The following is a 56,291-nucleotide window of genomic DNA, read 5'->3' as shown; positions in this document are numbered from 1 at the left end:
TGGCGGCCTCTGGTTCAACGACGAGACCTATGTGATCTCGCGCCGCCGCGCGCCGGCATGACAAAGGAGGCGCTCGTGATCGTCTCCGATCAAGCATCCGCCAGATTAGTCGCACTATTGCCGAAGGCCTCCGTCGAAATCTCCTCGCGCGGGCATCAGGTCGCGGAACTGAGCGATCATTTCGTTGGAGGCACCGACGTCACGATCACGTTCCTGCCCGGCGATAATTATCGCCACAACATTGAGACGGCTGTCGCGCTGCGCCGCGCCGGCTACAATCCGGTGCCCCATATCGCGGCGCGCGAAATGGCCTCGCGGGATGCATTCAACGATTTCCTGGCGCGTGCGCGCGGCGAAGCCGATGTCTCGCGCATCCTCCTGATCGCCGGCGATCTCGCCGCTGCGAGAGGCCCGTTCAAATCGACGCGCGATGTCGCCGCCAGCGGCCTGCTCGAGGCGCACGCGATTGCATCCGTCAGCGTGGCCGGTCATCCCGAGGGGCATCCCTATTTCGATCTGCCGGAAGCGCTGGACGGCCTCAAGGGGTGGCGCGACTGGGGGCGGCGGACAGGAACGCGGGTCGATGTCGTCACACAATTCTGCTTCGAGAGCACGCCGATCCTGGAATGGATCGGCGCCCTCGATCGCGCGGGCATCGATCTGCCTGTCATCGTCGGCCTGGCCGGTCCGGCAACGCCGGCGACATTGACAAAATTCGCGCTCCGTTGCGGCATCGGCAATTCGATGCGCGCGCTGCGGGCCCAGATCGGCCTGTTCGGCCGCCTGCTGACGGACACCGGACCTGACGACGTCGTCAGGAGATTGCGAGCGGCGCCTGCGGCGGCAACCGCGCCGATCGCCGGATTCCACCTGTTCCCGTTCGGCGGCCTGCGCAAGGCTGGTGACTGGCTGCGCAATTACGACCGCGACCTGTTCGGACAGCAGCGGGCCGCGATGTCGAGTGCCGGGCTTCAGAACCCGTAGAGCTGTGCCGGATTGTCGACCAAAATTTTCTTGCGGATCGCCGCATCCGGCGCCCACACCGGAAGCTGATTCAACAGCCGTCCGTCGTCGATCTGAAACAGCGGCGTGACGTCGGTGATCTTCTTGTCGGCAGGCGTGACCGAGTTGGGGTGCGGCCAATCGGTGCCCCAGACGATGCGGTCGGGATTGGCGGATATCAGCGCCTTGGCGAGCGGGATGCAATCGGTGTAATCGGGCGCGAGTTTGGAGGCGCGATAGGCCCCGGAAATCTTCACATAGGCCTTGCCCGATTTGACGAGATCCACAAGGTCGGCAAATCCCGGCTGCTCGACACCAAGGGCTGCCTTGGCGCCGCCGAAATGATCGAACACGACCACCACCGGGGAGGCCATCACCAGATCCTTGATCGCGGTGATCATCGCCGGGGTGGTGTAAATCTGCACGTGCCAACCGCGCGCTTTCATGCGCTCGACGGCGGTCGTAAATCGCGGACGGGCGACGCTCGGATCGTTGACGCCGCCGGTTGCGAGGTTGAAGCGGACACCGCGAATGCCGGCCTTGCCCATGACATCGAGATCGCCCTCCGACGTCTTGTCGTCGATCACCGCAACCCCGCGCGCGGTCGGCCCCCGTGCCGCCATGCCGAACAGCGTGGCCGAATTGTCGGTGCCGTAGATCGAGGGCGTGACGATCACTACGCGCTCCATGTGCAGCGCCTTGTGCAGGGCGGTCATTTCCTCGGGCGAGGCCAGTTCGGGCGTATAGACGCGGCCGGAGAAGAACGGGAATTTTTCGGGATCGGGGTGGATATGGGTGTGGCAGTCGCAGGCGTCCGCGGGAACGTCGAAATTCACCGGCGTCGCCGGCTGCGACGCTTTGGCCGAGGCGGTTCTACTGTTCATGATCACTCCGGCTGCGATGGAGGCGAACATCATACTGCGTCGCGTCAGCATTGGTGTTCTCCCTGCGATTTGTGTTGTTGTTGGCGGTTCGGACAGGGGTGTTGCCGTCACCTTCAGCGTTTCCCAAGCGACCGGCATTGTTTCACCGCGGTCTGCGCGGAGAGAATATCGGGAGAAGTCGGCCGCGGGAAGGCGCCGCTCATGCCGGACCGCCGCCGTGGCGGCCGATCGTTCCGCGAACTTCCGCGACCAGTTCGGGCAACGGCCGCGATCCATCCATCCGCAGCACGGGGCAGGGCAGTTTGGCGAGCCAGGCCTGATGTTTTGCCTGAGTGCGGCTCACATTGCCTTCCTCATAGCCTGACGCCCATTCGATGAATTCCTCAGTCTCTGCATGCCGGTGGCCACCGGGCGCCACCGCCTCAGTGCCAAATTGGGTAGCCTCGCGGGCGCGCAGCCGCTGCAATCGTATCTCGCGAGGGGTTGTGAGAAAGATCACCACGTCGAAATCCGGGATCAGCACGTCACCCCAACCGTTAAGCGACCCGCTCAATACCCAGGCCGCGCGCGGCAGGAAGACATCCCGCATCAGCTTCAGGCGCTCCCCAACGTCGCGCATGTGCCGGTAGGGCGGATCGGTCGGCAGCCAGAAGTAATCGTCGGTGTCGTGATGCGGGATGGCCAACGCAGTGGCGAGAGCGCGGCCGAGGCTGGTGACGCCCGCGCCCGATGCTCCCATCACATGTATGCGACAGCTCTGCATTTGTTCGCTCCGGTTTATCGCTTCGGTAACGCAACCGGTCTATCGAACCAGACTCCGCCCAAATTTGACTAAAGATCCGCTCGCCCGGAATATCTCGCAAATCCCTTGGAATCAATTCATGCAGAAATTTTCGCAAAAATTCAAAGCCGGCGTCTCCGTGGCCGCCGTGGTCGTCGTGCTGCTCGGCGTTTACAGCTACCGCAAGCTTCAGGCGCTGGCCGCCGATCCTAACGGGGAAAAGGATTGCGGCCCGGCGGTCGGCGGCGAGCAGGCGAAAATCGATCTGGAGCGGATCAAGGCGATAGCGCCGCTCAAGGACGTGAAATGGTCGCAGCTTGGCGGCAGCATCAATGATGCGAGCTGTCTCAACAAGACCGAAATCTACGGCGTGGTCGCGGTGCGCAGCGTCGAGGATATTGCAAAGACGCTGGCCTTTGCGCGCGACAACAAGCTCTCCGTCACCACCGCCGGCGTCCGCCACAGCATGGGCGGGCACGCCTTCCGCAAGGGCGGCATTGTGCTCGACATGCGCGGCTTCAACAAGATCGTGCTGAACGAGAGCGCGCGGTCGATCACCGTGCAGCCGGGCGCGACCTGGCACGACATCCAGAACGTCCTACTACATCCGCGCTTTGCGGTGCGCGCCATGCAGTCGACCGACATCTTCACCGTCGGCGGCTCGATCTCGGTCAATGCCCATGGCATGGACCATCAGGCCGGCGCGCTCGCGAAATCGATCAAGTCGATGAAGGTGATGCTGGCGGACGGTTCGCTGCGCACGGTATCGTCGGCCGAGAATGCGGATCTGTTCAACCTCGTGGTTGGCGGTTACGGCCTGTTCGGCGTGATCGTCGAGGCCGAGCTCGATATTGCCGACAACCTCGTCTACCAGACCGGCCGTCGCGTGATGGACTACAAGGAATTTCCGGCGCTGTTCGCCGGCGAGATCGAGAAGGACGCCAATATCGGCCTGATGTACGGCCATCTCTCGACCGCGCCGAGCACGTTCCTGAGGGAATTGCTGCTCTATACCTACACCAAGATCGACGGCACCGATTTCAAGCGCCAGCCGCTCGGCGAGGTCAGCGGCACCAAGCTGCGGCGGCTGACCATCAACCTGTCCAAGCAAGGGCCACTGTTTCAGGAAATAAAGTGGCTGTCCGAGAAGCACATCGAGCATCGGATGGAAAACTGCACGGTGACGCGCGCGCAAGCGATCGGATCGGCGGAGGCCTGTCTAGTCAACCGCAATGACCCCATGCACGACTCCGTACCCTATTTGCGCAACTCGCTGCCTGACGACACCGACATCCTGCACGAATATTTCATCCCGCGCAGCCAGTTCGTCTCGTTTGTCGATGGCATGCGCAAGGTGCTGACCGACAACAAGACCAATCTGCTGAATGCATCGGTCCGCGTCGTACATCAGGAGAATAATTTCCTGACTTATTCGCCGGAGCCGGCGTTCTCGCTGGTGCTATACATCAACCAGACCACGGACGGCGAGGGCAACCGGCGGATGAAGAAGGCGACGGAAGAACTGATCGACCTCACCATCGCGCACAAGGGCCGGTTCTTCCTGCCTTACCAGCTCTACTATTCGAAAGACCAGTTGCAGCGCTCATACCCGGAGATCAGCGATTTCTTCGCAGCGAAACGGAAGTATGATCCGGGCGAGTTGTTCACCAATACGTTTTACCAGAAGTACGCGTCGTGATGCCTGTCTGCCATCCCGAGCATCGTGCATCGCTCAGCAAAGCGAGATGGTAATCATGGACATCACAAGAAATCGCGCAGCCTCGCAAGTTCAACGACGAGTTCGGCGGAGATTATTTTGGGGATCAAATCGCCCTGTGCGACGGTATGAATCTCGTAGAGATGACGTTGGCTGAGCGGTTGCTCCAGAAACTTGGTGATGCATTCATCCAAGGTGCCATCAAGCACCGAGTACGGGGCCGACCAAACAGCGCCTTTGACGCGTTCGTTGTTTTTCGAAGGCCATTTTTTTAGAACGGCAGGAGCATGAAAGTCCGTTTGAGCACTCCTTAAGGATTGGCTTCCTGGTTGGGAATGACAAAGGTCTGGCCGGGATAGATCAGGTTGGGATTGCGGATTTGCTCTCGGTTGGCCTTGTAAATCGTCGCATAGCGCGTGCCCGCGCCGAGGGTGGCCTGGCTGATGCGCCACAGGCTGTCACCGCGCGATACCGTGGTGGTCGTGATCTTCGGCACCACGACGCTGGAGGAGTTCGTGACGTCCGGCAGGGTGGCAGCCGTGGCATCCGCCACCTGAGACTTCGGCAGGGCGACGGAATCTGGTTTGGAAGGTGAGGTCCGCGGCGGTACCGACGCGGTAACCACCGGGTCGGGCGCGTTGAACGGCACCTCGGCGCGTCCACGCACCACGCCGGACTTCGAATCCACCTCGTCCAGCCTTACGCGATAATTCCCGGGCCCGATTCCTTCATTGATCGTGACGGCAAAGCGTCCGTCCGCCGCCGCCGTTACCGACGCAATAAAGCTGTCGTTGAGATAGAGCCTCACCGGAGCGCCTGAGCGTGCGCGGCCGCTCACATGGAATTTGCCGCTGGCCTCGATCTCGACCGCCTCCACAACCACCGCAGCGGTTTCCGGCTTCGCCTGGGCCGGCTGTGACATCACGACGGTAGGCTTGTTTGGCGTCATCAGGGCCACGACCGGCCGTTCCTTCAGGTTCGGCTCAAGCGCCACCGTCACGCTCTGCTTGGACAGGATCTCTCTGCCGTCGGGCTGCTTGGCGCGCAACGTCAGATCGTAGGTGCCTGGCGGAAGCGGGCGCGGGATCATCACGAATTGTCCGGATTGATCCGCGACCGCGCGATCATGCAGTTCGCCATTGCGTAGCAATTCCACGGTGACGCCCGGCGTCGCGCGCCCCGCGATCACAGCTTCGCCGGTCGGCTCGACGCGCGCGACGTCGAACGCCGGTCCGCCATCGCCGCTCTCGGGCGCGGCGATCGATCCGGCCAGCACGGCTGCCACGGCGTTTGCCTCCGCCTGCACGCTTGCGAGTGCCGGCCCCTTAATGCGCTCGTCAGTGGCCGGTTTTGGCGCGAGGCTTGCAGCCTTATCAGCAGTCGGCTCGCGCCCAATGTACTGCATGGCGACGATCGTTCCGATGCCAGTCGCCGCAACAAGCCCTATCAGGGGCACGACCAACCGGTTCATTGATGTCTTGATCATGGTCTTTAGCCCGTCGGCCGGAAGGTCGGCCCGCCACCACTATACAGATATTTCGGCCGGAATGGGTACTCAAGCCGAGAGATAACCCGCAGGCACAGAAGGGTTAAGCCGTCTAGGGCAGGCCGGCCAGGCTGGAACCCTGATCCCTCAAAGCTGCGCGGTGAACCGCTTCGGCGGCAGGCCGCTGCAGCCGCCCGCCTGTTCGGCGTCGAGCACCAGCAGCGCGCCGGCCGCGTAGAGCTGGCCGACGAAATCGGCGTCGTCGGAACGCGCGATGGTGACATAGTTGTTCGACGCAAGAATGCGGCCGTTGGCCTTGGTGATCGCGGCCAGTGCCTGGGACGGCGGACCTATGATCGCCATTGACTTGCCGGGGGCTGAGCCGAAGGTCAACGCGGTGACAACGGCAAGCCAGCCGCACACGACGAGGGCGATCGCGCCGGCAATCTGGCCCCAACGCCCACCGCCGCGCTGACGTCCGTCAGTAGTCATAGAAGTGCTCAATGCTTGCGCTCCTGGCCTTGAGCTCGCGGTTGATATCGACAAGACGGTCGATCCTTGCCTTCAGGCCCGCCCGGCGGAAGCCGGGCTTCGCGTCGAGCGCCAGCGAAAACAGCTCCGTCGTACCCTTGATATCGAGCTTGGCGGCGTCGGGCGCGATCACGGTGATAAGGATGTCGTGATTGCCAGCGATCTCTGCAACCCCATAACCCTGATCCAGCAGCCGCTGCAGGATGTCGGTGAACGCCTTGTAGCGCGGCGTCTGCACGAGCTGCCATTGTGCGTTGAGCGCGCGGATCGGCTTGATGCGCGGTTCTTTTGCCAGTACCTCCGGCGGCAGCGTCGCGACGGCAAACATGATGTCGCGTGGCTCGGTGTCATTGCTGGCATCGAGCGCCTTCTGAATCAGCGCGGCGTAACCGATCTTGACGAAGTATTCCGCGCCGAGCGCGAAGTCGCGCTCCCGGCTACGCAAGCTACTTGGCGTCGGCGCCGAAATTGCCATCAGGCCGTCGAGCTTCTCCTGGAACGGGTATTTGTACCAGGGAACGGTGTAGAGGAATGCGGCATAATCCTGCAGCACGGCGCGGCCGAATTCATCCTGCGGGGTGCGCTTCTCGCCCCTGATCCATTCGAACACGCGGCCGATGGTATTCTCGTAGAATCCCTTGACGGCGTATTCGACGGAATAGCTGATGCCGATCACGTAAATCATCGTCTTCACTTCGGCCAGCGATTCTCCTGTTGCGGGCACGGCGCGGTTGATGGTGCAGAAGCTGCGCCAGAAACCGAAGATGTGGCCAAGATAGTTGAAACGGCTTTCGCTGGAGCGGTCGAGGAAACGGCCGAAATCCTCGAAGGAGTAGACGATGTACCATTCGGGGAACGTGAAGAACGTGTTGTTCAGCTTGCGCCGGTAGCCGGGCTCATCGATCGCGGGCAGGGTGACGGCCGGCGCAATCGAGGTCGATGTGCTGGCCGCGGGCCGGCACGTGCCCTCGATATAGGCCAGTGGCAAAAGCACCGTCAGCGCAATCAGGATCGCGACGACAGCCAGGATGCGCCGCGGCCACTTAAGCATGAACGGCGTTCCGCGTCCGCGGCGCGAGCAGATAGCCGATCAGGATGGCCATGCCACCGAGGCCGAGATGCGGCGCGTTGGCGAAAAACCGCGTCGAGAGCGGCAGGTTGAGGACGCCGTTGATCAGGATGCCGAAGTCGAGATAGCCGCTGCCGGTGAGCAGGCCGAGTACGCCATCGGCAAAATAAAACACGCCGAACAATTGAAAAAACAATTCCGAGGCGCGGCGCGAGGTCATCGCCGCAATTGCGGCCCATAGCGCCGACACCAGATGCAGCCCATCGGCATACCAGGTGCGGCGAAACAGGCCGAAGATCATGTCATTGGCATCGATGAACGCCGGGATGTAGCCGGTGAGGATGACGAAGCCGAGCAGGGCGGCGTAGCCCCAGGCGCACGATCTAATGATGTCCATGATGTCTCCGGCCGGTTCGAATCTCGGTCCAGTCTAGAGTTTTCCAATCGTCTTGAGCAGGGCGTCGTTGAACAGGCCGGGGTCCTCGATTTGCGGAATGTGACCGAGCCCCGGCAGCAACGTCAGGTCCGTATCTGATGGCAGCAGCGTTCGCAGATCGTGGGCCTGCTCGACCGGGGTGATGGTGTCCTTGTCGCCCCACAGGATCGCGACGGGGACTTCCAGCTTCGCATACGCATTGCGGTCCGCGCTCGCGGCGTTGGTGTCGGAGCCGAGGAAATAATATAGCCAGTCGGCGATATCGCTCGTGCTGTCGCGCTGCGCCAGCGGCCGTTGCAGGATCGCGACATATTCCGGCAGCGCGCGCTCCTTCTTTGCGATCATCGATTGGAGCAGCATTTGCGTCGCGATCGGATTGGTGATGGTCAGCGACACCAGGATTTCGCGGATCCATTGCGGCTGGATCACCCAGGGCGCCGCCGATGGCGCTGCTGTCAATCCGAGCGCCGCATCGACTAGCACCAGGGCCCGCGCCCGATCCGGATATCGCATCACGAGTTCGGTCGCCGCACCGGCACCGAACGAATGACCGACGATGATGGCGGGCGGGGCCTCCAGCGTATCGAGCACGTCGTTGATCCGGGAAGCCTGGTCCTGCCGCGTATAGCTGCCGGGACGATCCGAGAATCCAAACGGCGGCAGGTCAAGCGCGATCACATGAAAGCCGGCCGCGGCCAGCACGTCGGTGGTATGCCGCCATAGCTCGCTCCACGCCGCCGTGCCGTGAAACAGGACCACCGGAATGCCATTCGCCGGACCCTTCTCCTGTACGAACACACCGCCCGAACGCGTCGGCACCAGATGGCCGGTCCCTGGCGCCAATTGGGCGCGCGTGCTGGTTTCGCGTATCGACGCCGCCATTCGAAATGAGGTGATCAGGAGGATTACCGACAGGAACAGGACCAGCAGGCCGTTGGCCGACCAGCGCAGGATGTTTGAAACCACAGGGCCTCGTAAATCGATCATCAAAAGGGGGGCGGGAACGGACCCGAGTTTTAGGGCAAGGCGAGTTGCTGGCGACTGAAAATACCGGACATGATCAGCGTCCGGTTAATTGCATGATAGGCGAGAAGATCTGGCACGACCGTGGGGGAGGTAGCCACAGCATTTCTTGTAGTCGGTCTTTCTTACCCTCCCCTGAAGGGCAGGGTCGGCTCGCATTGAGCGCAGCGAAATGCGAGATGGGGTGGGGTGATCTCTCCACTCGGGCACTGTTGGATGTGGAGAGACCGTCACCCCGCCCCGCCGCTCATTTCATGAGCGTCGACCCACGAGCGAGCTTCGCTCGTCTCGGACCCCTCCAGGGAGGGTAAGTTACGGGGAGTACAACCTACTGACCGGACGGCGTCCGCAGGCCGTGCCAGGCGTCGCGCACCTGGTGATAGTGCACTTCCGGCAGGTAGTCCGGCGTGTTGAGGCCGAGATTCTTGACGTCGAGCCGGCCGATTGCGCTCAGCAACGTATAGGAGGCGATGACGCGGTCGCGCTGCGCGCCGATCAGCCGCGCCTTGGCCAGGATCAGGTCCTGCTGCGCGTTCAGCACGTCGACCGTAGTTCGCTGGCCGCCCGCCGCCTCTCGCTGTACGCCCTGCAGCGCGACGGTGGCAGCGCGCACTTCAGCTTCGGATGCCGTGACCGCAATCTTGGCACCTTCATTGGCGACCCAGGCGCCGACCGCGGCGGTGCGGGCCTGATTGCGGACCTGGTCCAGCACCTGCCGGCTTTGGGCTGCGATTTCCTTGGCTTGTCGGGTCTGCGAGGCGGCCATGCCGCCATCGTAGATCGGCTGCGTGAGCTGGCCGGTCACGGAAGCCTGGTCGGTCCCCAGGGTGCCGAGCGTGGGGTCCGACTGCTTGCTACGGCTGGCGCTGCCTTGCAGCGTGATCGTCGGCATCAGGCTGCCTTCGGCGACGCGGATGGAAGTCGTGGCGACGTCGAAATCGAAGCTTGCCGCCATCACGGCGGGATGCCCGCGGAAGGCCTGCCCGGTGGCGTCATCGCGGCTGCGCGGCAGCAGGCGGTCGACGGTGTCAGCGGGGTGGAGCAGGTTCGGCGCGTTGCCGATGACCTGGAGATAAGTCGCTTGGCTGACAGCCAGATTGACCTCAGCGGCATTCAAATCGGCGCGGCCCCGGCTCAGACGCGCCTCGGCCTGCGCAGCGTCGGTGGGTGTGACGTCGCCGGCATTCAGACGCTTCTGGGTGATGCCGAGCGTTTCCTGCAGAAACGCCACGTTGGCGCGCTGGGCTTCGACCAGCGATTGGTTGGCGAGAACGTTCGTGTAGACCGTGACCGCATCCAGCAGCACGCCCTGACCGACATTGCGCAGCGCCTCGCGACCCGCCTGCACCTGCAATTCCGCCACGCGTACACTGTTGGCGGTCCTGAAGCCGTTGAACAACGTCTGGGACACGGTCACGCCGATAGTCCAGGGCTTCAGGTTCGCCGACTGGACGGTGTTGTCGGGCAAGAGGTTGCGCACCGCCTGAAAGCCGGCGGAGAGAGTAGCGACGATCTGCGGCCGATAACCCGAAAGCGCTTGCGGCACGTTCTCGTCGGTGGCGCGCTGGCGGGCGCGTTCGGCATTGAGCGCGGGATTGGTCTGGTAGGCCTTGGCCAGCGCCTCGGGGAGGCTTTCACCACGCGCGGCTGGCGCGGCAAGCGCGAAGCAAGCCACAGCAAGGCAAATGCCCCATCGAAGCAACCGTCTTTCAACGTAGCCAACCCTAGCGGCGCGCCTGGTCATTTGATTCCGTCAACACAAGAACGTGAGCATGATCCGGAATGCCGGTTACCTGTCATGTCCGGATCATGCACTGTCCGTCCGCCCCCGCCGACATCCTCGGTTCGTCTACCTGTTTAGGGGGCACCATGGCCACAGGCAAACTGCCGCGCGACATCAGTACATTAATTCGGTGAAATCCGTGCTTGGCTGTTGCCGGTTCGTCACAGACGAATCTCCGGTGAAGATAGGCTATAGCTCTGGCGTCCGATTCCAGGACGGCTGCCTGCCAGCTACGCCCAGGTTCGCATTCGATGCCAAAGCTGTTTTCCGATCCCGAAGCGATCGCGGAGGATATCATCCGCGATGTCGGAACCAATCTCGTGGTTGGATTGCCGCTCGGGCTCGGCAAGGCCAACCACGTCGTCAACGCTCTGTATGCACGCGCACTGGCCGACCGTTCGATCAAGCTGACGTTATTCTCGGCACTGACGCTGGAAAAGCCGCGGCCCTCGAGCCTGCTCGAACAACGTTTCATCAGCCCGGTGATCGATCGCCTGTTTGGTGGTTATCCTGACCTCGCCTATGCGAATGCACTGCATGCCGGAGAACTGCCGCCCAACGTCAAGGTGATCGAGTTTTTCTTCCTGGCCGGCAAATGGCTGAACGTGCCGTTCGCGCAGCAGCATTACATCTCCGCGAACTATACCCATGCTGCATCGTATTTGCTGGCGCGCGGGCTCAATGTCGTCACGCCATTGGTGGCCAAGCGCGTCGTCGATGGCGCGACGCGTTACAGCCTGAGCTGCAACACCGACACAGCGCTTGATCTGCTGCGCGCCCGCGCCGAGGGGCGCGCTTCGTTCAAAGTGTTCGCGCAAGTCAATTCAGAACTGCCGTTCATGCCGGGCGCGGGCGATCTGCCGGGGGAAGAATTTTCCGCCGTGCTCGACAGCCCCGCGACGGATTTCCCGCTGTTCGCCCCGCCGGCCGAGCCGGTCAGCGACACCAAATACGCGATCGGGCTTCACGCCGCGAGTCTCGTACCCGATGGCGGCACGCTGCAGATCGGCATCGGGCAAGTCGGCGATGCGCTGGCGCGGGGGCTGATCGTCCGTCATCGGGACAGTGCGCAGTTCCGCGCCATCATGAAGCGGCTCGCGCCGGGCGTGGAGCCGATGGAGAGCGCGCCGTTCGCGAAGGGGCTGTATGGGGTCAGCGAAATGCTGATCGAGGCGTTTCTCAGCCTGATCGAGACCGATATTCTCAAGCGCGAGGTCGACGGCGTCGTGCTGCACGGCGCATTTTTCCTCGGGCCGAAATCGTTCTATCGCGCGTTGCGCGAGATGCCGCCCGAGCAACTCGCGCGCGTCCAGATGATGCCGGTATCGTTCACCAACGAGCTCTATGGCGACGAGGACGCCAAGCGCCGCGCGCGCATTGATGCCCGCTTCGTCAACAACGCGATGATGGCGACGCTGATGGGGGCGGCAGTCTCCGACGGTCTCGACAATGGCCAGGTCGTCAGCGGCGTCGGCGGCCAGTACAATTTCGTCGCGCAGGCGTTCGCGCTTCAAGGCGCACGCTCGGTCCTCACGCTGGAAGCGACGCGGCAGGCGGGCAGGAGGACGCACTCCAACATCCGCTGGAACTACGGTCACGAGACCATCCCACGGCATCTGCGCGACGTGTTCGTCACCGAATACGGTGTTGCCGATGTCAGGGGCAAATCGGACGCCGAGACCATCGCGGCGATGCTCGCGGTGACGGATTCCCGTTTCCAGGATGAACTGGTGAAGATCGCCAAGGATGCCGGCAAGCTGCCGAAGGAGTTCGAAATTCCGCGCGCGCATCTCGAGAACTTTCCGGAGCGGATCGCGGATGCGTTGAAGCCTGCGCGCGAGGACGGACTGCTGCCGCCGTTTCCATTCGGTAGCGATTTTACTGAGGTCGAGCAGCGGCTGATACCGGCCTTGCAGTTGCTGCGGGAAGCGCAGCGGATGCCGCTGCTTCTACCCGGGTTGCTGTGGCAGGGGGTGACCCAGCCGCCGGATGCCTCGAACCGCGAATGCCTGGCGCGGCTAGGACTCGATCGCCCGACGACGTTTGCTGAACGGGGCTATCGCGCGCTGATAAACGCGGCGCTTGCGCGGAGCGGCAAGTGATACTCTAGCGTCGTCCCTGCGAACGCAGGGACCCATAACCACAGGATGCAATTGCTTAAAGAAGATGTCCGCCATCGTCGCTTCAACACGACGGCCGCGGCGTATCGGTCCCTGCGTTCGCAGGGACGACTGCGGAGAGAGCTCGGCGTTACCTGTTCTTGTTCACCGGCTTGCGCTTCTCGATGAACGCCGCCATGCCTTCGGCGCGGTCTTCCAGCGCGAAGGTCGAGTGGAACAGGTTGCGCTCGACATTCATGCCCTCCGACAGCGGCGTCTCAAACGCGCGGTTGATGGCTTCCTTGGCCATCGCGGCCGCGGGCCGCGACATCGAGGCGATCTTTTCCGCGGCCGAGAGCGCTTCTTCCATCAGTTTGTCGGCCGGCACGACGCGGCTGACGAGGCCGGAACGCTCCGCTTCGGCCGCATCCATCACGCGTCCGGTGAGGCAGAGATCCATCGCCTTGGACTTGCCGATCGCACGCGTCAGCCGCTGGGTGCCGCCGATACCGGGGATGGTGCCGAGCGTGATTTCGGGCTGGCCGAATTTGGCGGTATCGGCGGCGATGATGATGTCGCACATCATGGCGAGCTCGCAGCCGCCGCCCAGCGCGTAGCCGCTAACGGCCGCAATCGTCGGTTTCCGGCAGGTGGCAACGCGGTCGCCGCCGATGGCGGTGAAATCGCTGGAGAACATGTCGATGAAGCTTTTCGGCTGCATCTCCTTGATGTCGGCGCCGGCGGCGAACGCCTTTTCGCTGCCGGTGAGCAGGATGCAGCCGATCTTGTCGTCGGCCTCAAGGTCGTCGACCGCGGCAGCGATTTCACGAAATACGCCGAACGACAGCGCGTTGAGCATTTTCGGCCGGTTCAGCGTAATGATGCCGACCGCGCCCTTGCTCTCGACAATGATGTTTTCGAACGTTGCCATGATCCACCCCGGGGTAGTCCTTTTCGCGGGCAATGTGCCCGCTGCCGGGGTGGGCTTCAAGTGGGCTGGAACGGATCCCGGATGCGGGGGCGCCGCGTCCGGTATGCCGACAGCTACGCCATGAACATACGCGCGGCCGAGGCCATCGTCAGCAGGGCGCCGAAGGCGATGAAGATCTTTCCGATCAGCGAGGTCTTGTCCAGGGTGGAACTCTCGTTGTTGACGGCTTGATCGGAGGCTTCCGATGCAGGTTTGGTCGAGGCCATCGCGACCGTCTGCGTGGCGGAGTCCTCGGGCAGGGTCGCCTGCAGCGCACGATCGACATCGTTGAGCTGGTCGGAGGCAACTACGGTAGCATCGGCCGGCGCCTCGGCGTCAGCCGGCTTGTCCGTCGCAGCTTGCAGGACGGTGTTGGCCTTCTCGGACATCGCCGCCGACATCCCCTTGGCGCTGTCGGCCGGCGCATCGGCTGCCGTCATTTGTGCGTTGGCGTTTGCGAGCCATTCAGGCATCCCGGGCGGAGTGCCGCCGCTCGCATCGGCGACCTGCTTTTCCTCAGGCTGCTTGTCCTCGACGGGTTTCGATGCCGCACGCGTGGATTTGCGATGGGCGGAGCGCTTCTTCAGGGAACGCGAACCCTGCTTGGCGGACTTCTCGGACGTCGCGCTTTCCGGTTTCGACACCGCGGCGTCGTCGGCGGGGGCCGCCGTCGCCGGCGATGGTGCTGCGAAACCCAACAAAAGCCCTGCCGCAAGAATGAAGGCCGACCCCGCGCTGGCTCGGATCGTCATGTGGAATCTCCCCATTGGCCGCCGCCCGGCGGCGAAATGAGACCCCCCAGGTGTCCACAGCACGGCGGAAAATAGGAATCTTCGGGCAACACCGGGCAAAAGCTGGGCAATGTCAGTCAGCCGACGTACTGGCGGGCATTTTGCCGACCGGAATTAGCAAGCTACGCCGGATGCGAGCCTGCGCAATCGATGTTATGAGCCTGCCATCGCGCAGCCGGTTGTCTCCCGATTCCTTTGGATAGGGAGCCAGCCCAAGCTGCCGACGGGGCCTTTGATCACGAGTTCGTGATTGGATTGTCCTGACGTAACAAATTGAAAGATCGAGCGAATTGCAGGGTAGGAGCGCGGGTGCGCGAACGGGATGACGAATGGACCGGCCTGATGCGGTCGGCCATTGCAGGCGATAGCTCGGCGTATCATCGCCTGCTCAAGGCCGTCACGCCCGTGCTCCGGGCCGCGGCGCGCCGCGGTCTGGCGCGGGCAGGGCAACCGGTCGATCAATCCGAGGACATCGTGCAGGACATTTTGCTGGCGGTCCATCTGAAGCGGCATACCTGGGATGTCACCGCCCCATTTGCCCCATGGCTGTTCGCGATCGCCCGCAACAAGCTGATCGATGCGCTGCGCCGCCGCGGCCGGCGCATTTTCGTCGATATTGACGATTTCGCCGAGACGCTGCCGGGCGAAGCGCCGGCCGAAACGGCTTCGCCAAGCGAGGTCGCTGCCCAGCTCCAGACGCTGCCGGCGCGGCAGCGCGAGGTGCTGCAGTCGATCGCGGTCGACAGCGCCTCGATCAAGGATACGGCCGCGAAATTTTCGATGAGCGAGGGCGCGGTGCGGGTGGCGCTGCACCGGGGGCTGACCAGCTTGACGGCGAAGTTGCGGGAAAATTGAGCATGGATACCGATCAGCTCATTCGAACGTTGGCGGCCGACAACGCGCACCGCGCGCGCCCGGTCGGCTTCGCGCTGATGCTGGCGCTCTTGGCCGCTGCACCGGTTTCGCTGTTGATGTTCTTCACCGAACTCGGCGTCAGGCCCGACGTGATGGCTGCAATGCGCAATCCGTTCTTCGACTTGAAGTTCGCGGTCACGCTGGCGCTCGCGATCTCGGCAATTGCCGTCAGCCTGCATCTGTCGCGACCCGAAGCATCGCTGCGCGGATTTGGTTGGCTGCTGCTGGCGCCGGTGGGAATTTTGACCGCTGGGATCGGCGGCGAAATGATAATGCCGCAACGGCTGCCGATGATGACGCGGCTGGTCGGCAAGAATTCGTGGGTCTGTCTGACGGCGATCCCGCTGATGTCGTTGCCGATCCTGGCCGGCGTGCTGCTCGGATTGCGTCACGGTGCCCCGTCGCGGCCTGCATTGGCGGGCGCCATCGCCGGACTATTGTCGGCGGGATTGGCGGCAACGCTCTATGCCTCGCATTGCACGGATGATTCACCGCTGTTCGTCGCGACCTGGTACACGATCGCGACCGCGCTGGTGACCGCGATCGGCGCGCTCGCCGGAGCGAAGCTGCTGAAATACTGAAGCAGGCTACGAACTTACGCCGGTACGTTCTGCTGCATGCGATGGAAGCGCAGCACCTGCTGTGCCGTCGAAGGTCGCAACCGTTCATAGGTGTCCTTGCAGGCGGCAAGATCCGTCGGCTCCGCGCCGGACAGTTCGTCGCGCATCCTGATGATGGTCTTGACCGTCGACCATGACAGTCCTGCGACCTTCGCCAAAATCATCACGCCTTCGGCCCGGCTTTCGATCATCATGTTCTCGGCGATTGCGACCGGCACGTTGGCAAGCGCCGCAATCGAGGCGTTGGCCTCGTCGAATTTCCCGGCATCGGCAAACGACGCCACTTCGGATTCGTCGAGCCGGCCGTCCTCGTACAGGGACTTGACCAGCGCGTGCGCAATCTCAGTGTCCTTGGTGATATCAGAGGTCGCGGAGCGCGCGCGCCGCGTTGCCTCCTTGACCACGTTCGGCACCTCGGCCGCCTGCTGGGGATTGGCGGCCTCCAGCCGCTGCCGCACCGTATCGGAGGCCTTGGCGAGCAGTTTCAGGTAGAGATGCCGCGGCACGGACGGACGCATGCCGATGCAGGCGGTGAGATCGTCGTCGCCTTCGGCGCGGCTGACGAGGCGGGTAAAGCCGCGCTCGGTGAATTCCGCGCCGGGATTGTTGACGGTCGACTGGATCACCTGATCGTTGCCGCGCTGGACCAGCACCTCGGTAACCGCGCCGCTCAGCGTCTTGCGGGTCGAGATCGCCATCAAATGCGCCTGGCTCTTGCTGCGCGCATTCTCGATCAAGGTCTTGTCGTCGAGCCGCATCGATTGCGACAGCACAGGACCCGCCACCTCGATGACGTCGTCGAATGCAAGCGCGCGGATGGTGAGCGGCGGGGCAGTGTCGATCGGGGCGAGACGGTTGGCCAGCAGCATCTTGGCCGAGGTTTCGATGTGGTCGATCAGGCACTGGAAGACGTCGTCGAATAGCCCGACCTGCTCGTCCGAATAATCCACCGCGCCGTTGATGAAGAGATCGGTCACTCGACGGAGCGTCTCTACCCGGCGAGCGACGGTTCCGTGCGCAAGCGTGGACTGCAGCTCGTCGAGCAGGTTTCCGGGAGAAGGAGAGGTAGCGGTCTTCGAAATCATGACTCTGTCCTGGAGCAAAAAGCGGCGGAGCTTCTTCGCCGCCGGAGCTGAAATATGTCGGGTCAGGCGCTGGTAATCCGGTTACGTCCTTGCGCCTTGGCTGCATAAAGCGCGCTATCGGCGCGCGCGAGAAATGTGTCTGATGTTTCGTTCGGGTTCAGCGTTGCAACGCCTGCCGACATCGTCACCTTCATGCCCTGCGAGAATGCGCTCCAGTCGAGACCGGCAATAATGGCGCGCAACCGGTCGAGTGCGTGCATGGCTTGGTCGATGTCCATGTCGGGCAGCACCAGCAGGAATTCCTCGCCGCCATATCGGCCGAACCGGTCGATGCTGCGGATGTTGGCAAACATGGTGATCGAGAATGTCCGCAGCACCTCGTCGCCGGTCGGGTGACCGTAGGCGTCGTTGATGCGCTTGAACCAGTCGAGGTCGATCAGCGCGATCGAGCAGGGCGATCCGCTGCGGCTCGCGCGGGCAATCTCCTCCTCCAGCATCCGCATGATGCTGCGGCGGTTGGACGACCCGGTCAGTTCGTCGAGTTCGGCAAGCTCCTCGATCCGCTTGTACGCCGCCTTCAGTTCGAAGCTGCGGTCGTAGAGCATCTTGCGCATGGTAGAGCCATACAGTCCCACGAAGGCGCATTGTCCGATGGTGAGGACAAAGGAAAGCATGGCCGCGACGCGTTCGGTCTGGGTGGTAATCGGCAGGCCGATCGGGGTGCTGGCAAACAGGAAGATCGGCGCTAGGCCTACGATGGTGAGGGTCCAGGTGATGATCGCCTGCCGGGACGTCATTCGCAGCGCGCCGAATCCAAAGATGAGGAATACGACGCTCAGGAAGGCAAATCCGATCTGTGGCGCGGCCAGCAGAAAACAGAGCTGGAGCGCGACGTGGCCGGCGACCTGGAAGATCGTGAGATAATGGTCCTCGAACCGGTCGTTGAAGTGGGCTTCCGACAACACGACAAAGACCGACACCAATCCGATGCCGGAAAGGAAATAGGTCGATGGAATGATGATCGGGACGGTGCCGGCGTAGCAATAGACCAGCAGGACCGAGGTGATGAGCAAATAGCTGACGCCTTGCACGGCCAGCATCTGGCGGCGCTGGCCGGCCCGGCGCGTCAATACTTCCAGCGGCAGGCGGGCGACGCGCGCGGTCGCATTGTGGGAGCCTTGCTCCTGAAGCAATGATGCCGCGCTGCTCATGTCCCGCCGCTGTTGGTGATGCCGGACGAAACTTTAGGGAATAAAGCCTTTAGGTTTGGTATCTTTTGAGGTCGATCGGCTCCGTTAAAACCCTGCCATTGCACTGATTTCGCAACGGAAATCTGCCGAATTCCGATAGTGCGGAACCTGCCTGCGCGGGAACCCCAGGGGGCGTCACGTGGATGCTGCCCTGCCGGCGAAGCCTTGCTAAGGTCGGGCTCGCGTTTCAGGAAAGTGTTTCCGTAATATGGTACCAATTCTGGGGTTTAGCTCCTTTCTGGCGGCAAAATGGCCTGGCACTGGCCATCTGTGGGGTAGATCACACATGCGATCCGGGCATTGCCGTAATGTGAAGAATCTCACTCTTCGCATCGAACCGCCGGCCACCCCCGTCAGACCAATCTTGCGAGACGGCCATTGAGCGCGACACAGGCGGCTTCAGACGAAATTCTGATCGCTCGGATCGCCCAAGGCGACCGGCTCGCCATGCAGGTGCTTTACGGAAGGCACCATGTCAGGGTGTTCCGTTTCGGGCTTCGGCTCGTAAGGGACGAACAGGTCGCGGAAGATCTCATCAGCGAGGTTTTTCTCGATGTGTGGCGTCAGGCTGGCAAGTTCGAAGGCCGATCCGCCGTTACCACCTGGCTCTTGGCGATTACGCGGTTCAAAGCCCTTTCGGCACTTAGGCGCCGCAAGGACGTTGGGCTGGACGAGGAGACCGCGAACGCGATCGAGGATACGTCCGACGATCCGGAAGTGGTGGCGCAGAAGAAGGATACGGGTGAAGCGCTGCGCAAGTGCCTGACGGCACTTTCGCCAGAGCATCGGGAGATCGTCGATCTCGTCTACTACCACGAGAAGTCCGTGGAAGAGGTAGCCGAAATCGTCGGCATTCCGGAGAATACCGTCAAGACGCGCCTGTTTTATGCGCGCAAGAAATTGGCCGAGTTGCTCAAAGCAGCAGGCGTAGAGCGAGGTTGGCCATGATGGCAGCGAGCAAAAAAATGCTGGATCACGAGCCCAGCGAAATAGAGACGCTGTTGCCCTTCCACGCGGCCGGCACCCTGAGCGCGCGCGATGCACGCCGCGTCGAGGAAGCGCTTGCCGGGGATTCCGAGCTTGCCCGGCAGTATGCCGTCATCCGCGAAGAATACGCCGAGACGATCAGCCTCAACGAGAGCCTGGGTGCACCGTCCACGCGCGCCATGCAGAAGCTGTTTGCCGCAATCGACGCGGAGCCTGCGCGTGAGTCCTCGCGCTCGGTGAGCCTGTCCGCGCGGGTATCGGAGTTTTTCGCAAGCCTGTCGCCGCGTACGCTCGCCTGGTCGGCGAGCCTTGGCGCCGTGGCGCTCGTGCTGCAGGCCGGCGTGATCGGCGCCGTACTGATGAAGAGCCAGACCGCGTTGTTCGAGACGGCGTCGCTAAGCCTGAACGAGCGGCCATCGGCGCCGATTACGCGCGATCTCGCAGGCAGCGTCGCGCCGCCGCGCGCGCTGGTGCGGTTCGCGCCTGAAGCGCGCATCGCCGACATCACGGCGCTGCTCGACAACTACCAGGCCTCGATCGACGGCGCCAAGGGCGGCATGTTCCGGCTGCAGTTCGGCAACAAGGCGATGAGCAAGGACGAAGTTGCTGGCCTGTTGAGCAGGCTGCAGCGTGAGAAAATCGTCAGCTTGGCGGTGGCAACGCCATAAGGCCGCCTGGCGTGGGCCGGGCAAGCTGAGGTCCCATGGTTCATGATGGCGTGAGTTGGTGGACAAGGACCCAGCGTGCGGCATGGGCGGTGTCGGCCGTGCTGCTTCCGCTGATCGCTTTCGGACCCTCGGCGGTGCATGCGCAAAGCATCATGCGCACCCCCAGTCTGAACGTCGGCTCGCGGATGCCCACCATCAGTCCGACGGTGACCCCGCGGATCAGTCCGACGGTTGCGGCGCGGCCGGCCATGCGCGCCGATACCGTCGCACGGACGCCGCCGTCCCGGATTGGCACCATGAGTTCGACCCTGCGAGTCCGTCCGGGCGCCGGCGTGCGGTCGACGCTGCCCCATGCGCGGTTTTCGCCCAACCTCTATCCGGCTTGCGCATATGCGCTTCGCGGTCCCGATGGCGAGTGCTTCGATCGTCCGGTGATATCGGCCGGCGGCGGCAACGGCACCTCGGCCAAGAAGGGCAAGGGCGGATCGGGCAACAACGACGCACAGGCAGCGGTCAATCTGCGCGCGGTCAAGAACGAACTCGTCGCCGAAATCGACGGCGCGTTATCCACCGCCGAAGCCGACCAACTGGCGCGGCGTCACGGCCTGGAACGTATCGCGTCGCAAAACTTCCCGTTGCTCGGCGGCACCATCGGTCTGTTCCGCATCGTCGATAACCGGCCGGTGGACACCGTGCGCCGCGAACTCGCGGCCGATGCCAGCGTGCGTTCGGTGCAGCTCAATTTCCGTTACTTCCTGCAGGATCAGAAGAAGGCTTCGACCGCGGGCGATGCCGCCCAATACGCCGTCGCCCAGCTTCGGCTGCCACAGGCGCACGCGCTCGTCCGCGGCATGAACGTCACCATTGCGGTGATCGATTCAGGCGTCGATGCCAAGCATCCCGAACTCGCCAGTTCGGTTGCCGACAGTTTCGACGCGCTCGGAAGCAAGGAAGGTCCGCATGTCCATGGCACGGGCATTGCCGGCGCGATCGTGGCGCATGCCAAGCTGATGGGGAGCGCACCGGAGGCGAGGTTGATCGCGATCCGCGCGTTCGGTGCGGGATCGAAGGGCGCGGAGAGCACGTCCTATGTGATCCTCCGGGGACTGGACTACGCGGCCGAGCACGGCGCGCAGATCGTCAACATGAGCTTTGCCGGTCCGAAGGATCCGCTGATCGAGCGGGGCATCGCCGCTACCGCAGCCCGTGGCATCCTGATGGTGGCTGCGGCCGGCAATGCCGGAGCGAAATCGCCGCCGCTCTATCCGGCCGCCAATCCCAATGTCATCGCGGTGAGTGGCACCGACGCGCAGGAAAGACTGTTTGCGGCATCGAACCGGGGCAACCACATCGCGGTTGCAGCACCGGGCGCGGATATCTTCCTGCCGGCGCCCGATGAAAAATACCAGATCACGTCGGGCACCTCGTTCTCCGCCGCCTATATCAGCGGCGTCGCGGCGCTGATGATGGAGCGCAATCCTTCGTTGAAGCCGGGCGATGTTCGCGCAATTCTGACCGGGACCGCCCGCGATCTCGGCACTCCCGGCCGCGACGATCAGTTTGGGGCAGGTGGGGCCGATGCCTTTGCTGCCGTCACGGCCGCCGGACCGGCGGTTCCGCTTGCCTCGGTTTCCGGCAAGCCTGCGGGGGAGAAAGCGCCGGCGCATGACCCGGCCGCGGATAACACTTCCGTGAGCCGCGCATTGAACGACGCCTCGCCCTCGATGGCGGCGGACAAATCGGCCGCAAACGCCGCAAAATAGCCTGCCTCGCAGCGATTTTCCGACGATCATCCCTGAAGACAAGGTTAAAAAAATCGTCCGGCGTTTTGAACGTCCGGAGAGGGTGTCGCGACTTATCAACGTGGGAGCGGTAATCCCTCCCCATAGGCTGTATTCGGCGCGAGCGCCCATCCACCCCAAGCGCCCATATAGCTTGACCCGTCCGGTTGTCCCCCCGGACGGGTCTTTCATTTTCAGCGCAGGTTTTTGGACGAAGCTACGTTTCGTGCGGCACCGCGACGGCTTGCGGCTGCAAGTTTTCCGACTCGTCTGAACGATGCGCAATTTTCCCGTGCATCTTCTCAACTGAAAGGATCGAGGCTCGCCGCGTAACGCGACCATGCTGCTGTGCGGCTTGACCGCGAAGAGCGGATTAACCCGTATTTGTGCGGGTTTCTTCGATTGCTGCGCGCTCCCGTCCCTTCACGCACTGGACAACGAAAAAGTTTTCCACAGAATATCCCAGTCACATCCCACTGATTCGTCTCGGTTGCGTCTGCGTCCGTCCCCCTCTTACGGGCTGATTTATGGCACATCCTGCAGACGTGGCACGTGGCCGCAACATCGTTGCGCGCTGGTGCAGCCTTGCCGAGCAACGGTTGGAATACCTCACTGAACTGTTCGAGACCGGACGCTGGCGCCGCTTTCACACCGAACGCGAGTTCCTCGAAAACATCCAGGAAGCCAAGGCCGCCGTCGCAACCTGGCGTGACCTGTTGAGCCGCGAAGCCTCGCTCGACAACACGCAGATCGACATGGCCTGGCTCGGCCGCCGTCGAACGACGCCGCTGCTCTTGACGCCGCTGCCGCGCGACGAGGGCTATCGTCCGCCGGTCGTGCAGCTTCAGCCGCAACCGGCTCCGATGGCCGTGACGCCACCGCCGATCGCGGCCGCCGCGCCGCCGCCCGATATCCCTGATGATGTTCTGGTCGCGCTGGAAAGCCAACTCGTCGTGGCGGACGAAGCGCCGTCCGTGCCGGATGTGCTGGCGCTGGAGGAAATGCCATTCCCGGCGATCGATTTCGACGCGATGAAGGAACGATATCCGGCGTTGCGCAACGCGCTGTAGAGGTGAGCGAGGAGGGCGAACTACCGCCGCACCGCGTTGCCGCCCACCACCACCTGCGCGTAACGCTGCGCGCCTTCGGCGGACAGATCGGTCGTAATCGTGCGGGCGTGATCGAGCCCGACCACGGCGCCGCGCGGGGTTTCCGAAATCATGTTGTTGTTGACCAGCGCCATGCCGGCGCCCGGCAACACCGATACGCCGACGCCGACGAAGGCGTTGCGGATGACATTGCCTGATATCGCGACATCGCGGAGATATTTGCCCCATCCGGCGATGATGCCGAACGACGGCGCGTTCTCGATCACATTGCCTGTGACTGTGGAGTCCGCCTCGACATAGATGCCGATCCCGGCGTCGTCGTCGGGTGCAGTGCCGATCGGCCGCTTCGGCAGCAGGTTGCGGATGATGTTGCCTTGGACGACGGCGATGCGTCCGCCTTCGTTGAAATTGCAGACGGAGACGCCGACGGCGGCGCCGTCGACGGTGTTATTGGCGATCACGGCGCCTTCGAACGCAAATTCCGAATAGAGCGCGACCTCGCGGACATTGCTGACGCTGTTGTCGGTGATGTGAATATTCGACGCCGAATTGCCGCGCACGGCCGAGTAGTCGCAATTCTTGATGCGGTTGCCGCGCACGATCACATTGCCGGCGCGGAAGGCGTTGATGGCGTTGCCATACTGCCCGGAGCCGCCGGGGCCGGCCTTGATATCCTCGATCCGGTTGTCGAGAACCAGCGTCCCATCGTCGCCGATCGCTGTGCGCAGGATTTCGATACCGTTGTCATTGGTATCGGTGATGGTGTTGCGCGCCACGATCAGGCCGAGCGCGTCGAAGGATGCGACGGCGGTGGTCGCAATTTTCGTGAAAATGTTACCGGAAATATCGCCCGAGACCTGTTCGAGCCAGATGCCGTTGCCGCCGCTGCCAGATATTTCGCAATTGGCGATCCGGACATCCCGCCCGCCGAGGCAGTGCACCAAGCCGCGGCGCGTCGGCAGCGGAATGCGACCGCCGTCGAAGGTGATGCCGGTCAGGCCGACGCTGTTGGCGCCTTCGCCCTGCAGCATCGAGGCGCCGCCGGTAAACACGAGCTTGGTCGCGCCGCGGACGCCGACCAGTTGCGTGCCGTTCGAAAGGCGCAGCATGCCGGTGCGATAGACCCCCGGCGGCAGCGCCAGCGGCACTTGCGCGCGTGCCGCCTCGTCGATCGCGCGCTGCAGTTTCACGGTCTGATCGTCCGGGCTGCCGGGGCGGACGCCATATTGCGTGACGTCGCGCCCGAGCGTGGACGTGAGGGGCGCTGCGCGCGCAGCGTCAGGCGACATCGCCAGCGCGCCGGCTGCACCGGCGGCGGACGCTCCAATGAGATGGCGGCGGTTCATGTCCATGGCTGATGACCCTAGCGCGATGCAGGTCGTGGCATTCGCGTTTCATAGGTATCGCGAAAATGCAGTGCAGCATGATGAAGACCGGGAAAGAGGCGGCGATTGTTGGGGGTAGGGTTAATGTTGGGTGCGATAAATTATGCTCGTCGTCCCGGCCAAGCCAACGGGTCGCGCGAATGCGCGCCCGATGACAGGCTCCGCGCGAGCCGGGACCCATACGCCGCGGCCCTTGGAAGGGGCACGAGCGCAGACGGCTTTTCTCACAATTGGCAACGGTGGTTATGGGTCCCTGCGTTCGCAGGGACGACGACGGAGTTAAGCCGCCGTTCTTGCCAGCCGCACCGTTTCCATGAGCATCGCTTCGCCGGCATCGACCAGCTCCTCCAGCGTGATGCGCGGAACACCTTTTCGTCTGGCCGCGCCGCTGCGCGCCAGCGGCGGGATGTGGATGAAGGTGGCAAGGCGGGGGCCGTTACCGGCATCCACGGCTTCAATCGCGCGCCAGCTCAGATAGTTGCAGAGATAGCTTCCGGCGTCGCGCGAGGCGCGGGCATCGAGGCCGGTGTTCTTGGCCACGCGCAGTAGTTTGGCTGTGTGCGGACCGAACCTTTGCGCATCGGCGCCGTCGGCGATCGATCCCTTGCGCGCGCGGGTTTGCGCGGCGTCAGGCCAGAGCATGGTGACGGCATTGCGGGCGCGGGTTTCGATCCGCAGATACGACGTGCGAGAAGCGAGGCCAAACATCAACAGCGCGTGCGGCTGGTGCTTTTGCAGCGCCAGCGGTAATTCGCGGTCGACCGCCTTGTAGGTAACGGGAAAGATGTGGCTGGACAGTTCGACGTCGGTGAAGGCCGGGCGACGCAGCCGCGTCAGACGTGCCACCAGCGACTGCGTGGGATTGTAGGGCGCACCTGGAAACGGGCCGAAGCCGGTGATGAGAATGCGAAGCTTGTCGCTCATCGCATCCACTCCGCGATCTGCTCGGCGGCGACCGCCGGCGTGATGCGGCCGTCGGCGACCTCGGCCTCGGTCTTCTTTACCTTGGCGCGGATCGCGGCATCGGCGCGCAGCCGCGCCATCATGCGCTGCTCCAGCATCGACCACATCCATTTCACCTGCTGCTCGCGCCGCCGGCCTGCGAACTCGCCCGAGGCGTTCATGGCGGTGCGGTGATCCAAAATCTTCTGCCACAGTGTGTCCATGCCTATGCCGGTCAGCGCCGAATAGGTCACGACCGGCGGATGCCAATGCTCCGAGCGGGGACTGAGAATATGCAGCGCGCTGCGATACTCGGCCGCCGCCAGATTGGCACGCTTGACGTTATCGCCGTCCGCCTTGTTGATCGCGATCATGTCGGCGAGTTCGACCAGACCTTTCTTGATGCCCTGCAATTCGTCACCGGCGCCGGGCAGCATCAGGGCGAGAAAGAAATCGGTCATGTCGCAGACGGCGGTTTCGGACTGGCCGATGCCGACGGTCTCGACCAGCACCACGTCGAAGCCGGCCGCTTCGCAGAGCAGCATTGCCTCGCGGGTTTTTGCGGCGACGCCGCCGAGCGTACCGGACGAGGGCGAGGGCCGGATGAAGGCGGCTTCGGAATTTGCCAGCCGTGCCATCCGCGTCTTGTCACCGAGGATCGAGCCGCCGGTGCGGGCCGAGGAGGGGTCCACCGCCAGCACTGCGACCTTGTGGCCGCGCTCGATCAGGAACATGCCAAGCACATCGATGGTGGTGGATTTGCCGACCCCGGGCGAGCCGGTAATGCCGACGCGTACCGCCTTGCCGGTGTCTGATAACAGCGCCTGCACCAGTTCGCGCGCCGCGGCCTGGTGATCGGAACGCCGGCTCTCGATCAGGGTAATCGCACGCGCCAGCGCCGCGCGTTGGCCCGCGCGGAGTTCTTTGGCGAGTTTCCCGACATCGGGGGAAGGATTCTTCGGCAGGGTCATGACTTGGTTTACAACGCCCGCGCCGTGCAGGCGAGGGGGCTCAGTCCTTCAGCGCGCCGACGTGGCAGGGACGGGGCTGCGTTTGAGCTTCCGCCATACCCAGACCAGCACCGGCCAGATCAGCGCGCCGATCGCCATGGCGGCGAGGATCGCGGCGATCGGCCGCTCGAAGAACGGCAGCACGCTGCCGTCGGACTTGATCAGCGAGGTCACAAAACTCTGCTCGATCATGGTGCCCATGACGATGCCGAGCACCATGGCAGCGACCGGATAGCCGTTTTCTTCCATGACGTAACCGATGACGCCAAAGGTTGCGACGATAACGACGCCGAATATGTTGTTGCCGATGGCGAAGGAGCCGACGGCGCAGCACAACATGATCACCGGCATCACCGTGGAGCGCGGCGCGCGCAGCACGAGGCTTGCGAGCCGGATCATGATGATGCCGAGCGGGATCATGATGATGTTGGCGATGATGAACATCAGGTAGATCGCATACATGCTCGACGCTTTTTCGGTGAACAGCGTCGGGCCGGGGTTGAGCCCCTTCATGTAAAGCACGCCGATCGCGATGGCCGCGATGGTGTCGCCGGGAATGCCGAACAGCAGCGAAGGCACCCAGCCCGAGGCGATGCTGGCATTGTTGCTGGCGCCGGCTTCGACCAGGCCCTCGACGTGGCCGGTTCCGAATTTCTCCGGTTCCTTCGAAAAGCGTTTGGACATGGCGTAGCTGACCCAGGCGGCCATGTCGGCGCCGGCGCCCGGCAGCACGCCGATGATGATGCCGATGATGTTCCCGCGCGTCATCTGCCAGTTGTACTTTTTGGTGAGCTTCCATTGGCCCGCCAAGATGCTTCCGAACCTGCGCCGCGGGATTGGCGGCGGCTCGGGCGTGAGCATCGCGCGCATGACCTGCGCCACCGCGAATACGCCGACCAGCGCCGGAATCGGTTCGATGCCGCCGAACAGATTGGTCATCCCAAACGTGAAGCGCGGCACGCCGCCGGGGTTTTCGATGCCGATGCAGGCGACGAGCAAGCCGATGAACATGCTGGCGATCGCCTTCACCGGGGAAGACCGCGCGACCAGCGTGGCGCACATCAGGCCGAGGAAAGCGAGCCAGAAATATTCGAAGGTCGAGAACGACAGCGCGATCTCGGCCAGCGGCGGCGCCAGGATCATCAGCGACAGCGTGCCTGCGATGCCGCCCACGGCGGAGAACCAGACACCGGCGCCGAGCGCGAGCTCGGCCTCGCCCTTGCGCGTCATCGCATAGGCTTCGTCTGCGTAAGCCGCCGAGGCGGGCGTGCCGGGAATGCGCAGCAGCGCGCCGGGGATGTCACCGGCGAAGATCGCCATCGTGGATGCGGCGACGATGGTGGCGATTGCGGCGATCGGTGACAGATAGAAGGTGACGGGGACCAGCAGCGCGGTCGCCATGGTCGCGGATAGCCCCGGCAGCGATCCGATGACGAGGCCATAGACCGATGCCGCGAGCATCGCGATGATGACTTCCCAGGTAGAGATGAGCGCAAGCGCTTGGGCGAGGGTGTTGAGCATCGATCACCAGGGCATCGGCAAAACGCCGGGCGGAAGCGGCACGCGCAGCAATTTTGAGAAAATCAGGTGGATGCCGATCGGCGCCAGCAGCGCGAGCGGCAACGCAACCTTCCAGCGGGCGCCGAGCGCCGTCGAGGTCACGTAGACGATCATCGCTGCCGTGAGGATGAAGCCGAGCCGGTCGGCGATAAACACGTAGAACAGCAACAGCGCCGGCGGGAGCAAAGCGCGCAGGCCATAGAGCTTGCCGGTTGGAGGCGGCGGTTGGCCGCCCTCGACCGGAATAAGGTGTTCTTCTTCCTCGAAGCTGCGGCCAATCCCGAACGCGATCGCGAGCCCGCACAGCGCGAGACCGGTGCCAATCACCAGCGGAAAGACGTTGGGCCCGACCGGCTGGCCGGGCACCGGCGGCAACTGCCAGCCGCCATACGCGGCAGCCGCGCCGAGGCCAACGAGAAACAATCCCGTGACGCGATCGGGTAGACGCATGAACTGGCTCCGCGGATATCGGGCGATGTCAGCCGATCAAGATCAGGCCTTGGAGAGACCGGCGGCCTTCATCGCCACGCCCATCTGGGCGTCGCCCTTCTCCATGAATGCGGCGAACTGGGCCGCATCGCCCCACACCGTTCCAAAGCCGCGATTGCTCATAAAGTCCTTGAACTCCTTGGAGTCGTAGACCTTCTTCAGCGACGCGGTGAGTTTCGTCGCCACGTCGGCCGGCAGACCCTTGGGGCCGGCAATGCCGCGCCAGGCGCCGGTCGAATAGTCGATGCCCATGGCTTCCTTCAGCGTTGGCACGTCCGGGAATGCAGGATTGCGGGCTGTAGCCATGACGGCGAGGCTGCGCGCCTTGCCGGCCTCGATGATCGCGCGGGCTTCCGGCACCGAGCAGGTGGTGAGGTCGAGACCGCCGGCAGCCAGATCCTGCATCGCGGGCGCGGCGCCGTTCGACGGCACCCAGGCCACGTGATTGGGGGCAAGTCCCATCGCCTGCATCCAGCCGACCAGTGCGAGATGCCAAATGCCGCCCTGGCCAGTGCCGGAGGCCTTGAACTTGCCGGCAGGGGCGGCCTTGATCGCATCCGCCAGTTCCTTCACGGTCTTGTAGGGCGAGGTGGAACTGACCTGGATGCCGGGCGGATCCTCGTTCATCAACGCCAGCGGCGTGTAGCTCTTGGGCGCCAGTTCAGTGAGCCCCTGCCAGTGCATCATCGAGATTTCCACCGTCAGCATGCCGATGGTGTAGCCGTCGGGCTGTGCGGTCGCGATCGCGGAATGGCCGACCACACCGGAGCCGCCGGTGCGGTTGACCACGTTGAACGGCTGGCCGAGGTCCTTTTCCAACAGCGCCGCGACAATGCGGGCGGTCGCGTCGGTGCCGCCGCCGGCACCCCAGGGCACGATCACGGTCACCGGCCGGGCCGGATAGGACTGCGCCAAAGCCGGCTTGAAACCGAAGCCTGCGACAGCCGCGGCAGCAACGGATGAAGCCGCGAAGGCGCGGCGCGTGATCTTTTTGGACATTGATGGTTCTCCCTGCGGCGTCCGTGATGCCGGGCGCTCTTGTGATGAGACATTCTAGGCGGCTTTGTGTTGGGGTCGCAAGGCATTGGCGAATGATGGGGGTCGGCGCCGGGTGGCATCTCGCCACATCCGGAAATCGGGTGGCGGGGATCGGGCCACCCGAAATAGGTATCCATCTGCGGCCCCAGTCATCGCGCCGCGATCGCTTACGAAGAGAGAGCCATGACGACAGCCTATTACAGCACCGTGCTGGACCATCCCATGGAAACCGTGTGGGCCCTGATCCGGGATTTCAACAATTATCCGGCGTATATCGAAGGGGTCAGTGAGAGCGTGATCGAGGATGACAAGGGCGGCGACGAAATCGGCGCGGTCAGACGCTTCTGCTATCTCGGCAACTGGATCAGGCAGCAACTCGCCGCTCACTCCGATCAAGCGCATTCGCTGACCTATGCAGGCATCGAGCCGCTGCCGTTTCCGGCCGGGTTGGCGCCGGACGCGACCGGGCCGACGCGCTATGAGGGAACGATGCACCTGCTTCCGGTCGTCGAGGGCAACCGGACCTTCATCGAATGGTCGGTGAAGCTCGACAGCGCGCCGCAGGATGCCGATCGCTGGCAAGCGCTGTTCCAGTCATGGATTCCGGATTGGACGCATTCGCTCGAACGGTCGCTCGCCCGCCTTGCTGCTTGATAATCAATCATTGCGGCCGGTCTTCGTCTTTCTTCGGTCGCGCGCCGCCGAAAATCCTGGCGCCCTCCGGCGTCAGATATGGCTTCAACGTCTCCCAGGGCACGAAGGCGACATACTCGCCTTCGGCATAGGAGCCGACCGCGTAAGGTGCGTAGTAAAAGTTCAGGCCGGAGCTCTTGCCTTCCTCGGTCGATGGCGCCAGTGCGATCGGGCCGATCTTGAGAAGCTTTGGCTCGATGCTTTCGATGGCGCTGACGTCCGTGCCTTCCGCGCCGCGTTTCTTTTTCTCGGCCGTGAGAGAGGCAATGACGCCTTGCCGCATCGCTTTCAGCGTCGGGCCGTTGTCAGCCGTTTCGGTGAAGAACGGACGGATGCTGATGCGTTTGCCCGCTGACTTGTCCCACAGGATGGTGTCGGACGCGCTGTTGGGGTGCGCGCCGCCAGTATATTCGTAATCGGCCCTGACGATGCTGACATAGCGGCCATCGACCACCGAGCGCGTGTCGTATTTCCGTTCATACGACCACGCGTTGCGGAACAGGTCCGGATCCTGCTTGCGTTCCTTGTCGGCATCGGCGCGGCGCGCCGAAGCCCATTTCTTGCCTTCCAGACAATCCGCGGCCAGCGGCGCGTCAGCCTTGATCTTGGCATCGAGTGTGACGCTGACCTCAACCGTTTTGGTCTTGATGGCGAAGTCCGGCTTGGTTTCGGCGGCGAGGGCAACACTCGGCGACGCGGTGCACGCCATTGCACCCGCAAAGCCCATTCTCTGGGCCGCAATGAAGACAGAGTTGCGCAAGGGCGATCCTGTGAAAGGGGCTGGCGGGGGAGCTACTCCGCCGCCTCGCTATGGCCGAGCCGGGCATTGAGCTTGTGGATCAGCTCTTCGGCGGCGTCCGAGATCACGGTGCCGGGCGGGAAGATCGCTTCGGCACCGGCCGCATACAGCGCCTCATAATCCTGCGGCGGGACCACGCCGCCGATGATGATCATGATGTCCTCGCGGCCGTGCTTTTTCAGCGCGGCCTTCAGTTCCGGTACGGCGGTTAGATGGGCCGCCGCCAGCGAGGAGACGCCGAGGATGTGGACGTCGTTCTCCACTGCCTGCCGCGCTGCCTCGTCGGCGGTAGCAAACAGCGGCCCGATATCGACGTCGAAGCCGACATCGGCAAAGGCGGACGCAATCACCTTCTGGCCGCGGTCGTGGCCGTCCTGGCCGATCTTGGCGACGAGGATGCGAGGCCGGCGGCCCTCGGCAGTCTCGAACGCATCGATCAGCGCCTGCACTTTTTCGACCCGGTTGGACATGGCGGACGCCTCCCGCTTGTAGACGCCGGTGATGGACTTGATCTCGGCGCGGTGACGCCCGAACACTTTTTCCATCGCGTCCGAAATTTCGCCGACGGTGGCTTTCGCCCGCGCCGCGTCGATGGCGAGCGCGAGCAGATTGCCATTGCCTTCGCCGGCGCTGCGCGTCAGCGCCGCCAGCGCCTGGTCGACTTCCTTCTGGTCACGCTCAGTGCGCAGCCGCTTCAGCTTGTCGATCTGCAGCCGCCGCACGGTGGAGTTTTCCACCTTGAGCACGTCGATCGGCGCTTCGTTGACCGGCTTGTACTTGTTGACGCCGATCACGGCCTGCTTGCCGGCATCGATCCGCGCCTGCGTCTTGGCGGAGGCCTCCTCGATACGCAGCTTCGGCACACCGGCCTCGATCGCCTTCGCCATGCCGCCGAGCGCCTCGACCTCCTGGATATGGCCCCAGGCTTTCACCGCGAGATCCCGCGTTAGCCGCTCGACGTAATAGGAGCCGCCCCAGGGATCGATGATGCGGTTGGTGCCGCTCTCCTGCTGCAGGAACAGTTGCGTGTTGCGGGCGATGCGGGCTGAAAAATCCGTCGGCAGCGCCAGCGCCTCGTCGAGCGCGTTGGTGTGCAGCGACTGCGTGTGGCCTTGGGTCGCCGCCATCGCCTCGATGGTGGTGCGCATCACATTGTTGAAGACGTCCTGCGCGGTCAGCGACCAGCCGGAAGTCTGGCAATGCGTGCGCAGCGACAGCGAGCGCGGGTCCTTGGGGTCGAACTGCTTCAACAATTTTGCCCAGAGCAGCCGCGCGGCGCGCATCTTGGCGACTTCCATGAAGAAGTTCATGCCGATCGCCCAGAAGAACGACAGCCGCGGCGCGAAGCGGTCGACGTCGAGACCCGCCGCAAGCCCGGCGCGCAGATATTCGACGCCGTCGGCCAGCGTGTAGGCCAGTTCGAGATCCTGCGTAGCTCCGGCTTCCTGCATGTGATAGCCGGAGATCGAGATCGAATTGTACTTCGGCATCTTTTGCGACGTGTACGCAAAAATGTCCGAGATGATCCGCATCGAGGGCCCCGGCGGATAGATGTAGGTGTTGCGCACCATGAACTCTTTCAGAATGTCGTTCTGAATGGTGCCTGACAATTTTTCCGGCGGAACGCCCTGTTCCTCGGCAGCCGCCACGAACAGCGCGAGGATCGGCAGCACCGCGCCATTCATGGTCATCGACACGCTCATCTGGTCGAGCGGAATGCCCGCAAACAGCGTGCGCATGTCGTAGATGGAATCGATCGCCACGCCGGCCATGCCGACGTCGCCGGAGACGCGCGGATGATCGGAATCGTAGCCGCGGTGGGTAGCGAGGTCGAACGCGACCGAAAGACCCTTCTGCCCGGCGGCGAGGTTACGGCGATAGAACGCGTTGGAATCCTCCGCCGTGGAGAAGCCGGCATACTGCCTGATCGTCCAGGGCTGGTTGACATACATCGTCGGGTAGGGGCCGCGGAGGTAGGGCGCGCTGCCCGGCCAGGTCTCCAGGAAATCGATGCCTTCGAGATCGGCCTCGCTGTAGGTGGGCTTTACGGGGATGCCCTCAGGCGTCAGCCACGGCTCGGCACTGCCGGCGGGCTGCGCGGGCGCGGTGGGTTCAAAGGCGATATTCGCAAAGTTCGGTATGCGGCTCATGTTACCCATTATACCATATCTGGCTGGCCGAGATCGCCACCCCTAATCATGGTCCGGATGCTGGTGGCTGACGATGGTCGCCATCTTCTCCGGGCCGTAATTCTGCTGCGTGGTCTGGCTCGGCAGGTTGGCGATGCCGACCACCCAGCCGAGCCGGGATTCGGTGCCATATTGCCGGGTTGGCACGACGAGGTCTGGGCGGTCGAACGTGCCGGTCATGATCTCGATCCGGGGGCCGCCGATCAACCGGTAGGTCAGCGGCGTGCCGCAGGAGGAGCAGAAATCGCGCTCCGCGATCGAAGAAGATTGGAACGACGCCGGCTTACCGCGGGTCCAGGTGAAATGCTCGTGCTCGATATCGGCGAGGGAGGCGAAGGGTGCGCCCGATGCCTTCTGGCACATCCGGCAATGGCAGATGCTGACCTTGGGCGGCACTTTCGACACGGCAAAGCGGATGGCGCCGCACTGGCAGCCGCCGGTCAGGACCGTCTTGTGGTTGGTTTCCATCATGCTCGCTCCATCCGCTGCCAGGCCGCTTGCAGCATCGCCAGCGCATCCCCGCCGGCAAAGATGAAATCGCCGACGCCGGCGGAACGCAGCGCGGCCTCCTGTGTGCCGGGCCGCCCTGCCAGATAGATATGCTTGGCGCCGGCCGCTTGAAGGGCCTTGGCGGCGGGTGCCGCGTGTTCCGCATAGACCTTGTCGGATGAGCACAGGCAGGCGATTGCCGCGCCGGACGCCGTGAATGCGGCAGCGAGTGCCGCGGGATCCGTAAAACCTTGCGTGTCGATCGGCTCGATGCCGCCGGTCTCGAAGAAGCTCTTGGCAAAGGTCGCACGTGCCGTGAAAGCGGCTGGTGTGCCGAGGTTGGCGAGAAAGATTTTCGGCCGCGCGCCCGATGCCTTGAGCTTTTCGTCCGATTTATCGCGCAGGGCCTCGAACGGCGCGGCCAGCCGCATCGGCGTGAGCGGATCGAACTTGTACTTCGCCTCGCCATACGGCGGCAGCACGATCGGCGCAGCTTCCAGCACAGCGATTTCGTCCTCATGCAGGTTCGGAAATTCGCTGGCGCCGGTCAGCACGTCCCTGCGCTTGGCAATATTGGCCTCGCGCGCCGCGCGGGTTGCGGCGACCTTGCGCTGGTTGACGTTTTGTTCGAGGCCGGCGAACATGCCACCAGCCTTCTCGATTTCCTGGAACAGCGACCATGCAGCTTCGCAGAGCTGCCTCGTCAGCGTTTCGATGCCGCCGGAGCCCGCTGCCGGATCGCTCACCTTGGCGAGATTGGATTCTTCCAAAAGCACCAGTTGCGTGTTGCGCGCGACACGCCGCGCGAACGGATCAGGCAGCCCAAGCGCCAGCGTGTGCGGCAATACGGTGATGGCGTTGGCGCCGCCGAGGCCGGCGGAGAAGGTCGCCATCGTCGCGCGCAGCATGTTCACATAAGGGTCGCGCTGCGTCAGCATGCGCCAGGCGGTATCGGCGGCGATGAACAGCGGTTTGGGCGTCAGGCCACAGGCCTGCTCGATCCGCGCCCACAACAGCCGCAGCGCGCGGAATTTTGCCAGCGTCAGAAACTGATCGGCATCGGCGGCAAGCCGTGCATAGACCATGCCCTGCGCATCTTCGAGCGTAATCCCGGCCTGTTCGATCGCGCGCAGGTAAGCGACGCCGGAGGCGAGCACGAATGCAAGCTCCTGCGCTTCCGATCCTCCGGCATCGTGGATCACCCGTCCATCGGCCGCTGCGAACGGACCCTTAAAGCCCATGGCGGTGAGGCCCTGGATCGCACTGGTAACCGCGGGCACGATTTCGTCCCAGCTATGGGGACTGGAGCCCGACACCGCACAGGATCCCAGCGGGTCGAGACCGAAACGGATATCGCAGGCCGCGGGATTAAGTCCTTTGCGTTTGATGTATTCGGCGACGTGAATGGCCGCCATGCGCGACTGCGGGCCGATCTGCAGCTCGATGCCGATGCCGGCGTCGAGATAGATGCCGTCGAGAACCGCTTCGACGGCTTCGGCCGAAGGGTCCAATCCAAACCCGTGGGCGGCATTGGCGCCAGCGAACACCAGTATCAGCCCGGTGGCGCCGTTTTCGAGATCGTGCAGCGCCTGCGCGTTGGCCGCTTTGGCGTCGGGATGATCGATCTGCTGCATAACCTGCCAGGGCACGGCGGCGGCACGACCGGCGACCGGCGCGGCGCCTTTCGCGCGGCGATAGATCGGATCGATTTTCAACCCGTCGGACGTCTTGCTGACCAGTTTCTCGAACGGTGCGCCTTTCAGCACCCCGTCGACCAGCTTGCGCCAGTCCTCGTAGGTCGCCGCCGGAAACTCCGCGGCCAATGTCAGCTCATCGTTATCGGTCATCCGGCCCATTATTCCCTGGTCGTCTCTTGATTTGGCCGGAAATTGCCACGGGGCGGCCGCCAAGCCAAACGGTTGTTTTGGGTCTTTCGGGCTCAATCGAGGTCGGGTAACCGCTCAATCCCCTCGGTCGACAATTGTGCCAGCGCATCCCGCACGCGGCGTCCCGCAATGACACGGTCGGGAACGATCTCGACCAGCGGCACCAGCACAAAGGCGCGCTCGAAAACCCGCGGGTGCGGCAGCGTCAGTTCCGGCCTGTCGAGGCTGACGTCATCATAGGCGATCAGGTCGAGGTCGAGGGTGCGTGGACCCCAGCGTGTCTCATGAGCGCGGTCGCGGCCGAACTTTTTCTCGATCTTGTGCAGCGTGAAGAGCAGCGCATGCGGATCGAGGCTGGTTTCGATCTCGATGCAGGCGTTGATGAAGGGCGCCTGGTGTTCCTCGCCCCAGGGCGGGGTGATGTAGTCAGAGGAACGCGCGAGCAGCGCTGCCTGGGTCATGCCGCAAATACTGGAGATGGCCTTTTTGAACGTCGCGCGGACATCGCCGACATTGCCGCCGAGCGCGATCAGCACATCGGCCATGTCAGGGCGATTGCCGTTTGCGCACGAGTACCACGCCGACATCCTCGAAGATCTCGGCGATCGGCGCATGCGGCTTGTGCACGGTGACCTTGAGCGCATGGGCGCGTGGGAACGCCGCGAAAATCGCGTCGGAAACGGCGCCGGCCGCACGCTCCAAAAGCTTGTAGTTGGTGTTCGTGAACGCGGCGGTAGCGGTCTCGACCACGCTGGCATAAGACACTGTGTCGGACAGGCGATCAGAGTGCGAGGATTCTGACAGGTCGACGGAGAGTTCGATATCGATCACGAACCGCTGCCCGACTTTGGTCTCGTGCTCCATCACGCCGTGGCGGGCATGGATGACGACGCCGGTGATGAAAATCGTATCGCTCATTGCCGTTCCCTGATTGCCGCAGCCACCCGCAGCGCCTGTACGGTTTCGGCGACGTCATGCGCCCGGATGATCCGCGCCCCGTTTTGGGCCGCCAGCAGATGCGCGGCAATCGAGCCGCCGAGGCGTTGATGCGGTTCCGACGGCGTCACCGTGCTGATGAAACGCTTGCGCGATGCGCCGACCAATACTGGAAGGCCGAGCGACTGCAACTCGCCGAGCCGCGCCAGCGCGGTCATGCTCTGCTCGGGCGTCTTGCCGAAGCCGATGCCGGGGTCGAGCACGATCTTGTCGGATGAAATTCCCGCCTTCGCGGCGATGTCGAGAGAGCGCGCAAAGAAAGCGGCGATATCCTGCATGATGTCTACAGCAGGATCGGCCCGCTCGCGGTTATGCATCACGATGACGGGCGCACCACGCTCCGCGATCAGCCCGGCCATGCCGGAATCGCGCTGCAGCCCCCAGACATCGTTGGCGATTGTCGCACCCTGATCGAGCGCCCAGGCGACGACGGCCGACTTCATGCTGTCGATCGACACGGGAATGCCGAGCGCGACGACATCGGATAGTATCGGCTGCAGGCGCTTCAATTCCTCTTCCGCCGAGATCGGTTCCGATCCGTAGGGCCGGGTCGATTCCGCGCCAATGTCGATGATGTCGGCACCCTCGGCGATCATCCGCCGGGCTTGAGCCAGCGCCCGCTCCGGGGTGGCGAATTGACCGCCGTCCGAGAACGAATCCGGCGTCAAATTCAGTACGCCCATCACCGCCGGATAGGGTCTGGACAGCAGCGCAGGCAGCACCGATTGACCGGCCGGACCGGACGCAGCGGGAGGTCTGGGCTTGGCTGCCATCATGCGGTCGCTTTGCGCGGTCCGCGCTGCCGAGTCAAGGCGTGAGGGCCGGCACCGCGGGGCTGGTCTGGCGGTTCAGTCGCTGATCTTCAATAGCTGATTTTGGGCGGCAGCTTGCGCGCTTGCTCGATCAGTTGCTCGACTGATCGTTCGGAGGGCAAAACCCGGACGAGTTTGCACTTCGTGTTCACGTCTTTCATGTTCTGGGCGAGTCGCGCCGGGTTGCGATGGGCGAGTTCGCGTACCGTGGTGACGCCCGCGGCGCGCATCAGGCCCACCTTGGCCTTGCCCATCCCGGGAATGCGCATGTAGTCGGAAAAATTGGCCCATTCCAGCAGTTGCTGCTCGCTGATGCCGGTCTTCGCTGCGAGCGACTTGCGCCCTTTCACGGTGCGAGCGGCCTCCAGCAGCGCATCGGTCGTGCGAATGCCCAACGATTTCAGTTTCGAGGCAGAGTAGGCGGTCAAGCCGTCGATCTCGGAAAGGGGATAAGTCATGATACCAGATGAAAAAAGAATGTGCCCGGGCCGAATGTGTTCACCAAGATGCTATGCAAACTGGCTGAGGCCCGGTGTCCCTGAAATGATTTCGCCCATTTGATCTGCTCCGATTTTGTCGCGACCGAACCTGAAAAGTTCACGCGCCACGCTTTGAATTTCACTCATGCCCAGACCGAGCGCCATCAGCCTGGTGCCAACCGCCATCAAGCCTCCGCCCATCAGCTTCGCGAAGCCGCCATTGCTGCTGGAAGCCGCAATCGCAGCTTCGGCGCCCGGAATTTGGTCGATCAGAGCCTGAACCTTGTCGGAGGGGCCCTCGTTGCGGAGAAAACCCAGAACGATGCCGATGGTTTTTTCAGCGACAGCGCGATCGATACCGGCCTTGGAGGCCAGTCGCCCTACCAGTTCGTCCATATTGCCCCGTCCCCAAACCGGCTTTACCGGGTCGTCTACTTGCAAATTTATCTTGAGCGCCTGCGATCTGAAATACAAGCGATCCGCACGTGCGAAGACCTAGATCGAGTCGCGAGTGTTGCAGCAATGCAAGAGTGAAGGCCGGATTTACGCTGACTTGTTGCGCTGCGCTCTCGATTTTTCTGCCGAAGGTTGGAAAAAAGCATGAGAAGCATGAACGAAGAGGCGGGCGAATGCTCACGTATTTACCGCCGACGGTTTCAATCGGCGGGCAGGATGCGATATGATCGCCAACCAAATCCCCCGGCGCGCGAAGAGGCGATGCGATGGTGACTTCCGATAACAAGACGGCCGATACCGAAGAGAAGATCTTCATCGGAAAGGGCGAACAGACGGCTTGGCTGACGCTGGCGCTTGCCAATCGGCATGGCCTCGTCACCGGAGCGACCGGCACCGGCAAGACCGTGTCGCTGCAGGTGATGGCGGAGGGCTTTGCCCGCGCCGGTGTTCCCGTGTTCGCGGCCGATATCAAGGGCGATCTGTCCGGAATTGCTGAAGTCGGTGAAGCAAAAGACTTCATTCTTAAGCGCGCCGGCGAGATGGGCCTCAAATTCCAGCCCGACCAGTTCTCGACGGTGTTCTGGGACGTATTCGGCGAGCAGGGCCATCCGGTGCGCGCTACGGTTACGGAAATGGGGCCGCTGTTGCTATCGCGAATGCTCGACCTGAACGACGTGCAGGAAGGCGTCCTCAACGTCGCATTCCGCGTGGCGGATGAAAACGGATTACCTCTGCTCGACATGAAGGATCTGCGGTCGCTGCTGGATGCGATCGCGCCCGCCGGCGGTAAAAGGGGGCCGGATGCCGAGGAGGATGAACACGCGGAGATCCGAAAGGCCGCGCAGAGCTTCGGCAATGTCAGCAAGGCAACGATCGGGACAATTCAGCGTCAGCTTCTGGTGCTGGAAAACCAGGGCGGAACGAAATTTTTCGGGGAGCCGGCGCTTTTGCTGAAAGACTTCATGAAGACCGACAGCGACGGCCGGGGAATGGTCAATATTCTGGTCGCTGACAAGCTGATGCAGAACCCGAGGCTCTACGCGACCTTCCTGCTGTGGATGCTGTCGGAGCTGTTCGAAGAGCTGCCGGAAGCCGGCGACCTGCCGAAGCCGAAACTGGTCTTCTTCTTCGATGAGGCGCATCTGTTGTTCAACGATGCGCCGAAGGCATTGCTCGACAAGATCGAGCAGGTGGTCCGCCTAATCCGCTCCAAGGGCGTCGGCGTCTATTTCGTCACGCAAAATCCGATCGACGTGCCGGACAAGGTGCTGGCACAGTTAGGCAACCGCGTGCAGCACGCGTTGCGCGCCTTCACGCCGCGCGACCAGAAGGCGGTGAACGCGGCGGCGCAGACCTTCCGGCCGAACCCCAAGCTCGACACCGCTCGCGTCATCATGGAACTCGGCAAAGGCGAGGCGCTGGTGTCGTTCCTCGAAGGCGGCGGCACGCCGACCATGGTCGAACGCGTCATGATCCGGCCGCCGACGGCGCGGATCGGGCCGATCACGCCGGAAGAGCGCACGGCGATCATGGGCAAGAGCCCGGTCAAAGGCAAATACGACACCGCGGTCGACGCCGAATCCGCCTACGAGATGCTGCAGAAGCGGGTGGCTACGACGGCGGCGCCTGCGGAAGGGCAGGATGGGGCTGGTGGCGGTGGCGGCATTCTCGGCCAGATCGGCTCGATCGTCGGCACGATCTTCGGCACCAACGTCAGGCGCGGCAGGCTGACGACTGGTCAAGTCATCGCTCGAGACGTCACCCGTTCGGTCACCAATAAGGTCGTCGGTGGCATCGTCGCCGATCTCGGCAAGTCGGTCGGCGGATCGCTCGGCGGTTCAGTTGGTCGCGCGCTGGTGCGCGGCGCGCTCGGCGGCTTGCTGCGCCGATAGGAGTTTTTGAGCGAAGGTGGTAGTCGGTTCGCGTGAAGAGCTGCGACGTAATCTCCTCTGAATCCGGAACGAGCGTGTGCTGAGATATCCGTCGCTACGAAGGCCGCTCGATATCCTGTTTCTGGTATGTTGCGTCGCGCTGACGGCCGACGTGCTGGTCCCGGAAATCTGGGGCAACGGCAAGACCAAGGACTATCCGCTCTGGTTCTGGGCGGGGCAGCAGGTGCTGCAGGGCAAGAATCTCTACCCTGACGACCCCGCCACCAATTTCGAATTCATCTATCCGCCGCTGTCGGCGGTGCTGCTGGCGATCCCGAGCTGGTTCGGCAAGATCCCGCTTTATCTCATCCTGTCGTTTCTCAACATCGTCGCATGGTGGATGACGGCGCAATTATCGCACGCGATGGCGGGATCGGGGAAGAAGCCCGGGCCATGGCTGGAAGCACTGCCCGGGTTCGTCACCGTCACCTTCGTGTTCGACATGTTCGACCTCGGCCAGCCCAATCTCGTGCTGCTGGCGCTGATGCTCTACGGGTTCTGGCTGCTGCGCGATCACCGCGGCTGGATGGCAGGAAGCATGTTTGCGCTCGCTACCGCGATCAAGGTGTTTCCGGTCGCGGTGTTGCCTTATCTGGTGTGGCGAAGACAGTGGGCGGCAGCCGCGAGCATGCTGGTTTTCATCGGCCTGTTTCTGTTCGTGCTGCCGGCGCCGTTTCGCGGCTTCCAGCACAATTTCACGGAACTGAGGACCTGGTACCAGGGCATGGTGGGTTCGAGTTCGGAGAAGGGGTTCGGGCAGCGCGACGCGCAGAACTGGTCGTGGGTCAACCAGTCGATCATCGCGGTGACACACCGGCTGACGCGGCCGGTCAACTACAACCAGGACAATCCGGCCAAACCCGTGCGCACGATGAACATCATCGACGTCGATTTCAGGACGGCGAACTGGATCGTAGTGGCGATCTCGCTCGCGATCGGGCTCGGCTATCTCGCTGTCATGCCGCAGGCCTCGTGCCGCACGGAACGCTCGGATGCCGAAGAGATCGGCATCCTGTTTTGCCTGATCACGATCGCTTCGCCGCTGGCCCGGCAATACTACTTCCTGTGGCTGTTCTTCCCGATCACTGTTTTGGTCCACCGCGCCGCTTACGATCCGCGTCCGGCGGTCAAAACCGGGACCTGGACGTTGCTCGCCGTCGCTGGCGGGATGCTGTGCCTGTCGCTGCCGCTGTTCCCGGTTGATCTGCAGGCCTATGGCAACAATCTCGCCGCCACCATCCTGCTCGCGGCGGGGCTGGTCTGGCACATATTGCGTCCGCCTGCCGAAGACGTTGCCTTGCCTCAGGCCACGGGCAAGCTACAACTTGACGCTAACAACAAGGCTCACAGCCAGGGATAACAAGCCATGTCCAACGCCAAGATCCAGCCGGTCCTCGATCACATCGACGCCGATTTCGACAACAGTCTCGAGCGGCTGTTCGCGCTGTTGCGGATCAAGTCGATCTCGGCCGATCCGGCTTTTGCCGGTGATTGCAAGGCGGCCGCCGATCATCTGGCGAAGGATATCGCGACACTCGGCTTCAAGGCCGAGGTGAGGCCGACGGCGGGGCATCCCGCGATCGTTGCCAAGCTCAATGGCAGCAGCGACGGCCGGCCGCACGTTCTGTTCTATGGACATTACGATGTGCAGCCGGTCGATCCGCTGAATCTGTGGCACCGGCCACCGTTCGAGCCAGTTGTCACCGACCATGCTGACGGCCGCAAGATCATCGTCGCGCGTGGCGCGGAGGACGACAAGGGCCAGTTGATGACTTTTGTCGAGGCCTGCCGCGCCTGGAAGAAGGTCACGGGGGCGCTGCCGGTCGACATCACCATCATCATCGAGGGCGAGGAGGAAATCGGATCGAAAAACTTCGTGCCGTTCCTGGAAGCGAACAAGGCTGATCTGAAGGCCGACTTCGCGCTGGTCTGCGACACCGGCATGTGGGATCAGAACACGCCGGCGATCACGACTTCGCTGCGCGGGCTGGTCTATGACGAGGTCAAGATCAAGGCGGCCAATCGCGACCTGCATTCCGGCATTTTCGGCGGCGGCGCGCGCAACCCGATCCGGGTGCTGACCAACATTCTCGGCGGCCTGCATGACGAGAACGGCCACATCACCATTCCGGGATTCTACGATGGCGTAAAAGACCTGCCGCCGGACATCCTGGCGCAGTGGAAGAACCTGAACCTCACGCCGGAGTCATTCCTGAAGCCGATCGGCCTTTCCATTCCGGCCGGTGAAAAAGATCGCCTGCTGATCGAGCAGGTTTCCTCGCGCCCGACCTGCGACATCAACGGCATCATCGGCGGCTACACCGGCGAGGGCTCCAAAACGGTAATCCCGGCGGAAGCTTCCGCGAAAGTTTCGTTCCGGCTGGTAGAGGGACAAGACCCGGAAAAGATCCGAAAAGCCTTCCGCGACTATGTCCGGGCGCGCCTGCCCGCCGATTGCAAGGCCGAGTTCACCGACCATTCCAACGCGCCGGCGATTGCGCTCGACTGGAACATGAAACCGCTGGCGGCTGCCAAGCGCGCGCTGACGGACGAGTGGGGCAAGGAAGCGCTCCTGATCGGCTCCGGCGCCTCGATCCCGATCGTAGCCGATTTCAAGCGCACGCTTGGCCTCGACACCGTGCTGGTCGGCTTCGGCCTAGACGACGACAACATCCATTCGCCGAACGAGAAGTACGACCTCAAGAGCTACCACAAGGGCATCCGCTCCTGGGCGCGGATCCTGGGCGCGTTCGCGGAGGAAGTAGCCGCGTAGGATGGGTAGAGCGAAGCGAAACCCATCACCTCGCCGCATGGGCAAGTGAAGATGACCAGCTACCGTCGCAATTTCATCCCCGGTGGTTGTTTCTTCTTTACAGTCAATTTTGCCGACCGGCGGTTGAGGCTGCTGACGGAATACGTCGAAGCCCTCCGCTCTGCATTTCGTGAGATCCGCCAGCGTCATCCGTTCACGATAGATGCGGTGGTCGTTCTGCCAGATCATCTGCATGCGGTCTGGACGCTGCCCGATGGTGATCGGGATTTTTCGACGCGTTGGCGGCTGATCAAGTCGACGTTCTCACGCAATATCCCGCCCGGCGAGGCTGTCTCACGCAGCCGGGCCGCCAAGGGCGAACGCGGCATCTGGCAACGGCGCTATTGGGAACATACGATTCGCGATGAGGACGATTTGGCGAGTCACATCGACTACATCCATATCAATCCGGTAAAGCACGGCTTTGTAACTCGAGTCAGGGATTGGCCGCATTCGTCGTTTCATCGGATGGTAAGGCTTGGAATTTACCCCGAGGATTGGGCAGGTGATATTGCGGCTGGGAATTTCGGCGAAAGGTCTTGATGAGGCGACGTGATGGTTTTCGCTGCGCTCTACCCATCCTACGACAGTGGATCAAATAAAAACGCCGCCCGGGATTGGACGGCGTTTGATTCCGAGACGTGTAGAGGGTGTGTGACAGGCAGTTTAGCGGATCCGCGCGGCTTGTCCACCGGATACTCTCGCCGCGCTCACTCTACCGGGTAGGGTCCCTCGCGAAAGACGCGGTCGTGATAGCCCTTGCTGCCGACCTCGCGCGCGAGTGAACTGCGGATATCCTCGCCGGCCCGCAGCCGCGCAATCAGCGCGCGGAAATCGTGGCGCGGTTGCCAGCCGAGTTCGGCTCGTGCGCGGTCGTTGACGTAGACGCGATCGATGCCTGGAATCATCGTCCAGCCGCGCCGCGCAAATTCGGCCTCAAACTCCGGCACGTAACGGCGGACCACACGCGGCGCGTCGCTGCGCAGTTCCGCCGTGTCGTTCCGTGAGAATGGCGTGGTGGCGCTGATGATGTATTTGGCGAAACCGACCGATGGCGCGCGGTCGGCCGCCATCAGATGCGCGCTGACCACGTCTTCAATATCGACGCGCCGATAGAGGAACTCGTTGGTCTTGATGTTGGCGTCGGTGTAGGCCTCGCGTGTCGCGCGATTGTCATCCTCTTCAGGGAAGAAACGCGAGGTACGCAGCACGATGTTGCGAAGCGCGTGATTGCGCGCAAAGAGCTGGCACAGATCCTCCGCGGCAGCCTTGGTGACGCCATAGATATTTTTCGGCACGGCCGCGACGTCTTCGGTGATCCAGGCCGCCGGCTCGCCCGGCGGTGGCACCAGCGCCTCGCCGAAGACGCTTGTGGTGCTGGTGTAGACGAGCGTCGTGACGCCGGCTGCGGTGGCTTCTTCGAGCAAACAGAGCGTGCCGGTGATGTTGACGTCGATAAATTCCTGGCGGCTGTGGGTCGCCACATGCGGCTTGTGCAGCGTCGCGGCGTGCAGCACGGTCGTCACGCCCTTCATGCAACGGCGCACGAAAGCGCGGTCAGTGATCGAGCCTACGTGATGTGTAAACACGCCGGGCAGAACGTCAATACCGACGGCCTTGCGCCGCTGCGCCTGTAGCGTACGCATCAGCGCCTCGCCGAGATGGCCGGAACTGCCGGTCACCAGTACGGTCACGCCGCCATAACCTTTCGCACGCTCGAGAATTGTTGATTTTCGAGAGCGAGCGTAGCCCTGCGCCAGCTCAGCAGCAAGGCGCGGCCGGGCGCGGCTGTTATGCGGGATCAGGGCGCCGGAATAGCCAACAGCGTCGAGATGGCGCGGCCGCGGATGTCGTAGACGCGCGCGAACACGACGTCGTCGCGCTTGATTTCCACCATGACCGGCGCAGTGAGGCCCTTGCAGTAGAACTCGCCCAGCGTCATCGCGAAGTCGGCCGACTGGCTGTCCCAGCCGATCGTGAAGTCCGGGCCGAGCGCCACCTGCGCCGGACGCTGCGGGCCGCACACCGCGACCTTCCACTTGCGTCCCAGTGGAGGAAATTCCTGCCGTTCGACCAGCTCCTCGCGCAGACCGTCGGAAGCCTGCTTCAGCGCCAGCCCCCAATAATCCAGCATAAACATCTTGTCGGCGCCGCGAACCGTGCCGGCAATGTGATTGAAATGGGTGTATTCATAAGGGTGCAGGCGGATCATCTCGCTGAGTGGCAGCAGCAGACCGAACGAGAACACCGCAAGCGCGGCGGGTTGCCAACTGCGGCGATTTTGCTTCAGCCATTTCATTCCCCAGGCGAACGCGACGCCCGCAAGCACCGTCATCGGCGGGACGACGAAGATGAAATGCCGGATGCCGTTGTAGAGCGCCGGCCGCTTTACCATCGCGATCACCAGCGGCAGTGTCGCCGCCAGCGTCAGCATCAACAGGATGGTCTTGCGGCGGGCGGCTACGTCAGCGCGCGACAGCGACGTGAAAGTGCCGACGACCCCGCCAATCAGAAGCGCGAGCAATATCTCGGGAAGCTGCAGCGCGAACAGCGTCGGCAGATACGACCACGGCATGTCGGGCACCGAGACCAGCGCGCCGTCGAACATTTCCTTCCAGGGCTTTTCGAAGAAATGCGAGAAATAGGTCAGCGCCTGGAACGGATGGCCGGGCTCCATGATCGACCATGGCCACACTAGGCCCATGATCAGGTATCCGAACACGAGCCCCGGGACCAGGACGTACACGACATGGGCGAAGCGGCGTATCGCCTCGCGCGGGCCTTGCTTGCGAACGTCCTCGATCAACAGCGGGACGAAGCCCACCATTGCATAGACTACCGCCAGCCCACCGAGAATCCGGCAGCCGATCGAGAGACCGGCGCCGAGGCCTATGATCAGGATGGTACGCGGTGAGGGCGCAGGATACTCCTCGGCGAGGCGCACCAGACCCAGGATCAGGATCACCATCGAGACGGCAAACGGCGCGTCCTTCGGGTTCATGAACATGTGTCCGTAGAAGGTCGGGCACAGCGCCAGCAGCAGCAGCGTCGCGAGCCCGGCAAGCGGGCCGCCGACACGCCGCGCCAGCCGCCAGGTCACGGCAAGGCCGATCAGGCCGACGACGGCGCCGAGCAGGCGGCGCGTTTCGAACAATTCGAGCGGAATGACCTTGTGCAGCAGGGCGGCCGCCATGTCGAAGCCACCGCCATACATGTAGAGATTGGCGAACGACAGCGCGCCGGTGTCCTTGAAGCCGGAACCGTACATCCGCAGCAGCAGATCGGCATATTCGGCGTGCGTGTAGTCGTCCCAGCCCAGCCCATAGTCGCGGAAGGTCAGGCCAGCAACGAGCGTGACAACGGCCAACGCGAAGATGGCGAGGTCATCACAGGTCCGCTCCATCGAGCGCCGCGCAGGCGTATCGAGAGCAGAAGTTGTAATGGATGACATGGCGATTGGTAACCTAGAGTCCCCTATGGCCCAGCTTGGATATTCTTGAGCCTCATTCCCCGGGTACCCATATAGCGCAGTTCCATTACCAAGTAATTGGGAATTGTGGCGTAAATCCCTGATGCAATGCAACAAAAGGGCAGTAATTGGTAGGCGGTAAAGTTACGGGCGCCGGAGTGAACGGCACCTGAATGGCACGAAACACCTGCGTCCAGGATTCCTGTAACCGAACAACGCCATGCGGAACCCAGTGTGCAATTGGCGGGTGGCGATGCGCACAATATGACGGTATCGTGGCGTTGGGCGGCTTGCGAGCGTTTCGGGCGCGGCTGAGGGGTTAGTTCTATGATGGTTGTTATGTTGGTCGCCGGGATCGGCCTCGTTTTGGCGGGGCTGCTGGCGATCGGCTTCGGGATCCCGATCAAGGAATTCAGCACCGGCAACACGCTCATCATCGCCGGCGTGATAGGCGTCTGCGCCGGTGCGATCATGCTCGCGCTCTGGATAGCGGTCCGGGAACTGAAGAACGTTGCGCGGCGGCTCGGCGCTAGTATGGCTGAAGCGCGCGGCGAGGCCGCGGTGCGGCCGGTGCTTCCTGCTGCCGCGACGCGGGATTCCGCTCCCTTCGGCGGCGGTTTCCCGGCCGCCGAACTGCCCGCTGGTCCCGGACCGTTCTCCCCAACGGCACCGCCGCCTTTCTCGTCAGCGGCGCCGCCGCCTTGGCAGAACGAGGCTGTCCTGCGGGATCACCCGATCCCGGAGCCGACCCACCCCGAACCGCCACCATCGGCTCCGAAACCGAAGCGCAATTTGCTGTTTTCATCGACGTCACGAAGGGAGCGCGAGCGCGCGCAGGGGCGCGCCAGTGAGCCGCTGCCGCCGGATCTTTTGTCATCGGACCTTCGTTCCAATCCACCCGCCGTGCCGCCGGTCGAGCCGGACGAACCGCCGCGGGCGTCGTTCGAGAATGCCTGGCCGAAAGCGGAACGCGCAAAATCCAGCGAACACCCGCTGCAGCGCCGCGGCGGCCGCACACCCCCGGCACCCGCGGAAGCCAATGGTGGACCGCCGCGCACGGAGGATCAGCCGGCGGTGACCGTGCTGAAGTCCGGTGTCGTCGATGGCATGGCCTACTCCCTCTACTCCGACGGTTCGATCGAGGCCCAGATGCCGGAGGGGATGATGCGCTTCGCCTCGATCGACGAACTGCGCGCGCATCTCGATCAGCGGTCCTGAACCGGCAATACTTGCCGGACGGCGACTATTGGAAATAAAGCAGCGCCGTTCTTGTCAATTTCCCGGCACTTCGTTCTTATACGCCAAGTTGTACAGGATGCCGCCGATGTATAGGCGCGGTTGGATACTGTCCGAACCGTACAGATGCATCGTGATCCCAGAAGGTTGAGCCATGACCGATCCCGCAGGCAAGACGCCCGTCGAACTGACCGCCAATATCGTATCGGCCTATCTCAGCAATAATCCGACCCAGGCCTCGGAAATCCCGAACCTGATCAGCCAGGTCCACGCCGCGCTGATGCGGGTGTCGAGCGGCCGGCCCGAGACCCCGCTAGAGCCAGCCAAGCCGGCCGTGTCGGTGAAGAAGTCGATGACGCCGGAATATCTGGTCTGTCTGGAGGACGGCAAGCGCTTCAAGTCGCTGAAGCGCCATCTGCGCACGCAGTACAACATGACGCCGGAGCAATACCGCGACAAATGGGGGCTGCCGCCGGATTATCCCATGGTGGCGCCTAACTACGCGGTGGCGCGTTCGCAACTCGCCAAGAAGATGGGACTTGGCCAGCAGGCGCGGAAGCGGAAGTAAGCCCGGTCAATGCGACGGTGTCTACGAGGCCGCGGCAAGCGCCTCACGCGCGTCGGAGCGGATGCGCTCGACCATGGAGCGTAGGCCGTTGGAACGCTGCGGCGTCAGGTGCTCGCGAAATCCGAATTCGTCGAATACCGCGAGCGCATCGGTTGAAAGGATGTGCTGCGGCGTGCGGCCGGAATAGAGCGTGAGCAGGATCGCGATCAGGCCGCGCACGATGTGAGCGTCGCTGTCGCCCAGATATTTCAGCCGCGGTTCGCCGTTGCCGCTGCGATCGATCTGCCTGGAAAGCCAGACCTGGCTGACGCAGCCATTGACCTTGTTCTCGGCGGAATGCTCGGCCTCCGGCATCGGGTCGAGCGTGCGGCCGAGTTCGATGACGTACCGGTAGCGGTCGTCCCACTCGTCAAGCAGTTCGAAATTGTCCCTGATTTCGTCGATCGTCATCTTGGCCCGCGTCCGTTTCAGTACGCCTTATATAGGATGCCGACCGCACGAAAGCGACGGAAACGGAACCGGTTCCGTGGCCTTATTTTGAAGCCAACGGCGTCCGCGGCAGCCGCCATTCGATCGCCATGTCGTCCTCCGTCAGCGCTTCCGTGGGCGAGGCGGCCGCGGTCACGGCCTCGGCGTCGCCGGCGGTGCCGATCGAGCTGGTATGGTCGGGCTTCTTGTCGGGGACGGCGGGCGGCTCGGGCTTCTTGTCGGTGATGATCTTGTACAATTGGCGGGCGCCCTCCTGGGCGCGCTGGCCGAGCGCGGTGGCGGCCTGGCCACCGACCTCGCAGGCCGCCGGCTGGCGCTTGCAGAACTGGCCCATGTCGGAGACGGCGGCGGTCGCAGCCGATACGGCCTCGGACGCGCCGATCTGCGGCACCTTGTCCGATTCAGGCGTCTTTTCTCTGGGCAACAGCACGAGCACGAGCCCGAGCCAGAATGCCATGCGAAGCAGAAAAAACATCTCGCGACCCCGGTCGTCTCTTATGGTTGTGTTGCGGTTAAGTCCGCTGGCTTTGTTTCTGACTAACAGCCCTCGATAAATCGCAAGTGTTTGCATTGAGGTAAAATCGCCGAAAATTTTCTGAAAACCGCAACGATTCGATTCGGCGTAAATTTTCGATTGACGATCACCGCCGCGCGAAATTCGCGCCGTTCGCGCATCCACCATTTCGAAACCATAGATCGATCGCGCTGGAAACCTGTCGTTCACCATCCGGGTCGAATGACCGTCGCGTGAGACGTCAAACCTCCGCGGATGCGCATTGTTGGTCGGCCATGCGCCGGGCCTTAGCGTTCGCTTAAGCTCACTCTGACACGGTGACGCAAAGATAAGGGGGCGTTCCGGTGCGTCTGTCTGACGAACAAGCCGAAGCGCGAGAGCCGTGACTGTTTTGAGTATCATCCGCGATTGTCTCGATGCGCTGCTGCATCCCTCGGCACGATATGATGCGCTGACGAGTGCGCGTCATCGTGCTTTCATGGCGCCGCGGCTGCTCGGCAGCCTGGTGGCGCTTGCGGCCTTTCCGGTCTATCTGGCGATGCGCGGGGCGCCCACGGCGCTCGAGGTCGCGGCCTTCGCCTGGCTGATCGCACCCATCCTGTTGTCCTGGTTCCTCTCGCGCACCGGCCGCTACGAGAGCGCGCATATCCTGTCCGCGCTGGCGCTGGCGGGCCTTGTCATGATGGTGGCCGTGACCACCGGCGGTATCGAATCGTTCGCCGCGGTCTGGCTCATCGTCGTTCCCCTGGAAGCGGCGCTGTCGGCCTCGCGCCGCGTGGTCGTGTTTGCCTCTGCGCTTGCGCTGTCATGCGTCGCCTTGCTGATCGCGCTCGGGCATTTTCACCTGCTACCGATGGCGGAGTCGAACGCGGCGCTGCACGGCGTCCTGATGGGTGCTGGCGTTGCTTCGGCAACGCTCTATGCGGCGGGACTGGCCGTTAGCGCGGAATCGCTGGCGCGCACTTCAGTGTCGCTGCTTTATCTCGAGGAAGACCGCTATCGCTTGCTGGCGCGAAACATGAGCGACGTGATTTCGCGTCACAACCGCAGCGGCGCCGTGGAGTTCATTTCGCCGGCGGCGGAAGCCATGCTCGGCGCGCCCGGCGCCCGGCTCACCGGCCATGGACTGTTCGACCGCGTCCATGTCGCCGATCGTCCGGCCTATCTCACGGCCCTGTCGGATGCCGCGCGCGGCAGCGAGCAGCGCAGCGTCGAATTCCGCCTGCGCCGCGACGCGGTCCGCGGCCAGAACGCTTCCGCCGATTTCATCTGGGTAGAGATGCGTTGCCGACCGCTCGAGCAGGTTTCGCCCGAGGCCGATGTCGTCGCCGTGATGCGCGACGTCACCGACCGCAAGATCCAGGAGCAGGCTCTTGAAATGGCGCGCACCGCCGCCGAGCAGGCGGATGCCTCCAAGACGCGGTTCCTGGCTACCATGAGCCACGAACTGCGCACCCCGCTGAACGCCATCATCGGCTTCTCCGAGATGATCGTGCACGAAGAGGCGATGATGCTCGACGCCGCGCGCCGCAGGGAATATGCGCAGTTGATCAACGATTCCGGCCAGCATCTGTTGTCGGTCGTCAACGGCATCCTCGACATGTCCAAGATGGAAACCGGCAATTTCGAAATTTCGCCGGAGCCGTTTGCGCCGCGCGCGGCACTGCTGCATTGTTGCAATTTGCTGGCGCTGAAGGCGCGCGACAATGGTGTCGACCTGATCACCCGCGCAGCAGAGGACTTGCCCGTGATGAACGGCGATCCCCGCGCGTTCAAGCAGATCGCGCTGAACCTCATCACCAACGCCATCAAGTTCACCGAGCGCGGCGGCAGCGTGACGGTTTCCGCTGCGGTCGAGGGATCGCGGCTGATGCTGAGCGTCACCGATACCGGGGTCGGTATCGCTGCCGAGGATCTCGCGCGGATCGGCGATCCGTTCTTCCAGGCCGGCAAGACCTATCAGCGCAAGCACGAAGGCACCGGCCTCGGCCTGTCGATCGTCAAGGGTCTGGTTGGATTGCACAACGGCGAGATGAACGTGCAGAGCAGGGTCGGCGAGGGTACCACGGTGGCTGTTACCTTGCCGCTTGACTTTGCGCCTTCGCTGACCACTTCGAACAACGTCGCGACGCTGAAACCGGCGGAGCGACCCGAATCTCAGGATCCGGAATCTCAGGATGAAGTCCATCAGGTGAAGAAACGTGCCTAGGCGTATTGACGACGATGACGAGATGCCGCGCCGCCGCCGTCGCGGCGCGAAAGCGGTTGCGATCGAAGCGGAGCAAGAGCGCGGCCTCGTGATGCGCATTCTCCTGCACAGTCCGAAAGACATGATCGCGGGCCTGCTCGCGGCTGCCGCAATCTGCGCCATTGTCGCCAATGCGCTGTTCCTGCAGGCCGGCCGCCATCCCTCGCCGATGTTCGGCTCAGTCGTGACGCTGCCGGCGCCGCAAGCTGCCGTCGTAAGTCCGCTGCCGCGCCCGCGCCCGGTCGAAATAACAAGGCCGGTCGATTCTGATCCGCCGGAAATCAGGCCGGTCGAGGTGAGGGGTGCCGATCCCAAACACGTCGAGACCAGGAGCGCCGAGTCCAGGAACAACGATTCCAAGAGCGCCGATCCGATGGCCAATCTGGTGGTCAAGTCGACCGGCGCGCCCGCCGCGGCCCCTTCCAATGTGGTGCGACCGCCGGCGCCGATTCCGACGAATGGGCAAAGCGCCGGCGCGCGCCGCGTCGCGGCAGTGCAGCGCGCACTGACGCAATATGGCTACGGCCAGTTGAAACCGACCGGCGCGGTCGGTGCGGACACCCAGGCCGCGATCTCGAAATTCGAGCGCGACCGCAAACTGCCGGTGACCGGCCAGATGTCCGATCGCCTGGTGAAGGAGCTCACGGCGATGATCGGGCATCCGATCGACTAGCATCCGCCCGGTCGCTGGCCTATCGTCGATCCCATGCGATTGAAATCAAGCATCTGGGTGGCCGCATACCTGCGCCGCTGCCAGAACGAGGGAATTTTTGGCGCCGTGCGCAAGCGCGGGGCAGAGGAGGCGGGGGCGGTGTTCGTCAAGGTGGCGCTGCTCGACGGCAACGCCATGCTGTATGCGCCTGCGCCGCAGACCGTCTATGACGAGAGTCGTCCAGCCGAGCGGCTGTTCGCGCCGGCCTCGCCGCAGCCGGTGCCCGAGCAATCGGTGGAGGAGCGTCTCGCCAAGGAACTCCGTTTCGATCCCGACGCCTGGATCGTCGAGACCGAAGATCGCGCAGGGCGGCACTTTCTCGATTTGGCCAAAGCCTAGAAGCGCCGAACGCCTAGCGCTTCGAGCCGTCGGTGCCGGTGCGTACCGGCGCGGTTCCAGGCTGGACCGCGGGACGTGTTTGCGAACCCGCCGCACGCGGGCGGTGCCGTTCTTCGTCGTACAGAGCGGCGCGATATTTGGCGCGGCTGACTGCCATGGTCGAGCCGCGCCATGCGGCCAGCATGACGAGCGCGGATCGTTCGCTCAAACGGTCGTAAAGTCGCGACAAGCGATAGACGTTGTGCACGGATGAGCCGAATTCCGGATTGAGGAACAGCAGCACGCGCTGGAAGATTGCGCTCGGCATGTCGAGCGCCTTCGCTGCGCATGCCAGCGGCTCGCCGCCGGGATCATTGACAACTTGCGTTGCGATCCGCGATGGCAGGATCAGGGCGTCGCCGAGTTCGAGCGCGAAGCTTTCGGCGTCCTCGGCGAACGCGGCCATTTCCAGGATATGAAGCGCGCGGGCGACGCGGGCTGCGGGAATTCGCGCCGAGGCCTTCAGCGGCGTGTCGGCGAGATTGTGCAGGATCAGCGCGCGCTCGCTGGGACCGGCCGTGAAGAACATGTCGCTGATTTCGGCAGCATCGTTGGGCCGCATTGCCAGGTTGGACGCCATCCGCAACTGCGCCTCGGTCGGCGCCTTCACCGTCGGCGCGTCGGTCGGGGGAGCGGTGATTGCAGCCGCGAGCGGCAGGGGCTGATCGGGGTGCGCGCGTCGCAGGCCGAGCCTGTCCATGATCTCGGCCGGTGTCGCCGGATAGATCGCGAGCCGCGCCCGCACCGCCGCGCGGGTGGCGTCGTCGACCTGGTCGATCAGGCGGGACGTCAGTTCAACGAACTGCCGCTCCTCGTCGGCGGAATGGGCGCTGGTCTGGACATAAAGGTCGGTCAGCACGCGCAGCAAGGTCGGGCGGATATCGACGCCCTCGCGGCGCGAGAGCGTCATCAGCCCGTCGAATCCCGGAAACAATGGAGCTGCAGTCATGTCAGGTGTACGCGACTTCGATAATCCTTCGCGTCAGCCTACGCAGGGCGTTTTAAGAGTTGGTTAAGGAAAACAGCCCCTGAAGAAATCCGATAAAATGCGAGCTTTCGGCAGGCGGCATGAGCCGCGCAACCCGTAACTGTACCGCCTGCACAAATTAAGATGCCGTTAACCACGTTCTGTTCTGAATAATGGCATGTCGCCGGTCAAAATCGTGACCGCGGCAACCAGAGAGAACGGAATATGGGCACCATCATTGAATTTCCGGCGGATGCGACTTCGCGGCGGCCGGGCTCAACCATGGATGGCGCTCCACGCGATGGCCTGGGTACCGTGCTGATTCTTCCTGTTATCCGTATCGAACGCGAAGCCGGCGGAACCGGTGATGGGCGCGGGCCGGAAGAGGGGACGGCGCCTGGTCGCCGTCGCCGTCGGCGCCCCTGAACGACGGACGTTTGCAATGCCGGAAAAGTGCCTCCCGATCCGGGCCGCCGGGCTTCGGTCACTCCCGGCTCTCATGCTGCTTGTTGTAAGCGCGGCGCTCGGCGGTTGCAGCGGCGGCGATTTCGGCCGCACCCGCGCCGACATGCGTAACGACGACATGCACCGCTGGTTAGGGGCCGAGGCCACGGCCAGCGTCGGCCTAAAACCTTCGCATTTCCAACTCACCGAAAACGAACGCCAGCTTCGCGATCTCGCCTATCCCCTGATCGAACCGCCGCATTCGCGGCCCGCCTGGAAGAGCGTGTTCGGTGATTACCAGCCGCTGCCCTCGCCATGGCGGCAGAAGGTGGTGTTCGACCGCACCACCTACGGACGCGCTTTGATCGACGAGCCGCACCGCTCGCACACCTCGCGTTATCAGCAGTTGATCGAGGACGTTCGCAACGACATCACGAGGTTCGAGCCGTTCTTTGCCTCCGCCATCCGCGTCATCGAGCTCGACCGCAAGCGCAGCGCCAGCCTGAAGATGGTGTCGGAATTGTCGCCGCGCGAACAGGCGGATGCGATCGCGCGCATGGAAGAGAACACGCTGATCGTGCAATGGGTCCAGCAATGCCTGGAGCGGCGCATTTCATCGTACCGCTGGGCGCTGGAGCGGCTGGTGATCCACGCGCCGGACGGTATCGCCGCCGACGCCGACCGTTTGATCGGCGAGCTCGCCGCGCAAACAGCCAATCCGCCAATTGCGGCCCAGCCTGTGATCGGGCGCGCCGTGACGGTGAAGGGGTAGTCACGCGAATCTAAAGTTCGTCACATAGGGTTTGCTGAGCTTTGTGACAGAAGCCGCGCACGGAAGGGCGGCACCTTTCGCTCTTCGCATCTGCAAACCGTGTACGCTGACGGCTCACCGCGAAACTACGCGAGGAAAAGGCATGACTGACAGTGGGCAAAAGCTCTTGGTAGCGCTCGTCTTGATCGTCGATCAAATATTTGGACAAGTACGGCGACGAAGTCGACAGCCGCTCAATGTGGGCCGGAGAACACGCAATTGAGGCGTTTGCGAGCGTCGGCTTGATGGAGATCGTCAACATCCGGTTTGGGCGATGGACGGAGGCGGATAAGCAGTTTCGCCGAGAGGAAGCCGGAATACGCGATCCTGAGCCGATCGACTATCCGGGCCAGATAAAGTTGGTCGGGAAGTCACAGCCGGAAAACTGATCCCGACAATATGTTCGCTAACGTCGACTATTGGCATCTTTGCGAAGTCGAGCCCCCTCCCAAGATGTCCGCTTATTGGGGTAGAGCGGAAGTCATCCGCGCATCCTCAGAACGACGTGATTGACCCGTTGCGGACCTCGGCAATCCGCTTCTGCACGTCGCCGCGCGGCAGCGGTCGCCTTCGGCATTCGGCAAGTCGCGAGAACTCAATGTTGCGAGATATTCAGCGCTCCGTACGTCAGATTGCGCATCGCCGTGAAATAATCGCTGACCTTTTCTGGTGCGACCTGGATCATCTGTACAGCGATCACCTTCTGCGCCGGATCAACCCAGAACTGCGTCCCCCAAACTCCACTCCAACCAAAACTGCCGACTGACCCGCCGCTGGTGCGAATGGCAAAGCCGAGGCCAAACGTTGTCCCATGGTCTGGGCCGACACTGCGGCCCACAAAGCTAACATCGTATGGTAGCGCGTTGGCGGTCATCAGCTTCACTGTCTCAGGTGCGAGTATCCTAACTCCGTCGAGCTCACCGCCATTGAGCAACATTTGGCAGAAGCGCAAGTAGTCGAGAGCCGTCGAGGCAAGTCCGCCGCCACCTGAAAGGAGCTTGCGCGGCTTTGTGATGTCAAATTGAGGAGGACGCGTCGTTGGTGCCTCGACCACGCGGCCGAGGTTTTCGCTCGGTACATAGAAGCCGGTGTCAACCATCCCGAGGGGCTTGAAAATGCGGCTCTGCAGGAATTGATCAAACTGCTGGCCGGAAGCAACTTCGACAGCCCTCGCCAGAACATCTACGCCCCAGCTATATTCCCAGACCTCACCCGGTTGGTGTGCCAGCGGCAAGCTCGAAAGACTTGTCACAAACTCGGCGAGGGAATTGTCCGGCTTGAAAGCGGCCTTGGCGTAGAGCCTGTTGATCGGCTCATCCACAAATTGCGGCGGATAGACCAAGCCGGAAGTATGACGAAGCAGGTCGCGCACGGTCATTGGTCGCTTCGGCGGTTCTAGCGCAATGTCGATCTTCCCTGACGCCGGGTTAGGCTTCGCGGTCGCGACTTGCATGGTCTTCAGCTCGGGCAGGTATTTCGCGACCGGAGCATCGAGATCGAGC

At 63.2% G+C, this 56,291-nt stretch carries 55 protein-coding genes and 1 pseudogene (2 of these 56 cut by a window edge); 23 read left to right on the top strand and 33 right to left on the bottom strand.

The annotated features are described in order from the left end of the window. Both V1278_RS28425 and V1278_RS28420 read left to right on the top strand, forming a co-directional pair. Positions 1-61, top strand: a pseudogene (locus V1278_RS28425) (hypothetical protein) (it extends 1,416 nt beyond the left edge of the window). Positions 62-75: 14 nt separating this feature from the next. Then, positions 76-984: a hypothetical protein gene (locus V1278_RS28420; protein ID WP_334382974.1), complete on the top strand. Its 909-nt coding sequence runs from the start codon at positions 76-78 to the stop codon at positions 982-984. On the opposite strand, the gene V1278_RS28415 is transcribed toward V1278_RS28420, so the two are convergent. Together V1278_RS28415 and V1278_RS28410 are read right to left on the bottom strand one after the other, a co-directional pair. Next, positions 972-1,937: an amidohydrolase family protein gene (locus V1278_RS28415; protein ID WP_334382973.1), complete on the bottom strand. Its 966-nt coding sequence runs from the start codon at positions 1,935-1,937 to the stop codon at positions 972-974. The genes V1278_RS28420 and V1278_RS28415 overlap by 13 nt on opposite strands. 148 nt (positions 1,938-2,085) lie before the next feature. Further along, positions 2,086-2,649 (bottom strand): hypothetical protein, encoded by a 564-nt coding sequence (locus tag V1278_RS28410; protein ID WP_334382972.1) that lies wholly within the window; start codon positions 2,647-2,649, stop codon positions 2,086-2,088. Between the two features lie 118 nt (positions 2,650-2,767). On the opposite strand from V1278_RS28410, the gene V1278_RS28405 reads away from it, so the two are divergent. After that, on the top strand, positions 2,768-4,366 hold the full coding sequence (locus V1278_RS28405) for an FAD-binding oxidoreductase (RefSeq protein WP_334382971.1): 1,599 nt from the start codon (positions 2,768-2,770) through the stop codon (positions 4,364-4,366). Between the two features lie 328 nt (positions 4,367-4,694). Here V1278_RS28405 and V1278_RS28400 read toward each other — a convergent pair whose 3' ends face one another. From V1278_RS28400 to V1278_RS28375, 6 genes are all read right to left on the bottom strand, one after another. Continuing rightward, positions 4,695-5,870 (bottom strand): LysM peptidoglycan-binding domain-containing protein, encoded by a 1,176-nt coding sequence (locus V1278_RS28400; protein WP_334382970.1) that lies wholly within the window; start codon positions 5,868-5,870, stop codon positions 4,695-4,697. A gap of 147 nt (positions 5,871-6,017) precedes the next feature. Beyond that, entirely contained in the window at positions 6,018-6,362 is a 345-nt protein-coding gene (locus tag V1278_RS28395) for a hypothetical protein (protein WP_334367873.1), read from the bottom strand. Then, positions 6,352-7,452 (bottom strand): hypothetical protein, encoded by a 1,101-nt coding sequence (locus tag V1278_RS28390; RefSeq protein WP_334382969.1) that lies wholly within the window; start codon positions 7,450-7,452, stop codon positions 6,352-6,354. Before V1278_RS28390 ends, V1278_RS28395 begins: the two co-directional genes overlap by 11 nt. Then, positions 7,445-7,867: a hypothetical protein gene (locus tag V1278_RS28385; protein ID WP_334382968.1), complete on the bottom strand. Its 423-nt coding sequence runs from the start codon at positions 7,865-7,867 to the stop codon at positions 7,445-7,447. Before V1278_RS28385 ends, V1278_RS28390 begins: the two co-directional genes overlap by 8 nt. Before the next feature lie 33 nt (positions 7,868-7,900). Continuing rightward, positions 7,901-8,872 carry an alpha/beta fold hydrolase gene (locus tag V1278_RS28380; RefSeq protein ID WP_334367876.1) on the bottom strand — a complete coding sequence of 324 codons (972 nt, stop codon included), beginning with the start codon at positions 8,870-8,872 and terminating at the stop codon, positions 7,901-7,903. Positions 8,873-9,257: 385 nt separating this feature from the next. Continuing rightward, positions 9,258-10,673, bottom strand: a complete 1,416-nt coding sequence (locus V1278_RS28375) for a TolC family outer membrane protein (RefSeq protein ID WP_334382967.1) — start codon at positions 10,671-10,673, stop codon at positions 9,258-9,260. A 290-nt stretch (positions 10,674-10,963) separates the two neighbouring features. Here V1278_RS28375 and V1278_RS28370 point away from each other — a divergent pair, with 290 nt between their 5' ends. Further along, the gene (locus V1278_RS28370; protein WP_334382966.1) at positions 10,964-12,814 is read left to right on the top strand and encodes an acetyl-CoA hydrolase/transferase C-terminal domain-containing protein; all 1,851 of its coding nucleotides are present in this window, start codon (positions 10,964-10,966) and stop codon (positions 12,812-12,814) included. Between the two features lie 148 nt (positions 12,815-12,962). Here V1278_RS28370 and V1278_RS28365 read toward each other — a convergent pair whose 3' ends face one another. Together V1278_RS28365 and V1278_RS28360 are read right to left on the bottom strand one after the other, a co-directional pair. Further along, positions 12,963-13,742: an enoyl-CoA hydratase gene (locus V1278_RS28365; protein WP_334382965.1), complete on the bottom strand. Its 780-nt coding sequence runs from the start codon at positions 13,740-13,742 to the stop codon at positions 12,963-12,965. A gap of 113 nt (positions 13,743-13,855) precedes the next feature. After that, complete coding sequence (locus V1278_RS28360; RefSeq protein ID WP_334382964.1) at positions 13,856-14,533, bottom strand: hypothetical protein; 678 nt, start codon at positions 14,531-14,533, stop codon at positions 13,856-13,858. A gap of 348 nt (positions 14,534-14,881) precedes the next feature. Between V1278_RS28360 and V1278_RS28355 the strand changes: the two genes are divergently transcribed. Then, the gene (locus V1278_RS28355; protein WP_334367881.1) at positions 14,882-15,427 is read left to right on the top strand and encodes a sigma-70 family RNA polymerase sigma factor; all 546 of its coding nucleotides are present in this window, start codon (positions 14,882-14,884) and stop codon (positions 15,425-15,427) included. A gap of 2 nt (positions 15,428-15,429) precedes the next feature. Further along, positions 15,430-16,068, top strand: coding sequence for a DUF1109 domain-containing protein (locus tag V1278_RS28350; RefSeq protein WP_334382963.1), 639 nt, complete (start codon positions 15,430-15,432; stop codon positions 16,066-16,068). 14 nt (positions 16,069-16,082) lie between these two features. Here V1278_RS28350 and V1278_RS28345 read toward each other — a convergent pair whose 3' ends face one another. Both V1278_RS28345 and V1278_RS28340 read right to left on the bottom strand, forming a co-directional pair. Then, positions 16,083-17,192, bottom strand: coding sequence for a DUF2336 domain-containing protein (locus V1278_RS28345; protein WP_334382962.1), 1,110 nt, complete (start codon positions 17,190-17,192; stop codon positions 16,083-16,085). Positions 17,193-17,254: 62 nt separating this feature from the next. Beyond that, on the bottom strand, positions 17,255-18,403 hold the full coding sequence (locus V1278_RS28340; protein ID WP_334382961.1) for a GGDEF domain-containing protein: 1,149 nt from the start codon (positions 18,401-18,403) through the stop codon (positions 17,255-17,257). Between the two features lie 417 nt (positions 18,404-18,820). Here V1278_RS28340 and V1278_RS28335 point away from each other — a divergent pair, with 417 nt between their 5' ends. The 4 genes from V1278_RS28335 (at position 18,821) to V1278_RS28320 (ending at position 22,948) form a co-directional block, all read left to right on the top strand. After that, a complete protein-coding gene (locus V1278_RS28335; RefSeq protein ID WP_334367885.1) occupies positions 18,821-19,390 on the top strand; it encodes a sigma-70 family RNA polymerase sigma factor in 570 nt (189 codons plus the stop codon). Then, entirely contained in the window at positions 19,387-20,097 is a 711-nt protein-coding gene (locus V1278_RS28330; RefSeq protein ID WP_334382960.1) for a hypothetical protein, read from the top strand. Before V1278_RS28335 ends, V1278_RS28330 begins: the two co-directional genes overlap by 4 nt. A gap of 35 nt (positions 20,098-20,132) precedes the next feature. Further along, a complete protein-coding gene (locus V1278_RS28325; RefSeq protein WP_334539182.1) occupies positions 20,133-21,860 on the top strand; it encodes a S8 family serine peptidase in 1,728 nt (575 codons plus the stop codon). Positions 21,861-22,405: 545 nt separating this feature from the next. Then, entirely contained in the window at positions 22,406-22,948 is a 543-nt protein-coding gene (locus tag V1278_RS28320) for a TIGR03809 family protein (RefSeq protein ID WP_334382958.1), read from the top strand. 20 nt (positions 22,949-22,968) lie between these two features. Here V1278_RS28320 and V1278_RS28315 read toward each other — a convergent pair whose 3' ends face one another. From V1278_RS28315 to V1278_RS28290, 6 genes are all read right to left on the bottom strand, one after another. Further along, positions 22,969-24,339, bottom strand: a complete 1,371-nt coding sequence (locus V1278_RS28315; protein WP_334382957.1) for a TIGR03808 family TAT-translocated repetitive protein — start codon at positions 24,337-24,339, stop codon at positions 22,969-22,971. A 312-nt stretch (positions 24,340-24,651) separates the two neighbouring features. Continuing rightward, positions 24,652-25,296, bottom strand: a complete 645-nt coding sequence (locus V1278_RS28310) for a pyroglutamyl-peptidase I (RefSeq protein WP_334367889.1) — start codon at positions 25,294-25,296, stop codon at positions 24,652-24,654. Next, positions 25,293-26,285: a methylmalonyl Co-A mutase-associated GTPase MeaB gene (meaB, locus tag V1278_RS28305; protein WP_334382956.1), complete on the bottom strand. Its 993-nt coding sequence runs from the start codon at positions 26,283-26,285 to the stop codon at positions 25,293-25,295. Before meaB ends, V1278_RS28310 begins: the two co-directional genes overlap by 4 nt. Before the next feature lie 48 nt (positions 26,286-26,333). Further along, a complete protein-coding gene (locus V1278_RS28300) occupies positions 26,334-27,845 on the bottom strand; it encodes a tripartite tricarboxylate transporter permease (RefSeq protein WP_334382955.1) in 1,512 nt (503 codons plus the stop codon). A gap of 3 nt (positions 27,846-27,848) precedes the next feature. Further along, the gene (locus V1278_RS28295; RefSeq protein ID WP_028348941.1) at positions 27,849-28,334 is read right to left on the bottom strand and encodes a tripartite tricarboxylate transporter TctB family protein; all 486 of its coding nucleotides are present in this window, start codon (positions 28,332-28,334) and stop codon (positions 27,849-27,851) included. A gap of 42 nt (positions 28,335-28,376) precedes the next feature. Further along, positions 28,377-29,372, bottom strand: coding sequence for a tripartite tricarboxylate transporter substrate binding protein (locus V1278_RS28290; protein ID WP_334382954.1), 996 nt, complete (start codon positions 29,370-29,372; stop codon positions 28,377-28,379). 222 nt (positions 29,373-29,594) lie between these two features. On the opposite strand from V1278_RS28290, the gene V1278_RS28285 reads away from it, so the two are divergent. After that, positions 29,595-30,065 carry an SRPBCC family protein gene (locus tag V1278_RS28285; RefSeq protein ID WP_334367893.1) on the top strand — a complete coding sequence of 157 codons (471 nt, stop codon included), beginning with the start codon at positions 29,595-29,597 and terminating at the stop codon, positions 30,063-30,065. A 7-nt stretch (positions 30,066-30,072) separates the two neighbouring features. On the opposite strand, the gene V1278_RS28280 is transcribed toward V1278_RS28285, so the two are convergent. The 9 genes from V1278_RS28280 to V1278_RS28240 all read right to left on the bottom strand — a co-directional run bounded on the left by V1278_RS28280 (position 30,073) and on the right by V1278_RS28240 (position 38,150). Then, a complete protein-coding gene (locus V1278_RS28280; RefSeq protein ID WP_334384279.1) occupies positions 30,073-30,831 on the bottom strand; it encodes a DUF3298 and DUF4163 domain-containing protein in 759 nt (252 codons plus the stop codon). A 65-nt stretch (positions 30,832-30,896) separates the two neighbouring features. After that, entirely contained in the window at positions 30,897-33,053 is a 2,157-nt protein-coding gene (gene scpA / locus V1278_RS28275) for a methylmalonyl-CoA mutase (protein ID WP_334382953.1), read from the bottom strand. 42 nt (positions 33,054-33,095) lie between these two features. Then, complete coding sequence (locus V1278_RS28270) at positions 33,096-33,560, bottom strand: GFA family protein (protein WP_334384278.1); 465 nt, start codon at positions 33,558-33,560, stop codon at positions 33,096-33,098. Continuing rightward, the gene (locus V1278_RS28265) at positions 33,560-35,428 is read right to left on the bottom strand and encodes a methylmalonyl-CoA mutase family protein (RefSeq protein ID WP_442893721.1); all 1,869 of its coding nucleotides are present in this window, start codon (positions 35,426-35,428) and stop codon (positions 33,560-33,562) included. Before V1278_RS28265 ends, V1278_RS28270 begins: the two co-directional genes overlap by 1 nt. A 92-nt stretch (positions 35,429-35,520) precedes the next feature. Then, a complete protein-coding gene (gene folK / locus V1278_RS28260; RefSeq protein WP_334367896.1) occupies positions 35,521-36,012 on the bottom strand; it encodes a 2-amino-4-hydroxy-6-hydroxymethyldihydropteridine diphosphokinase in 492 nt (163 codons plus the stop codon). 1 nt (position 36,013) lies between these two features. Then, the gene (gene folB / locus V1278_RS28255) at positions 36,014-36,385 is read right to left on the bottom strand and encodes a dihydroneopterin aldolase (RefSeq protein ID WP_334367897.1); all 372 of its coding nucleotides are present in this window, start codon (positions 36,383-36,385) and stop codon (positions 36,014-36,016) included. Beyond that, positions 36,382-37,236: a dihydropteroate synthase gene (gene folP / locus V1278_RS28250; RefSeq protein WP_442894409.1), complete on the bottom strand. Its 855-nt coding sequence runs from the start codon at positions 37,234-37,236 to the stop codon at positions 36,382-36,384. Before folP ends, folB begins: the two co-directional genes overlap by 4 nt. Positions 37,237-37,325: 89 nt before the next feature. Continuing rightward, on the bottom strand, positions 37,326-37,733 hold the full coding sequence (locus V1278_RS28245; protein ID WP_057848113.1) for a DUF4332 domain-containing protein: 408 nt from the start codon (positions 37,731-37,733) through the stop codon (positions 37,326-37,328). A 51-nt stretch (positions 37,734-37,784) separates the two neighbouring features. Next, the gene (locus V1278_RS28240; RefSeq protein ID WP_065744201.1) at positions 37,785-38,150 is read right to left on the bottom strand and encodes a hypothetical protein; all 366 of its coding nucleotides are present in this window, start codon (positions 38,148-38,150) and stop codon (positions 37,785-37,787) included. A gap of 326 nt (positions 38,151-38,476) precedes the next feature. On the opposite strand from V1278_RS28240, the gene V1278_RS28235 reads away from it, so the two are divergent. From V1278_RS28235 to V1278_RS28220, 4 genes are all read left to right on the top strand, one after another. Next, positions 38,477-40,102 (top strand): helicase HerA-like domain-containing protein, encoded by a 1,626-nt coding sequence (locus V1278_RS28235; RefSeq protein WP_334382950.1) that lies wholly within the window; start codon positions 38,477-38,479, stop codon positions 40,100-40,102. A gap of 79 nt (positions 40,103-40,181) precedes the next feature. Beyond that, positions 40,182-41,501, top strand: coding sequence for a glycosyltransferase family 87 protein (locus V1278_RS28230; RefSeq protein ID WP_442893816.1), 1,320 nt, complete (start codon positions 40,182-40,184; stop codon positions 41,499-41,501). A gap of 6 nt (positions 41,502-41,507) precedes the next feature. Further along, positions 41,508-42,914: a M20/M25/M40 family metallo-hydrolase gene (locus tag V1278_RS28225; protein WP_334382948.1), complete on the top strand. Its 1,407-nt coding sequence runs from the start codon at positions 41,508-41,510 to the stop codon at positions 42,912-42,914. Positions 42,915-42,965: 51 nt separating this feature from the next. Beyond that, a complete protein-coding gene (locus tag V1278_RS28220) occupies positions 42,966-43,496 on the top strand; it encodes an REP-associated tyrosine transposase (RefSeq protein WP_334382947.1) in 531 nt (176 codons plus the stop codon). Between the two features lie 167 nt (positions 43,497-43,663). On the opposite strand, the gene V1278_RS28215 is transcribed toward V1278_RS28220, so the two are convergent. Next, complete coding sequence (locus V1278_RS28215) at positions 43,664-44,647, bottom strand: NAD-dependent epimerase/dehydratase family protein (RefSeq protein WP_334382946.1); 984 nt, start codon at positions 44,645-44,647, stop codon at positions 43,664-43,666. A gap of 107 nt (positions 44,648-44,754) precedes the next feature. Beyond that, complete coding sequence (locus V1278_RS28210) at positions 44,755-46,404, bottom strand: glycosyltransferase family 39 protein (protein WP_334382945.1); 1,650 nt, start codon at positions 46,402-46,404, stop codon at positions 44,755-44,757. Between the two features lie 345 nt (positions 46,405-46,749). On the opposite strand from V1278_RS28210, the gene V1278_RS28205 reads away from it, so the two are divergent. Continuing rightward, the gene (locus V1278_RS28205) at positions 46,750-47,640 is read left to right on the top strand and encodes a DUF308 domain-containing protein (RefSeq protein ID WP_334367904.1); all 891 of its coding nucleotides are present in this window, start codon (positions 46,750-46,752) and stop codon (positions 47,638-47,640) included. A gap of 172 nt (positions 47,641-47,812) precedes the next feature. Beyond that, a complete protein-coding gene (locus V1278_RS28200; protein ID WP_065728006.1) occupies positions 47,813-48,226 on the top strand; it encodes a MucR family transcriptional regulator in 414 nt (137 codons plus the stop codon). A gap of 21 nt (positions 48,227-48,247) precedes the next feature. Here the strand turns inward: V1278_RS28200 and V1278_RS28195 are convergent, their stop codons facing one another. Further along, a complete protein-coding gene (locus tag V1278_RS28195) occupies positions 48,248-48,676 on the bottom strand; it encodes a SufE family protein (protein ID WP_028348922.1) in 429 nt (142 codons plus the stop codon). An 82-nt stretch (positions 48,677-48,758) separates the two neighbouring features. Continuing rightward, on the bottom strand, positions 48,759-49,190 hold the full coding sequence (locus V1278_RS28190; protein ID WP_028348921.1) for a DUF5330 domain-containing protein: 432 nt from the start codon (positions 49,188-49,190) through the stop codon (positions 48,759-48,761). Positions 49,191-49,611: 421 nt separating this feature from the next. On the opposite strand from V1278_RS28190, the gene V1278_RS28185 reads away from it, so the two are divergent. From V1278_RS28185 to V1278_RS28175, 3 genes are read left to right on the top strand one after another with little or no spacing between them, the layout of a single operon-like run. Then, positions 49,612-51,438, top strand: a complete 1,827-nt coding sequence (locus tag V1278_RS28185; RefSeq protein WP_334382944.1) for an ATP-binding protein — start codon at positions 49,612-49,614, stop codon at positions 51,436-51,438. After that, entirely contained in the window at positions 51,431-52,150 is a 720-nt protein-coding gene (locus V1278_RS28180; RefSeq protein ID WP_334382943.1) for a peptidoglycan-binding domain-containing protein, read from the top strand. The genes V1278_RS28185 and V1278_RS28180 overlap by 8 nt, the downstream gene beginning before the upstream one ends. 33 nt (positions 52,151-52,183) lie before the next feature. After that, positions 52,184-52,528 carry a DUF1491 family protein gene (locus tag V1278_RS28175; RefSeq protein ID WP_028348916.1) on the top strand — a complete coding sequence of 115 codons (345 nt, stop codon included), beginning with the start codon at positions 52,184-52,186 and terminating at the stop codon, positions 52,526-52,528. A 13-nt stretch (positions 52,529-52,541) separates the two neighbouring features. Here the strand turns inward: V1278_RS28175 and V1278_RS28170 are convergent, their stop codons facing one another. Continuing rightward, positions 52,542-53,516: a DUF2336 domain-containing protein gene (locus V1278_RS28170; RefSeq protein WP_334382942.1), complete on the bottom strand. Its 975-nt coding sequence runs from the start codon at positions 53,514-53,516 to the stop codon at positions 52,542-52,544. Positions 53,517-53,759: 243 nt separating this feature from the next. On the opposite strand from V1278_RS28170, the gene V1278_RS28165 reads away from it, so the two are divergent. The 3 genes from V1278_RS28165 to V1278_RS28155 all read left to right on the top strand — a co-directional run bounded on the left by V1278_RS28165 (position 53,760) and on the right by V1278_RS28155 (position 55,178). Then, complete coding sequence (locus V1278_RS28165) at positions 53,760-53,960, top strand: hypothetical protein (protein ID WP_334382941.1); 201 nt, start codon at positions 53,760-53,762, stop codon at positions 53,958-53,960. A gap of 16 nt (positions 53,961-53,976) precedes the next feature. Then, positions 53,977-54,750, top strand: a complete 774-nt coding sequence (locus V1278_RS28160) for a hypothetical protein (protein ID WP_334382940.1) — start codon at positions 53,977-53,979, stop codon at positions 54,748-54,750. 200 nt (positions 54,751-54,950) lie between these two features. Further along, entirely contained in the window at positions 54,951-55,178 is a 228-nt protein-coding gene (locus tag V1278_RS28155) for a hypothetical protein (protein WP_334382939.1), read from the top strand. A gap of 206 nt (positions 55,179-55,384) precedes the next feature. Here V1278_RS28155 and V1278_RS28150 read toward each other — a convergent pair whose 3' ends face one another. Continuing rightward, positions 55,385-56,291 carry the 3' portion of a serine hydrolase domain-containing protein gene (locus V1278_RS28150; RefSeq protein ID WP_334382938.1) on the bottom strand. It continues 299 nt past the right edge of the window, so the window shows 907 of its 1,206 coding nt (coding positions 300-1,206); its start codon lies off the right edge, out of view; it ends in the stop codon at positions 55,385-55,387.

Origin of the sequence: Bradyrhizobium sp. AZCC 1577 (genome assembly GCF_036924575.1) — a bacterium.
GTDB lineage: Bacteria > Pseudomonadota > Alphaproteobacteria > Rhizobiales > Xanthobacteraceae > Bradyrhizobium.
This window is presented reverse-complemented; position numbering and strand designations above follow the sequence as displayed.

Excerpts from the sequence above, each read along its gene's own strand:
- V1278_RS28375 (WP_334382967.1), bottom strand. The coding sequence starts at position 10,673 with ATGACCAGGCGCGCCGCTAGGGTTGGCTACGTTGAAAGACGGTTGCTT.
- V1278_RS28270 (WP_334384278.1), bottom strand. The coding sequence starts at position 33,560 with ATGGAAACCAACCACAAGACGGTCCTGACCGGCGGCTGCCAGTGCGGC.
- V1278_RS28370 (WP_334382966.1), top strand. The coding sequence starts at position 10,964 with ATGCCAAAGCTGTTTTCCGATCCCGAAGCGATCGCGGAGGATATCATC.
- V1278_RS28220 (WP_334382947.1), top strand. The coding sequence starts at position 42,966 with ATGACCAGCTACCGTCGCAATTTCATCCCCGGTGGTTGTTTCTTCTTT.
- V1278_RS28415 (WP_334382973.1), bottom strand. The coding sequence starts at position 1,937 with ATGCTGACGCGACGCAGTATGATGTTCGCCTCCATCGCAGCCGGAGTG.
- V1278_RS28225 (WP_334382948.1), top strand. The coding sequence starts at position 41,508 with ATGTCCAACGCCAAGATCCAGCCGGTCCTCGATCACATCGACGCCGAT.
- V1278_RS28200 (WP_065728006.1), top strand. The coding sequence starts at position 47,813 with ATGACCGATCCCGCAGGCAAGACGCCCGTCGAACTGACCGCCAATATC.
- meaB (WP_334382956.1), bottom strand. The coding sequence starts at position 26,285 with ATGACCCTGCCGAAGAATCCTTCCCCCGATGTCGGGAAACTCGCCAAA.
- V1278_RS28210 (WP_334382945.1), bottom strand. The coding sequence starts at position 46,404 with ATGTCATCCATTACAACTTCTGCTCTCGATACGCCTGCGCGGCGCTCG.
- V1278_RS28310 (WP_334367889.1), bottom strand. The coding sequence starts at position 25,296 with ATGAGCGACAAGCTTCGCATTCTCATCACCGGCTTCGGCCCGTTTCCA.
- V1278_RS28195 (WP_028348922.1), bottom strand. The coding sequence starts at position 48,676 with ATGACGATCGACGAAATCAGGGACAATTTCGAACTGCTTGACGAGTGG.
- V1278_RS28205 (WP_334367904.1), top strand. The coding sequence starts at position 46,750 with ATGATGGTTGTTATGTTGGTCGCCGGGATCGGCCTCGTTTTGGCGGGG.
- V1278_RS28315 (WP_334382957.1), bottom strand. The coding sequence starts at position 24,339 with ATGGACATGAACCGCCGCCATCTCATTGGAGCGTCCGCCGCCGGTGCA.
- V1278_RS28320 (WP_334382958.1), top strand. The coding sequence starts at position 22,406 with ATGGCACATCCTGCAGACGTGGCACGTGGCCGCAACATCGTTGCGCGC.
- V1278_RS28325 (WP_334539182.1), top strand. The coding sequence starts at position 20,133 with ATGGTTCATGATGGCGTGAGTTGGTGGACAAGGACCCAGCGTGCGGCA.
- V1278_RS28350 (WP_334382963.1), top strand. The coding sequence starts at position 15,430 with ATGGATACCGATCAGCTCATTCGAACGTTGGCGGCCGACAACGCGCAC.
- V1278_RS28410 (WP_334382972.1), bottom strand. The coding sequence starts at position 2,649 with ATGCAGAGCTGTCGCATACATGTGATGGGAGCATCGGGCGCGGGCGTC.
- folB (WP_334367897.1), bottom strand. The coding sequence starts at position 36,385 with ATGAGCGATACGATTTTCATCACCGGCGTCGTCATCCATGCCCGCCAC.
- V1278_RS28190 (WP_028348921.1), bottom strand. The coding sequence starts at position 49,190 with ATGTTTTTTCTGCTTCGCATGGCATTCTGGCTCGGGCTCGTGCTCGTG.
- V1278_RS28160 (WP_334382940.1), top strand. The coding sequence starts at position 53,977 with ATGCCGGAAAAGTGCCTCCCGATCCGGGCCGCCGGGCTTCGGTCACTC.
- V1278_RS28360 (WP_334382964.1), bottom strand. The coding sequence starts at position 14,533 with ATGACGATCCGAGCCAGCGCGGGGTCGGCCTTCATTCTTGCGGCAGGG.
- V1278_RS28300 (WP_334382955.1), bottom strand. The coding sequence starts at position 27,845 with ATGCTCAACACCCTCGCCCAAGCGCTTGCGCTCATCTCTACCTGGGAA.
- folK (WP_334367896.1), bottom strand. The coding sequence starts at position 36,012 with ATGGCCGATGTGCTGATCGCGCTCGGCGGCAATGTCGGCGATGTCCGC.
- V1278_RS28285 (WP_334367893.1), top strand. The coding sequence starts at position 29,595 with ATGACGACAGCCTATTACAGCACCGTGCTGGACCATCCCATGGAAACC.
- V1278_RS28170 (WP_334382942.1), bottom strand. The coding sequence starts at position 53,516 with ATGACTGCAGCTCCATTGTTTCCGGGATTCGACGGGCTGATGACGCTC.
- folP (WP_442894409.1), bottom strand. The coding sequence starts at position 37,236 with ATGGCAGCCAAGCCCAGACCTCCCGCTGCGTCCGGTCCGGCCGGTCAA.
- V1278_RS28175 (WP_028348916.1), top strand. The coding sequence starts at position 52,184 with ATGCGATTGAAATCAAGCATCTGGGTGGCCGCATACCTGCGCCGCTGC.
- V1278_RS28345 (WP_334382962.1), bottom strand. The coding sequence starts at position 17,192 with ATGATTTCGAAGACCGCTACCTCTCCTTCTCCCGGAAACCTGCTCGAC.
- scpA (WP_334382953.1), bottom strand. The coding sequence starts at position 33,053 with ATGAGCCGCATACCGAACTTTGCGAATATCGCCTTTGAACCCACCGCG.
- V1278_RS28365 (WP_334382965.1), bottom strand. The coding sequence starts at position 13,742 with ATGGCAACGTTCGAAAACATCATTGTCGAGAGCAAGGGCGCGGTCGGC.
- V1278_RS28265 (WP_442893721.1), bottom strand. The coding sequence starts at position 35,428 with ATGACCGATAACGATGAGCTGACATTGGCCGCGGAGTTTCCGGCGGCG.
- V1278_RS28330 (WP_334382960.1), top strand. The coding sequence starts at position 19,387 with ATGATGGCAGCGAGCAAAAAAATGCTGGATCACGAGCCCAGCGAAATA.
- V1278_RS28245 (WP_057848113.1), bottom strand. The coding sequence starts at position 37,733 with ATGACTTATCCCCTTTCCGAGATCGACGGCTTGACCGCCTACTCTGCC.
- V1278_RS28390 (WP_334382969.1), bottom strand. The coding sequence starts at position 7,452 with ATGCTTAAGTGGCCGCGGCGCATCCTGGCTGTCGTCGCGATCCTGATT.
- V1278_RS28385 (WP_334382968.1), bottom strand. The coding sequence starts at position 7,867 with ATGGACATCATTAGATCGTGCGCCTGGGGCTACGCCGCCCTGCTCGGC.
- V1278_RS28340 (WP_334382961.1), bottom strand. The coding sequence starts at position 18,403 with ATGAGCAGCGCGGCATCATTGCTTCAGGAGCAAGGCTCCCACAATGCG.
- V1278_RS28290 (WP_334382954.1), bottom strand. The coding sequence starts at position 29,372 with ATGTCCAAAAAGATCACGCGCCGCGCCTTCGCGGCTTCATCCGTTGCT.
- V1278_RS28395 (WP_334367873.1), bottom strand. The coding sequence starts at position 6,362 with ATGACTACTGACGGACGTCAGCGCGGCGGTGGGCGTTGGGGCCAGATT.
- V1278_RS28240 (WP_065744201.1), bottom strand. The coding sequence starts at position 38,150 with ATGGACGAACTGGTAGGGCGACTGGCCTCCAAGGCCGGTATCGATCGC.
- V1278_RS28295 (WP_028348941.1), bottom strand. The coding sequence starts at position 28,334 with ATGCGTCTACCCGATCGCGTCACGGGATTGTTTCTCGTTGGCCTCGGC.
- V1278_RS28405 (WP_334382971.1), top strand. The coding sequence starts at position 2,768 with ATGCAGAAATTTTCGCAAAAATTCAAAGCCGGCGTCTCCGTGGCCGCC.
- V1278_RS28280 (WP_334384279.1), bottom strand. The coding sequence starts at position 30,831 with ATGGGCTTTGCGGGTGCAATGGCGTGCACCGCGTCGCCGAGTGTTGCC.
- V1278_RS28400 (WP_334382970.1), bottom strand. The coding sequence starts at position 5,870 with ATGATCAAGACATCAATGAACCGGTTGGTCGTGCCCCTGATAGGGCTT.
- V1278_RS28235 (WP_334382950.1), top strand. The coding sequence starts at position 38,477 with ATGGTGACTTCCGATAACAAGACGGCCGATACCGAAGAGAAGATCTTC.
- V1278_RS28165 (WP_334382941.1), top strand. The coding sequence starts at position 53,760 with ATGGGCACCATCATTGAATTTCCGGCGGATGCGACTTCGCGGCGGCCG.